This window comes from Rummeliibacillus stabekisii, assembly GCF_007988965.1.
GTDB lineage: Bacteria > Bacillota > Bacilli > Bacillales_A > Planococcaceae > Rummeliibacillus > Rummeliibacillus stabekisii.
Genome location: NZ_BJVD01000012.1, coordinates 1 through 57671 on the forward strand (window position 1 = coordinate 1; position 57671 = coordinate 57671).

Below are 57671 nucleotides of genomic sequence, written 5' to 3' on the forward strand. Positions count from 1 at the left end.
GGACGTCGCTTCGCAACCAAGCACAGCTGATTTTTCAGCTGTGTTTTTTTATATTCTTTTCTATAGCATTTATATAAAATTAACGAGACTCATTCATTGATTAGCCTTCAGAAAAACAGGGTAAACTAAAGTAACTAAAAAATGGGGTGAAGTTAATGAATAACAATTATGATGCAAATGAAGTTGAAAAAGTAAGAGAGCTCATTAAAGATGTAGAAACAGCTATGCTGACAACAATTTCACAAGACGGATTAGTATCTCGTCCGATGAAGACTCAAGAAGTTGAGTTTGATGGGGATTTATGGTTCTTCACGAAAAAGGAAACCGAAAAGTATGATGAAATTAAAAAAGAAGCAGACGTAAATGTATCTTATGCTGGTAAATACTATGTCTCTGTACGAGGTAAAGCCACAATCGTAGATGATGTAAACAAGAAAAAGGAATTATGGAGTGCAGCTTATGAAAAGCTTTTAAATACGAGCTATGACGATCCTAATTTGATTTTAATCAAAGTGGAGGCAGAGTCAGCAGAGTATTGGGAAACAGGCAATATGATGAAAAGCATGGTTCATCTTTATAAGAAGATGAGAGGTAATGATGATGACACCAACAAAATGAATAATACGATTGAGCTCGATTAATATTTAAAAACTATCTTCAATTTTTTAATTGAAGATAGTTTTTTATATAGCATGAAAATGTGGCAGTTTGAACATTTCAGGAGATTTAGGTAAACTAGGAGTAATGAGAATGTGAGAGGACGAGTCTTATGACGATGGAAATCATGGTTGCTTCTTTAGAAGAGACCACAGAGTTGGCTATGAAATTGGCCGATTTATTAGAATCAGGTGATGTACTCACTTTAGAGGGAGATTTAGGTGCAGGGAAAACAACCTTTACGCAAGGTATCGCCAAGGGTTTAGGCATTACGCGAACAGTTAACAGCCCTACATTTACGATTATGAAACAATATGAAGGTAGATTACCTCTTAATCATCTTGACGTATATCGGCTTGCGGACGGCGAAGAAGATTTAGGATATGATGAATTATTCTATGGTGATGCCGTTTCGATCATTGAATGGGCTCATCTAATAGAATCAGATTTACCTGCTGATCGTTTAGCCATTGAGATTAAGCGGATTGACGATAATAAAAGAAAGTTTATATTAATACCTTTTGGGAAACGGTATGAACTATTGTGCGAGGAGTTAAAAAAGTGATTTGGTTAGGAATAGATACAGCAAATTCACCCTTGGCAGTAGCTATTGTGAAGGATGGAAAAATTGTAGCGGCAGAAACTAGAAATATGAAAGTAAATCATTCAGCTAGTGTTATGCCGGCTATTGAAGATATTATCAAAAAAGCAGGCCTTTCACCAAGTGATATAGATGCGATTGCGGTTAGCCAAGGGCCCGGCTCTTATACGGGGGTCAGGATTGGCGTAACCGTAGCTAAAACATTAGCATGGACGCTTCAAATTCCGTTGGCTGGTGTATCCAGCTTAAAAGTATTAGCCGCAAATGCTGGTATATATCAAGGCCTTGTGTGCTCGGTCATTGATGCAAGGCGTGAAAATGTGTATGGCGGTGTATATAATTCCGCTCATCAATTAGAATCGGTTATTGATGATGGTCATTATAGCATGGCTTCTCTTTTAGAGAAATTAAAAGAAATAGGTCAACCTGTCCTTTTTGTCGGGCAAGATGTAGATGTTTTCTGGCAACAGATTAAACAACAATTAGGAGAGCTTGCTACGCGAGCTCCATATACGTTTGATTTACCTAGTGCAGGACAGCTCATTTACCTAGCGGAGCAGGTAGAATTGCCGGCAGTGGAAGACACACATAATTTTGTGCCAACTTATTGCCGATTGGTAGAAGCAGAAGCCAATTGGTTGAAAGAACAGAAGGAACAAAAACGATGATTACTTATAGAGAGATGACAGTTGAAGATGTAGAAGCAGTCCATGCGATAGAGGAAGCCTCTTTTCCTACACCGTGGACAGTAGAGGCTTTTTATCAAGAAATGACTCGTAATACACAAGCCACATATATTGTTGCTGTAGAAGAGACAGGGCAGCTTATAGGCTTTTGTGGTATGTGGATTGTACTTGATGAAAGCCAAATTACAAATGTTGCGGTCCTTCCGGAAGGTCGAGGCAGAGGTATTGGAGAAGGACTTATGCGTGAAGCGATAATGACAGCGAAAGAAAGAGGCGTTGTCATCATGAGCCTTGAAGTGAGGGTTTCCAATACGGTTGCTCAAAACTTGTACCGAAAACTTGGGTTTCAAGCAGGCGGTATAAGAAAAGGGTACTATACTGATAATCAAGAGGATGCTCTTGTGATGTGGGTGAATTTATAATGGAAAATATATATATATTAGGAATTGAAAGCAGCTGTGACGAAACAGCCGCATCTGTAGTGAAGAATGGAACTGAGATTGTCTCAAATGTGGTAGCATCGCAAATTGAAAGCCACAAACGCTTTGGAGGCGTCGTGCCAGAAATCGCTTCTAGGCATCACGTCGAACAAATTACTGTCGTTATTGAAGAAGCGTTAAAGCAGGCGAATATACAACCTGCTGATTTAAATGCTGTCTGTGTGACAGAAGGTCCTGGCTTAGTAGGCGCTTTATTAATTGGCATCAATGCGGCAAAAGCATTTTCCTTTGCACATGGTTTACCCCTTATTGGCGTACATCATATTGCAGGTCATATTTATGCCAATGCACTAGTACAGCCTATGGAATTTCCACTATTAGCTCTAGTCGTTTCCGGAGGCCATACTGAATTGGTGTTGATGAAGGAAGACGGCAATTTTGAATTAATTGGTGAGACGCGTGATGACGCAGCAGGCGAAGCTTATGATAAAGTGGCAAGGGTATTGAACATTCCGTATCCAGGCGGTCCGCAGATTGATCGATTGGCACATGAAAGCGATGGTGAAGTTGATTTTCCACGCGTATGGCTTGAGCCAGATTCATATGACTTTAGCTTTAGTGGGTTAAAATCTGCTGTTATTAATTATAAACATAACGCAGACCAACGAGGAGAGGCTATTAATCCAATGCATGTGGCAAAAGGGTTCCAAGATAGTGTAGTGGAAGTATTAACAGCCAAAACCTTAAGAGCTGCTCGGCAATACAATGTGAAACAAGTGATAGCAGCTGGTGGTGTATCAGCCAATAAAGGCTTAAGAGATGCACTAACTGCAACCTTTAACAAAGAGGGTATACCTTTTTATGTGCCACCGTTAAAGTTATGCACAGATAACGCTGCTATGATAGCAGCTGCAGGGACTTCTATGTTTAAAGCGGGTAAAAGAAGCGATTTAGCGTTAAATGGCCGACCTGGATTAGAGTTGTTGTCATGGAATAAGTAAAGTTATACACAGAAAAGGACTTTCATGTAAAAGTGAAAGTCCTTTTTGTAATAAAAAGTGTGAAAATTCTAAAATAATCCACAAATTGTGGACAGTTTGTGGATTAAATGTGTAATAACTAGATATAGTAGCAGTTTATACACATTTTTATGTGTATAACTAGAGTAAAATCTGTGGATAATGTGGAAAACTATTTTGAACCATTGAAAAATAAGGATTGCTTATGTGAATAAATTTGTGGAAAAACATAGATGGAAAATTAGCTATTGACCAATATATAGACAATATATGTGTTGTTACGACAAAAGGAGCTATCAAATGATCAATCATTCGACAGCTCCTTTTTATAACTAATAGTTATTCACAGCATCTCAAGGTCTTCATTTAATTCAAGCCATTCTAATTCGAATACTTCATGCTGCTCTTTCAAATCATCTAATTGAGTTTGCAATTCCAGTACTTTTTCATGGTTCTGGAAGATTTCAGGGTCACAAAGCATCTTCTCAATGTCTTCTATTTGCTGGTTTAGCGTACTTAGCTGTTGTTCAATCTCTTCTATACGCCTGGTTATTTTTCGAATCTTTTTCTTCGCTTCTTTATCAATTTGCGTTGTTTTTTGTTTTTGATCGACTATTTCGATTGGCTTTTGTATTGCAGCCTGTTTTTCGGCAGCTATTTCTTCAAGCTCATGCTTCTTTTCAACGTAATAGTCGTAGTCGCCAAGATATTCAGTTGTCCCATCATGCGAAAGTTCAACTACTTTAGTAGAGATACGATTGATAAAATAACGGTCATGCGAAACAAAAAGCAATGTGCCAGGGTAATCCACCAATGCATTTTCCAATACCTCTTTGCTGTCCAAATCAAGGTGGTTAGTCGGTTCATCAAGAATGAGGAAGTTTGCCTTTTGGAGAATTAATTTTGCCAAAGCAAGCCTTGCCTTTTCGCCACCTGATAAATCACGAACAATTTTATCTACATCTTCACCTGAGAAGAGGAAGCGTCCTAAAACTGTCCGAATGTCCTTTTCATTCATTAAAGGCCATTCATCCCATAGTTCTTTTAATATCGATTTATTGCTATCTAGCTTTGCGAGTTCCTGATCATAGTAGCCGATCTGAACATTTGTGCCGAAATGGATTGTTCCAGAAAGCGGTGATTCATCTTTTATAAGTGTCTTTAATAATGTCGATTTTCCCACACCATTCGGGCCGACTAAAGAGATCCGATCTGTACGATAAACATGCAGCTGGATATTTTGAGAGACAGGAATTCCTTCGTAGCCTATTGTTAAGTCATTCACCTGCAACACATCATTGCCGCTTTGGCGTTCAATCTCAAATGAGAAAGTAGCGGATTTTTCATCTCCTTCTGGAGAATCCATCCACTCTGTTTTTTCAAGTATCTTGCGCCTGCTTTGTGCGAGCTTTGTTGTAGAGGCTCGTACAATATTTTTTTGTATAAAGTCTTCTAGCTTTGCCTTTTCGCCTTGTTGCTTTTCATACAGCTTGCGGTCACGTTCATAGTTTTTTGCCTTTTGATCCAGGTAATTACTGTAGTTTCCAGTAAATTTGTTGACATGGTGGCGTGATACTTCATAAACGATCGAAACGATTTGATCGAGGAAATAACGGTCATGGGATACAATTAAAATCGCTCCATCATAACTCTTTAAGAAGGTTTCGAGCCAGTTTAGTGTCTCGATATCTAAATGGTTGGTTGGCTCGTCCAAAATCAACAGATCGGGCTTGCTTAATAATAGTTTTGCAAGGGCGAGACGTGTACGCTGCCCTCCAGATAGCTCAGATATTTTTTGATCATAGCTGTCAGGATAGAACTGCATGCCGTGCAGAATAGAACGTGTATCAGCTTCATATTGATAGCCGCCTCTTTCTTTGAAATCATGCTGCAATTGATCATATTCTGTCATGACCTTTGCATATTGATCAGGATTTTCATAGACCGCAGGATCAGCCATATTCAGTTCTAGTGTACGAATGGTTTGTTCCAGCTTTTTCAACGGTTCAAAAATCGTCATCATTTCTTCCCAAATAGATAGGGTCGATTCTAATCCGGCATGTTGGTCTAAATAGCCAAGCCGAATATCCTTTGGTTTAATGATTTCGCCAGAATCATATGAAAGTTTGCCTGCGATAATTTTTAAAAGGGTGGATTTTCCCGCGCCATTTCTTCCAACGAGGGCAACGCGGTCACGATGCTGCACTTCTAATTTAACTCCGCTTAAAATTTCATCACCCATATAAGATTTATATAATTGATTGACCTGTAAAACGATCATATATTTACACCTCAGTTCACTCCTAGTTTATAGGAAGTCGAAAGGGTATGCAACGAGGATTACTTTGCAAAAAAGCTAATTATCATGTACTATTGAAGGGATTTTGATTTGCTAGCAGGAGGAAAAAGCGTGAAGTCCACAAGTAAAATTCCACAAGCTACAACCAAAAGACTGCCTCTCTATTACCGCTTTATCTTAAAGTTTGCAGAGGATGGGCAAGAAAGAATCTCTTCCAAAGAATTAAGTGAAGCGATGAACATTGACTCTGCAACAATTCGCCGTGATTTTTCCTATTTTGGAGCACTCGGCAAAAAAGGGTACGGCTATGAAGTCCAATATTTATTAACGGTCTTTCGCGGTGTATTAGATCAGGATGAACGTATGAACGTAGCCATTATAGGAGTAGGGAATCTTGGCAGTGCTTTGTTAAAATATAATTTTCAAAAGAACCATAATATGAAAATTGTTGCAGCATTTGATACAAGCGGAACAAAAGAAGGTAAGTATATCAATGATATTCCTGTTTTTCCGCCAGAATTATTAGAAGAAAAATTTTTAGAATACAAAGCGGAGTTGCCTGTTTTAACGATACCCGCCCGTTCTGCACAGCAAATGGCCGATAGGCTTGTCGCGATGGGGGTAAAAGGCATCTTAAATTTCGCTCCTGTCACATTGCATGTTCCTGATGATGTACGTGTACATACAATCGATTTGACAGTAGAACTACAGACATTAAGCTATTTCATGCGTAATGACGAAAGATAGATTAACTTCTATACAAATAGATAAAAGTGGCGCACAAGTTATTTACTTGTGCGCCACTTTTTTTGTTGAAAGGTGGCTTCCAAACCTTAAATGAAATGTATATCGAGATAAATGATTGCATATGGTTATAACGTTAGTCATTTATAAGATAGGTTAGGTGATTATATGGATAAGTACTCGCAAAATAAAAAATCAGTTAAAAAAGATGCGAAGCAAGAACAATTAGATCAATATCGTAAAAGTAATGCAGGAAAACCGTTAACAACCCAGGAAGGGCGAAAAATTTCTAATGACTCGGAAACATTAAAAGCAGGGGTCCGTGGTCCTTCTCTTCACGAGGACTATTGGTTCCTTGAAAAAATGTCGCATTTTGTACATGAAGAGATTCCTGAACGAATCGTGCATGCTAGGGGCTATGGAGCCTATGGGGAGTTTGAATGTTATCAATCGATGGAGCACGTGACTGAGGCGTGCCTTTTCCAAGAACCCGGAAAAAAGACGCCTTTAGCTGTTCGTTTTTCTACTGTCCAAGGCCCGAAAGGTTCATATGATACGGCACGAGACTTGCGTTGCCTAGGCGTTAAGTTTTATACAGAACAGGGCAATTATGATTTGACTACCATTGCGATGCCTGTATTGATTAACCAAGATCCGATGAAATTCCCTGATGCCATGCATGCATATCAAAGTAAGCAGAGTGACGACATCCCAACAGCTACAGGTGCACATGACCGCTTTTGGGATTATGTAGCGAATAATCCAGAAGCACTTCACATGGTAACATGGATTATGTCTGACCGCGGCATCATAGAGAATTACCGAGTAATGGAGTCTTGGTCTATTAATACTTATTTATTCGTCAACAAAAAAGGCGTAGCAACGTTTGTCAGGTTTGTTTGGAAGCCGGTTCTAGGCGTACACTCTCTTCTACAAGATGAAGCTATGAAAATTGGCGGTATTGATCCAGATTTCCATAGAAAAGATTTACGTGAAGCTATTGATAAGGGAGCGTTTCCTGAGTATGAACTAGGTGTACAATTAATCGCGATGGAGGATGAGTTCAAGTTTGACTTTGATATATTGGATCCCGCAAAATTTTGGCCTGAAGAGCTTGTACCAGTTCAACTTATCGGTAAGATGACCCTCAACCGTAATATTGACAACTATTTTTCAGAAAGTGAGCAAATCGCGTTTAACCCCGCAAACGTAGTGCCGGGCATTGGCTTTTCAAATGATCCTGTTTTACAAGGTAGATTAATAGCCTATAGAGATGCACAGCAATATCGCCTTGGCAGTGCCAACTATCTCGAATTACCTGTAAATAAACCGCTCTGTCCTTTCCATAATAATCAGCGCAGAGGTACCATGAGAATGAGAATTGATGAAAACGAAGTAAACTATCATAATAACTCGTTAATGGGCAACACACCTCATACATCGTCACCGGAAGAAGGAGGCTATGTTCATTATCCGACAAAAGTGGAAGGTCATGTTATTCGGGGAAGAAGTGAGTCATTCAATGATTACTTCTCACAAGTGCGAATCTTTTGGAACAGCTTGACGCCTATCGAAAAGCAACACACTATTGAGGCATTTAGCTTTCAGCTAGGAAAAGTAAAAAGTGAATCTGTTCGAGAGCAAAATGTCGATTTAATCGTAAATGTAGACAGAGAGTTAGCTTGCATCATTGCGGATAATATCGGTGTAAGGCAGCCAAGTGGTACCAATGTGCCCGTTGATACCGTCTATCCTTCCCTCAGTCAGGCTAATACACCGAAATATCCTTACACGCAAAAGGTAGGCGTTCTCATTGGCGATGGGTTTAATGGTCAAGAGGTGATGCAAGTTCTTAACTTCTTAGAGAGCAATGGGGTCTTCATTGATATTATAAGCGAAAGACTTGGAAATGTGACCGGAACAGATGGAACGCAAATCAAAGTCAACCAAACCTTCATTACAGGAAGCCCGTATTTGGTTGATGCTCTTTATGTAGTCGGGGGAACTTCGAAATATCCAGCGAAGTTTATGCAAGATGTTTCTGACTTCGTACACAATGCGTATAAGCATTATAAACCTATCGGCGTAGGCACAAGCGGACAGTCATTCATCCAACAATCGCAAAATAATAATTTAGAGGGCGTAGTGTTTGCAGCTAATAATCCAAACTTTAATCAAGATTTCTTGAATGCAATTACGCAACAACGTTTCTGGAGCAGAACGTAAGTAAGAAGAGCAAATAGCATATGTTTCACTTAATTACTGGCTAGCTATTTAGCCAGTTTTTTTATTATGTATGCAAAGAAGACTCTTTTTAGCAAATATATTCAATCGAAGTAGAGTAGGGAAATTGTAGGTAAATATTTCACAATAAAATCATGAATAGAATAGCCAAAAGCCTATTTTTACGTTAAAATAGGAGCAAGTATATGAGGAGGTGTCTGTAATGGGAATTAGTGCTGGAACTGCAGTAATTTTAGGAGTCGTTGCCATACTAATTTTCGGACCGAAGAAACTACCAGAGCTTGGTAAAGCAATGGGTTCTACTCTCCGTGAATTTAAGCATGCTACAAAAGGTTTAGCTGATGATGATGAGCCGAATAAAGTATCTGAAACAAAAAAGATTGAAGATAAATAAGTTAGGATGTTTAGTAAATGAATAACACAGAACTAACTATTGTCGAACATATAGAAGAATTAAGAAAACGGCTGATGATTGTTGCCGTTTTCTTTGTGGTTGCAGTGATTGGTAGTTTCTTTCTAGCACAGCCACTGATCCACTTTTTGCAATTTAGTAATGAAGCAAAGACCTTGCAGTTGCATTCATTTAAAGTGACGGATCCCGTCAATATTTATTTCCAGGTCATTTTTGTACTGTCGATTGTTATGACATCGCCTGTTATTTTATATCAACTATGGGCCTTTATCACGCCTGGATTGTTTCCAAAAGAGCGTAAAGCGACATTACGGTATATCCCATACATTGTTTTCCTATTTGTGCTCGGAGTTATGTTTTCATACAAGGTTTTATTCCCTTATATGATTCATTTCATGACAGAGATGTCTGCGGAAATGGATATTCAACAAACGATCGGCATTAATGAGTACTTCCAATTTTTACTCCAGCTGACGCTGCCTTTCGGTATTGTATTTGAGTTACCTATGGTCGTGTTATTTTTAACGCGGCTTGGTATTATCACGCCTCAAATGCTCAGCAAGTTCAGGAAGTATGCCTATTTCATCTTGTTGGTCGTTGCAGATATCATTACGCCAACAGATGTTCTGTCGCTTTTTATCGTATCTATTCCTCTATGTATTTTGTACGAGATTAGTATTATGATTTCTCGAGTAGGTTATCGAAAGTATATTAGAGCAGAGCAGCAAAGACAAATAGAAATGCAACAACAATAGTAGAATGAACTGTAATCAAACGAAACTATTTGATTGCAGTTTTTTTATGAAAATGAAACAAAACCCTTCTTATAAAAGAAGGGTTTTGTGTATAGTTGGAGAAATAGAGAGTATAGCTTACTGATGCTGTTCTAAAAACTTCACGATGGGTTCCTGATAGAGCTGAATAGCGGTCACAAATCCATTTAGCATCATATGGGCAATGATAGACGTAATAATACGCCTTGTACGATAATAAAGAAAAGCGAATATAAAACCAGAAATGGCATAGATAATAATGTGGCTAAAGTCAAAGTGGATGACAGCAAATACAAGCGAGCTGATCAACGCAGCAATAAAGAAGTTCGTCGTTTGAACAAGTGAGCCAAATATAACTCGCCGAAAAACAAACTCTTCTAGGATAGGACCGATAATAGCTAGCGCCAAAATAGCAATAGGTGCCGCATCTGCTATCGTTGTAAGGTTTGCTGTGTTTTCAGAAGCCTGAGTAATGCCTAAGCTGTGTTCGATGATCCCACCGATCCACTGGCCAACAAATACAAGGAAGAATCCAATAACCCCCCAAAGAATAGATGTAGGGATAGATTCGGGTTTTTGTTTGAAAATTTTCCAGAAGTTTCGATTAAAGGCTATCACAATAAGAGATAATAGAAGAGCTACTGCAAAACTTATGACGATATACCACCCATTAATAGTGAGGACCAATTCTTCTTTCCCCATAGTTGGATATCTTTTTTTCATGAACAGTGCAAACGGTCGCATGAAAACGACAGAAGAGAGCTGCATAGCAAGGTAAATCAATAAAATATATAACGCGGTTTTGTGTGATTTCAAACTCAATTTCCTTTCTGTTTTCTGCCTGTTTTCTTTATTGTAAATTAACTGAGAATAAAAACAAAATTTTTAATGCTTACCGCTTGCAAATGAAATGGGAATTCATTAATATAATAATTGTGTTAGCACTCAATAGTGAGGAGTGCTAATAAGCTAAGTATATACACATAATTCTAGGAGGTTGTTTCAATTGTTAAAACCATTAGGCGATCGTATTATTATCGAAGTTGTCGAAGTTGAAGAAAAAACTGCATTCGGCATCGTACTCCCAGACTCTGCAAAAGAGAAACCTCAAGAAGGAAAAGTTGTTGCAGTTGGTACTGGATTCTTAACAGATGGTGGTCAAGTGGTTCCACTTAACGTAAAGAGTGGGGACAACATTATTTTCTCTAAATACTCTGGCACAGAAGTAAAATACGAAGGCAAAGACTATTTAATTCTTCGCGAATCAGATGTTTTAGCAATCGTTGAATAAGAATAATAAACGTAAATGAAAAATAGATAAAATTTCAGGAGGTAATTTTTAATGGCTAAAGATATTCGTTTCAGTGAAGACGCACGCAGCGCTATGTTAAAAGGTGTAGATAAACTTGCAAACGCAGTAAAAGTAACATTAGGACCTAAAGGGCGCAATGTCGTGCTTGAAAAGAAATTTGGTTCACCATTAATCACAAATGACGGTGTAACAATCGCTAAAGAAATCGAATTAGAAGATCCATATGAAAACATGGGTGCAAAATTGGTTTCAGAAGTAGCTTCAAAAACAAACGAAATCGCTGGTGACGGTACGACTACTGCTACAGTTTTAGCTCAAGCAATGATTCGTGAGGGCTTGAAAAACGTAACAGCTGGCGCAAACCCAGTCGGCATCCGCAAAGGGATCGACAAAGCGGTAGCTACTGCTATTACTGAATTACAATCAATTTCTCAACCAGTTGAAAATAAAGAAGCTATTGCACAAGTAGCAGCTATTTCTTCAGCTGATGATGAAGTGGGCGAATTAATCGCAGAAGCAATGGAACGCGTAGGTAACGACGGCGTTATCACAATCGAAGAATCTAAAGGTTTCACAACAGAATTAGATGTTGTAGAAGGTATGCAATTTGACCGTGGCTACCTATCACACTATATGGTAACAGATACTGATAAAATGGAAGCAGTATTAGACAATCCATACATCTTAATCACAGACAAAAAAATCTCAAGCATTCAAGATGTGCTACCAGTTTTAGAACAAGTAGTTCAACAAAGCAAACCATTACTAATCATTGCTGAAGATGTTGAAGGTGAAGCTCTAACTACTTTAATCTTGAACAAACTTCGCGGTACATTCAATGTAGTGGCTGTGAAAGCTCCTGGCTTCGGTGACCGCCGTAAAGCAATGCTAGAAGATATCGCTATCTTAACTGGCGGACAAGTAATTACAGAAGATATCGGTTTAGACCTAAAACAAGCTTCAATCGAAATGCTTGGCCATGCTGGCAAAGTAGTTGTAACAAAAGATCACTCTACAATCGTAGAAGGTTCAGGTTCAACTGACGCAATCGAAGCTCGCGTAGGTCAAATTCGTGCTCAATACGAAGAATCTACTTCTGAATTCGATAAAGAAAAACTACAAGAACGCCTTGCTAAACTTGCTGGCGGCGTAGCTGTCATCAAAGTTGGTGCAGCAACTGAAACAGAATTGAAAGAACGCAAACTTCGCATTGAAGATGCTCTTAACTCTACTCGTGCAGCAGTAGAAGAAGGTATCGTTGCAGGTGGTGGTGTAGCACTAGTAAGTGTCTACAACAAAGTAGCTGAAATCGGCCAAGCAGAAGCAGGCGACGTGGCAACAGGCGTGAAAATCGTATTGCGTGCTCTTGAAGAACCAGTACGTCAAATCGCTGACAATGCAGGCCTTGAAGGTTCTATTATCGTGGACCGCTTAAAACGTGAAGAAGTGGGCACTGGCTTCAACGCTGCAAACGGCGAATGGGTAAACATGATCGATGCAGGTATTGTAGACCCAACTAAAGTTACACGTTCTGCACTACAAAATGCAGCATCTGTGGCAGCTCTATTCTTAACAACAGAAGCAGTAGTAGCTGACATTCCAGAACCAGCTGGAGCAGCACCTGCAATGCCTGATATGGGCGGCATGGGCGGCATGATGTAATAAAGCCGTCAATCCCTTGATATATAAGGGTTTGTATGTAAGGTGAAAGTGATTTGCTAACATTTTGCTAACATAGAGGATAATTTAGAGGCTTCTCATGAGTTGTGAAAACTTTTGGGAGGCTTCTTTTTTCATTTCTTTTGTAACATGGAGATAGACATTCTTGGTGATTTGATCATCTGAATGGCCAAGTCTATCCATAATTTGTTCGAGTGCTACACCAGCTTCTGCAAGAAGTGATGTATGGGTGTGTCGTAAAGTTAATAGAGGATTTTTTTACAAAAGGGTTTGTTTAGTTCAAGAGTAAACTAACGGAACATTTTCAATGCTTCAGTGGGGATAAGTTAATAAAACCCTCTCATAACTAAGATTGTTTGAGAGGGTTTTATTTAAAGTTGTAGATTTAGGGGTGTAAGTATAATGGGAAATATAAGATTTCAAGTACTAAAAGCATATCGAATAAAATTTGCATCTCCCTAGCTTCAGCTTTTTACTCGTGAATACCAAACAACTATAGGAATAAGTAATAATGATAAAACGGCTCCGGAAATTGAAAGTATTGTATAACTAGAATGCGCGACAACCATTCCTGACAATGCTCCACCAGCTGCTCCTGATAGTGCTACAAAGACATCGAATGTACCTTGTGTTTTTGCACGTACAGATTGATGTGTTGAATCTATAATTAGAGCAGTTCCCGTTAGCAAACCAAAGTTCCAACCTACACCTAGTAATACTAGTGCAAGGATTAGCATTAATAACGAGTTTGCAGGTGCAAAAGCTGCCACCAATCCAGCTGCAAGGAGTGTAGCCCCTGAAGCAATAGCCATAGTAGTGCGACCAAACTTATCTACTAATAAACCAGTCAATGGGGAAGGCAAATACATCGCTGCAATATGGAACCCTATTACTAATCCCACTTCGCTCAAACCGTGACCGTAATGTCCCATATGAACTGGTGTCATTGTCATAATAGCTGTCATGATTAGTTGAGCTAAAATCATAATTACAGCACCTATTACAATTCCTTTTTTGTTTATAGTAGGATTTTTTAGGCTTCCTCCAGACGGTACTTTATCGTCTTTTTTCTCAGTATTCGCAATCGCTGTAGCCACCAACAACGGATCTGGACGAAGAAAAATGAAGAGTATTAAACCAGCAATTATAAAAGCTGCTCCTGACATGATAAACGGACCAGCTAAAGTAGGAACACCAATTGAATCTGCAAACTTTCCCATCGTATTAACTAAGTTAGGGCCTACTACAGCTCCTAAAGTAGTAGAAACTAAGGCCATACTTGCAGCAGTTGCTCGTTGTTTCTCATTTGCAAGGTCTGTCCCTGCATACCGAGCTTGAAGATTAGAAGCCATACCTGCTCCATAAATAAGGAGGCCAGCAAATAAAAGGGCAATGCTGTTGATTGCAGCTGCAATTATAACACATATAGCACCTAATCCACCTATAAGGAAACCACCTGCAAGTCCAGCTCTACGACCAAAACGTTGTGAGGATGCTCCTATAAGTAGGGCAGCTAAGGCAGATCCAAAAGTAAAAAGGGCAACAGGAATTCCGGCTGCATTTTCTGAACCTAACATTTCTTGTGCAAGAAGCGCCCCTACTGTTATCCCAGCACCAAGTCCTGCTCCCCCAAAAATTTGAGAAAGAATCAAGGTTTTTAGTGTTTTTTTATACAGTTGGTTTTGTTTTTCAGGAAAATCAATATATTCTTGTAACCATAGAGGTTGATGTGTTGATGTATTTTCAAGTTTTTTTGCCACGAACTCTACCTCCTAAACGAAATAGCTTTATCACTCTTCGAATTTATTTGTCATCCTTTATGCATGTTATTTCATATATTCGAAATACTAATATTTGAAGAAGGTCACAATTAATTGGTAGATAATTATGACCTTCTTATTTTTAATTCTTAAATATCAGTCAGCAAGACAATATTGTCGGTATTAATATTAAAATGAGTATGATTCACCATCTTCTGGTACTAAAATGTTACTTGAAAATTCTTTTTCTTTACTAAAGTTTTTTAATTCTTCTCTAGATAGTGTCCAATGGTTAACTGCTTCCATATGAACAGAAATAACCTTAGCATTAGGAGCCGCCTTGTGTACTTCATAGACGTCTTCTTTTCCCATAATAAGAGAACCATATTCTATAAATTGATTATCTCCGCCATTGACGATAATAATATCTGGTATATGGGTATCTAATTCTTCCTGTACACCTTTATACCAGACTGTGTCGCCAGCTACATATAAAACTTTTACACTTCGGTGTTTGAACACAACTCCACAAACTTCACCTATTATTTTTTATAGCTCTTCGCCTCTACCATGTACACCTTTTGTTTTTACTAATTGTATACCTTCAAAAATAGTGTCTTGTTGTAGTACCTCTACATTTTTGAAACCACTTGCTTTTACTTCTTCTGCATCTGCCTCATTTTGAACAAACATTTTGATTTCTTTTGGCAATACGTTTTTTGCTACTTCATCAAAGTGATCTAGGTGTAGATGAGTAACAATTACTGCATCAAGTCCATCCAGAATGTTATCAATTGATGTTGGCAAGCTCACCAAAGGATTGAATGTATCTTGTCTGATTGTATCAGGGAAGGTAGAGTACGTACCTTTCTCTGCTAACATAGGATCTATTAAAAACTTTTTATTTGCATATTCTACAACAATTGTTGCATTTCGAATTTGTGTAATATTCATATTTACAACTCCCTTTCTTTGTTTTGTCTTGTTTGACCTAATAAAGTGTATAATATGAGCAACATTCAAATACATAGACAAAATAAAGTGTTTTAACTCTTTGACTTTATTTTCGAAAGGAGTTAACTTTCAATTGGATCAAACAGATAAAAAAATAATAGAAGAATTAAGTAGCAATAGCCGAATTACAATGAAAGAATTGGGAGAGAGAGTACACTTAACAGCGCCGGCAGCTGCAGCTAGAGTACAGAAAATAGAAGAGAATGGAGTTATTGAGGGATATAGTATTAAAGCAAATCAAGCAAAATTAGGGTGCTTTATGTTTACCTTTATTAATATATATATAGAAGGAACACACCACCTTCCATATCTCTCATTTATCCAAAAACAGGAGAAATATATCATCAATAATTATAAAATCAGTGGAGATAGCTGTTACCTTTTGGAGTGCAGGTTTCCAAGTAATGAAGCGTTAAATCAATTTTTATTAGAGTTAAACAAGTATGCAAATTATAAATTATCTATTGTTATTAATAAATAATGCATTAATAAACATGTGGGGATTGTGAATGAACGCATTTTGACTATGGAAACCTGAGATAGCTGTAGCATTTCTTTTTCTTATTCCAAATTTTGTTTCTGAAGAATTGGATTTGCTAACTGAGATATTTGTTATTCAGTTAAAAGAAAGAGGGATTAAATATTCATTATTAGTTAATATGAAAACTGTATAACAATTATTTAAATTAATGTTCTATTCAATCCTTAATTAATTTGTTAAATAAGAACCGCTAACATTTTGCTAACGGAATCAAATAAAAACAATAAATTTCCGTTAAAGATATTACAATCAACATTTTTACAAACGTTGATATATCGCTCTTTTCACACACATTATTAATGTTAATGCACATTTTTACGAGCGGCATGATGTAACTTCCACAGGATGTGGTGGCTTAGGCTTTGCGACTGAAGTCGCAGTTTTAGCCTAAGTTCCTATGTATGAACCCTTGATATGATTGGGTTTGTATGTAAGGTGAAAGTGAACTGCTAATATAGAATATTTAATTGAGGCTTCTCATTAGTTATGAAAACTTTTGGGAAGCTTCTTTTTTCATTTCTTTTGTTACGTGGAGGAAGCCGTTTTTCTTAATTTGATCATCTGAATGTCCAAGCAAGCCTATCCATATTTTGTTCGAGTGCTGCACCAGCCTCTGCAAGAAGTGATATATGGGTGTGTCGTAAAGAGTGTGGGGGTAGTTTAAAATTCATGAATAAGTGTTATAGCAAAATTGGATATTTATGTTAGAGTGTAAATGAGGATTGAAGAATTGCTTTTAACGCGATGGGTTAGTGGAACAAGGAAGGGGGGCGCTTCTATAATATGCAAATGCTTTTTAGCAAATGATAAAAAAATTTTAGAAATGAGAGTGAATGATGAACACATTAATTCAAGAAATCATAAGTTGGATTCATAATTCGGATAAGAAGTTGGTAATTGGGATTTCTGGTCATGGTGCTGCTGGAAAGACGACTTTTGCGCATATGTTAATGGAAGAGTTAAAGTGCGATGTTAACTATCTTAATACGGATCCATACATAGTGAGTTCAGCAATTCGAAAATATGCAATGATTGATTATATACATAAAGAAACATTACATCATTTTAAAATGACAGCGTGCCATCCCGCAGCACATCATGTATCTTCCTTAGAAAGAGATCTATTGATGCTTAAAGAAGATATGAATTTACGTACGATAGATACACATTATCTTAAAAGTGAAATACTCTCTTCACAAAAGAAAGTAAACATTGTAGAAGGGATGAGTGTTGCTTTTGCTAATCCTGAACTATTTGATTTACTAATTTATTTTTATACAGATAGTGATACGGAACTTGAGAGACGGTTCGGTCGAGATATAGAGCAAAGAGGAACGGATATCGAATATTTAAAGCAGTCTCACAATGAGCGACGCATTCAGTATGAAGTGTTTATGCATCCATACAGTAAAAATTACGACATTATTGTTAAAGCTGCCATGGAAACAATTTATATAGAGAAAAATATGTTGGATACTAAGTTAATTTAGTTTTGGAGGATTGGTATAATGGAAGAAAAAAAGGTCACTTGGTTAGAGCTTTTTTATGATTTGCTAATTGTAGCAGCTATCGCTACTGTAACTCATATTTTAATTCATGTGGAAAAAGGATACATACAATCAGATTATCTATTAAAGTTTGTACTGATTTTTATTCCCATCTGGTGGGCTTGGGTAGGACAAACGATGTTTACCAATCGCTACGGGGAAGATTTATTTCATCACCGTATATTTTTGATTTTACAAATGTTCTTTGCACTCATCATGATTGCTAGTTTATCAGTAGATTTCGATTCGTATTATAGATCTTTTCTAGTAGGCTATATTGGACTAAGGGCATTAGTCGCAATTCAATATCTTGTTGTACAACGGACAGAGGTAGGGACTCGAAAGAAAGCTGCACTCTTTTTTGGAAAGTACTTTTGGGTTGGTATTATTGTTTCATTGTGCTCCCTCTTTTTTGACTCATGGATTAGGTATCTTATATTGTATACAGGTATATTTCTGGATATCTTAATACCAATTATTGGGCGGAAACGATTGGTGATGGTACCTACAAATACAGCCCATTTATTTGAGCGCTTTGGTTTATTTACTATCATTCTCTTCGGCGAAACTTTAGTCAGTACACTGGCTGTAATTCAACCAAAACAAGGTGATTGGAATTCCATATTATTTACTTTAGTTTCATTCGTTTTAATCATATCAATGTGGTGGCAATACTTCGATAATTTAGAAAAGAAAGTGAATAAATCTATAAAAACAGCAGGTCAAACGATTATATATGGTCATCTATTCATTTTGATGTCTTTAAGCATGATTGCAGCGTCGATAAGATTATTATTTATGCACGAGGTTAATTATTATTTTATTTTATTTTTTGTTTTTGGATCGGTATTACTCTACTTTTTATCAACTTCATTTGTTTTTCATCAATATAGATATAAGGAACAACGATTAAAAATATATCATTTAGGTTTATTTTTAGGGATTTTAGTTGGATTTTTAATTCTTAATTTAATCATTACAGTACCTAATATTTTAATTATGGTAGAATTAATTGTATTTTTTGTTATCTATGCTAAGTTAACAACTTTTTAACTAACTATGGAAGTAATTTCTTATTTTCATAAAGAGATTAGATTTATAGTTTACTATGAATCTAAAAAAATATGAGGAGTGATAAAAATGGGATTAAAAGAGTATAAAGGCGAAAAAATTACAGTTTCTTTTGACGGGGAAATTTGTAAACATGCGGCTGAATGTGTTAAAGGGTTACCGGAAGTTTTTAATGTGAATGCTAGACCCTGGATTTCTCTTGATAAAGCAGATGCTGAAAAAGTAGTTGAGGTAATTGATAGATGTCCAAGCGGTGCACTAAAATATAAAATTTAAGGTGGGAATAAGGTTGCTGGAGATTAAACAAGGTAGTCAGTCATTTTATATAGGTGATGAGAAAAATAGTGAAGCAGAAGTTCATTTTGTTCGTGTAGGAGAAACTCGGATTATATTAGATCATACACATGTAGCAGAACATTTAAGAGGAAAGAATGTAGGACAACAATTAGTAAAAGCTGCTGTTGAATATGCTGAAAAAGAAAAATTACATGTTATTCCACTTTGTCCTTTTGCAAAAGCTGAGTTTGACAAGAACCCTGAATATCAAAAGTTATTAGGGTAACTTTAAGTAGAGGAGTAAATTATGTTACTTCTCTATTTTATGTTGAATACATATTATAAAATGACCAACAGGATGTGGTGGCTTAAGTGGTGCGATTGTTGTCACGGTTTTTAGCCCAAGTTCCTACGCTCTGTATCTAAGTTAAAAGTGATCTGCAAGTAAAAATACTCCCTCTGTATAGAGGGAGTATTTTTACTTTGATTAACTATCAAGTAGTTGTGTGAAAGAGGTATGAACTGTCACCAAAGTAGAGCTGACTGTTCAGAATCCTTCTTTTCCTTAGGGAACCCAGCCAAATATTTCGCGTATAGCATTCTTGATTTTCTCGCTATTTTATTGGTGCTCTTAAGCCCAGCCTTCGAAAATTTCAAGTATGGTGAACGATTGTTTAGTTCAATTATCCAAATACGAAGATCTCGGTCAATGGCTATATCAACGCCGGATTTGAAGATGGAATCATATTTATCAATCTCTTTAACAGCTTTAATGGAAATTTCAGACATTTTTTGCCGGATACTCAACGCCTCAGATTCAGATAGGTTAAATAATGTTAAAATTAAGGATTGTGCGTTATGCATTCTTCCACCACTTGAGAGGTTGCTAATACCGCTGCCTTTCTTTCCTTTTCTGCCGACCATCCCTACGTCTTCCCACTGTCCACTCTGGTCTTTTATAAGAGCAATTCGAAAATCAAGGGGATGATTTTTTTCAATTTCTATATCTATTTGTTGTTGTATAATAAAATTTTTACTTTTGAATTTAGAGTTCACATAATCCAGTAGTTCGGTATCAGAGGAAAATCGAATCGTCGTATTTTTCTTTTTTTGCCGGAACTTGACGCAATAATGATCATGTTCTGCAATAAATTTTTCAATACCAATTCCTTGAGATCCTGAGAGTGGTTTTACATAAATAGTGCCAAGTTCTTTAAGATACTTTAAAATATCTTCCGGCTTCTTATATAAGAATGTTTTGGGTAAATGGGGAAGCAAATCTGGATTTGAGCGAAGCCGCTGATACATTTTCCATTTATTAATACCTGCTAGATGAAAAAATCGTGGTCCATAAAGTTTTTTTAAATAGTTCTTTTTGTCATTAGACAAGGAAGTTCTTTTAACCATTACGGAAGGAAATGGGAAAGTCCCTTCTTCCCATTTTTTCGAAGATGGGTTGTAATAATAACCATGGACCCTAGAGTTCTTTTCATCTACCCCTTCCTCCGATAATGCTAAGATGACGCCCCTTACGAATCGATACTGTTTCTTTATTTGTTTAAGCTTTTTTATTTGTTTCAGTTTATTCACACTCTTTTTAAGCTTCTTTTGAGAATTTGTTATCAACACACCAATAAATGGGCCAATGATTATTTCACCGTTCTGAATTGCAATTTCATAATCCGCTTCTAAAGGAAGCTTTAGATATTCTATGACACTGTTAGATAATCCTATTTCGTTTTCTTTTATTGTATCTAATTGTTTACAAATGACCTCCGTTTTTTGAAAACCAAAATGAATCGTAGTGTTTACCATTGTTTCGTCAAGTTTGTTTCTTTGGTTAGGGTGTAACATGAGGCATGGACTATCGTCATTAATAGGAATTAATTTAAATATGCTATTCAAGTAATAACTTCCCTTCATATTGTTATTATATTTATCAGGAGTGTATTTCAAAAATTTGTCCCAATTTTGGTCTCAGTAGAAAAGTATAATGTTATTTTACTTATGCATTTACTAGTGGCAATTTAGCTAGTAACAAAATGGGGGCAACTATTTATAGAGAGCAGCGATTCACAAAGTAATTTTATATGATGAAAGGATGATGGAAAGAAACGGAGCGACCTCACCAATTGATTGTATTAAACACTATGGTATAGAGTTCCATCCACCAAGAATTGTAATGTTTTTTTAAATCTTTTTTGGATTTGTCCCTTTCCTATATGTGAAAATCGCAACTACTTTTTACAAAATAGTTGCGGCTTTCACTGTAACGTAAATCGAATTGGTTTATCTATAAAACATTAATATTTTGGTTCAATTTCAGGGAGTGGTCGATTTACTAGATTTGGTGGAAACGAATTAATTGCGCAGATACAATGTAAGTCTACAATAATACAGCTTTTCGTTTTCCGAAGTGAGTACAATTCATCATCGAATGTGTCAATCAAATTTCCGTCCATATCTATGGCTTCAAGTAGTGACAATTCTGCACAGCAAGTTTCCTCATCATATTTTTCTAATCGAAAAAAAGGAGTTACTGTGCATTTTGTGAATGCTTTTAAAGGCTTGAGATTGTTTTTCATCAAAAGCATAAAAGGTATGGTATCTGTCGTCGGAGAAAAGCATATAAATTGAAACTCCTTTAGTTGACCAGATAATATACTTTGTTCCCTCTGTAATGTTTTCATTGCTTTGCAAACGCAATTTTTGTTATCCACTAAACCTCCCCCTCCTTGGTGGATAATTCTTCGTGTGCTATATTCCTATCGTATGGTGGATGATAAAGAAAGGGGTGGGTGATTGTACTTCAATCTAATGAGTTTTTTTGATTAGCGAGATAAGCAGCATATGGAATTGTATTCATTGCAGCGTCCAATTCTCGATAAACTAATCCAGGTCTCCAATTCACTTCAAAGATCCAGAGCCTTTTATTTTCATCGATTCCAATATCAATCCCTAATTCATCAAATTGGTTGTTATATAGGGCTTCAAACTTTTGTAAAAAACGCTTGGGGAACTGTTCCAACATTCTTAGAATATCGTAGCTTTCTTCACCATATTCTTTTTCCAAGAAAGTTTCGAGCTTCCCAATATAACCTCCTGCACTTATGTTACTAATAATTCCATCATCTGAACCGATGCGTGGATAAATTAACGTAATTGCCCACTCTCCGTAGCCATTTTTCTGCATATGAATTCGAAAGTCAAACGGGAATCCATCCTTTGTTCGGCTTGATATATAAGGTTGAACGAGATATTCCTTTTCATTAATAACTGTTTCAATTTTTGTGCGTAACTCAGTTACGCTCACAACTTCTCGATGAAAACCTTCTAACAACTCAATCTGATCTCCAATACGTTCTATAAAAATTAAACCTTTTCCCTGACTTGACGATAAAGGCTTTATAATTATTTTTTTGTATTGTTCTAATGCACTTAAAACATCTTGTGGATCCTTGATTGTTTCAGAAGGTATTAGATAATGAGCATATTCAGGTATAGTCTTTATTTTTTCAAATACTTGCATTTTGTTGCCTATTGGATGACTTGTAAAAGGTATGATTTTTTTAAGCCGCCTAGATACTTTTTTCTGATATGAAGTTTTCATACCTGCAACATTATAAATTACATCTGGAAAAGGCATCTCTTTTAGCACCCAAGTTCCATTTTCATATTGATAGCCTTGGATAGTTTTTTCTTTAAATTTAACACCACTAGGAGAGAAGAAATAAAAATCAATACCTTCCATCTTTGCAACTGAAGCACAAATAAAAGCTTTTTTAATCTTATGAGGATGTTTTCTATAATGAAGCATTGCAACAATCACCATTATATCTCCTCCGATAATGGTTCTATATAGAATTTTATTTGGTTATAAGCATTCATTGCGTTTGCCTTCGCTTCTTCTAAGGTATCGCCGATTGCCATCACATACCCATAACGATGGCCCATGGATATAGGGGGCCTAATGACTGCTTTTTTACGTGTTTTAATATAAACCTCTCTTACTCCAGGTTCATTTGAAGCTCTTTTTTTACCTGTCACCTTTAAAAGACGGCCGACTGCGTTTATCGTAATATAGTGTGTATAAAGATGTTTTTCATGTTTCCTAACTAGGTTAGGTTCATCACCAAGATAAAGTTTAATTGTTTCTTCTACAAGATTTATTCCGAATGCTTCTTCTATCATTCGATTCATTGCTCCCCCGGATATTCTAGGGTTAATCTCAATTAGCTTCCAATTTCCATTCACATATCTAATCTCGAGATGGCAGGCAGCGTTAGTTACTTTTAAATCATTCATAATTGATTCAACTGTGTTGCTCAGCTTATTATAAAGATCATCCTTTACATTTAGCTGAACAGCATAACCGGTTATAATAAATTTCAATTCTTTTGTAATTTCTTGTTTGAAAATAGCGACAATATTTACTTTCCCTTTATGGACAAGGACTTCCACTAAATATTGCGGCCCATCTAAATATTCCTCAAGCAATATTTGTTGATCGGGATATAATCTTAAGAATTTCTTCATGATCTTTTTCAATTCAATTTTATTTTCAACTAAATAGACATCCTTCGATGCTTTTGACATTGGTGATTTTACAATGAAAGGGTATTCGTGTTCTTTATTAATAAAATCACTGAGATTGGCCATGGGCTGAAAAACTTCAAATTTAGGAGTTGTTGAATTTTCTTTTAAAGCACTTCTTGTTGACGTTTTATCCTCCATATTTCTCAACGCTTCTACAGATATCTGTGAATTACATAATTCATTTGAAAGCTGTGCGGCTAATGATACGAATGGATCTACAAAACTAATAATTGTTTTAATGACTTTGCCCTGTATTTGAAGCTCGCTAATCTTCTCCCTTATATGGTCCTCTGTCATTTTTTCAAAGTGAACCATTTTTGTAATATCGGGGAACTCTTTTCTTTGCTCTAAGAGTCTTTCTTTTTCTGTAAACAAAACGGTGAAAAAACCTAATCGAGCAGCAGTTTTTACTGCTTCTCTACTAGAACCACTTTTTGTGGTTTCAATAAAAATGATAGTCTCCAATTTATCACTCTCCAAAGGAAAAAACTTAGGTCATTGGAAGTCCCTAAGCATCCAAGTATTTTTGACTTGCGATAAAGTAATGTTTTACAAATCCCCCATTCTGATTTAAAGAGAGTTGAAAGCACCAGGACCATGCAATGTTTTTCTTTTAAGCATTTGAACAATGTACAGATGTATTAGTGATTTGCGGAGTTATTTTTAGATGAGTAGAATGATTTTATTGAATAGAGTCATATGAATGCTACTTTGAAGGATACGAGGTATTGTTTATCTTTTAGCAGCTTTTTTGTACATGTCCTTACCCTGATTCCCCAAACATGCTTGAGAAAGAAGCATTTGTTAGTATGGAGAGCAACTTTTTATCTCGCGTTTCATACAAGCAAGTATAGGTGAGGAGAGATTACTTTAACGCTACATAATCAAGGTGGAGACATCATTCCTTTTCTAGATCGTTTTCCTTCGTTATTCATTCAGCAGCAGTATAACGACCCGAGGGGGAAGCCAGTCGAGTTCCTTCCAAGCACGTCGTTCATAATTGATGCTTGAATATTTTTCAGTCTCGATTTCTCATTGAAACAAATGAAATTAGTATGGGCTTAGGCTTCGATAACGAGTACTTAAAATGAAACCTCAGTTTTCCCCAACCAATAATCTTATCTATTTTTTTCTTACTTCGTAAATCACCTTTTTATCAAATACACTATATATATATGAACTATCAATAGTGGTTGTATAGGTAAATTTACTATATGTATTTAATTTTATACGCAATTAATCTATTCGTTGCTTCTAGTTATTATCTATTCACTAGAAGTGGCAAATTCACTCTAAATAAAAGACTAAGAGACAAAAGGATTTTCTTTTGGTCAGGAGTTCCTACTGTCTGGCAAGGTTCCGTACTAATAGAGAATGTAGAAGGTGTCCGATTGGTCATTAAATTATTTATTGTTATAGACAACTGTTTTATAGAGTTGTATCCAACTACTCCTTTAGATAAGGAATTGATAAATATTTTTATAAAAGTTGTAACGAAACATCTAGTCGAGGTATTAATGATTTGAACAGCAAGAGAGAGAGGGTCGTTATGAATAAGCTTGAAGAAGAATACGAAGAAATCCAACCGAAAATTTACGCATTTTTTTATGCAAAGACAGGAAATCAGGCAACTGCTCAAGACCTTTGCCATGATACCTTTTATGAGGCATGTAAAAACATCACATCATTTAATGGTGTTTCTACCTTATCGACTTGGATGTTTTCGATCGCAGTGAACTTATTGAAGAAGCATTACCGAAAGAATAAGTATCAGCGTAGCTTAATGCAAAAACTCTCCTTGATGCCAGAAACGGAAATCAATACTTTAGAAGAATTAGCCGAAATCAAAGAGGATACAAAAAAACTTTTATATCATATTTCAAAGTTGGAAGATTCAGCGAGAGAGATTGTACTGCTTCGTATATACGGAGAGCTGAGTTTTGCGGAGATTGGTGTATTAATCGGTAAATCTGAAAACTATGCACGGGTTACTTTTCACCGATTGAAATTAAAAATTCAAAAAGCAATGGAGCTGACTTTATGAACACAAACTGTGCGGTGACGCAAGACTTACTGCCATTATATGAAGAAGAGTTATTGCATCCGGATACTCAACGGTTTGTTGAGGAACATTTGCAAAGCTGCCAAGAATGCCGGCATATAGCGGAACAATCACAAATTCCACTGCCTGCTCAAGTAAGACCCCACGGTGCTTCAAAAAACATGATTCGAAACATAACCATGAAATTGACGACAATACAGATTTTCTTTGTAGCAATTGCCTTTATTTTAGCGATGAGCACGACCGTTATGAATGACAATAGTGGGTTTATCCTGACCTATGCCATTTTGGGAGCAGTCACGTATCTGTTCTACCGATCTGTCCTCGTTACAGTCCTGCTTGCGGGCGTACCGAATTTCCTGTGGAATTGCCTGATATATATGACGAATTGGTTCGGTAAATTTTATGCTGACAGTTTTTCGGAAGCTCTTCAAATAGCACTGACTACTTTGATTATTCACCTGTTGGTTACTGTTATTGGAATCCTTATCGGCTTTTGTATTCTTAAAATAAGAGAGGGAAAATGAATATGAAAAAGAAAATAATATATAGTGTAATTGCCATTTCATTAATTGCCGTCATCGTAGTTGCTTACATACAAATGAGCGGAAATACAATGGATAAACATAAAGCAAAAGAGAGTCTAGAAGCGTTTTTAGAACAAAATTATCCGGATATGAATTACAAGATTAAGCGATCTGTAGAGCATGGATGGACTGACAGTACCTATCAGTTTAAAGTAGTGAAAAAGGATCTATCAGCAGTTGAAACCACCTACTCATTCTATGTCTCAGGTATCGAACCCTATGAAGTCTTTAGTGATACGATTCATGAGTCTAACATAGACAAAGAGGCATCTAAAAAACTAAATACGGAGGCAGAGAGGTATATTCGAACGCTCCTTCGGAAAAAAGTGCCGCAAGTCGATTCAGTGGATACTGATGTAGAAGTATACAGTAAAGTCGCCAAGGAATGGACGCCTCAGGTTAAAACACCAAAGCCCATCATAATTATGCTAGAGATCGAAAAAGGGAAGCTAACAAAAGAACAGATGCTACAACAGTGCAAGCTGATGCAGAAACTGTTGAATGACCAATCAATCGATTATGGTATGGTTGAGGCGGGGTATCGCAGTATAGTGAACGGGGAAGAAGATTATGAATATGTTAGCTTTACTCCAGAACAGAAACTGACAATACATGATGTAAAATAAAATACCTGTTGTTATGTTAAGGTGGCATTTTGGGATTCACAACCTTTCCAATAAAAAATCCTTCTACCTTATAGGGTAGAAGGATTTTCTTCTGCTACGATTGACCTTTCACTCTCCGACTTCAAATATTTTCGATAGCCAAAACGAGAGATTATGATGCTAATCTCATACAAAATGCATAAAGGTATAGAGACTATAAATAGCGACATAACATCCGTAGGTGTAATAATATCTGCAATAACCATTAAAATGAAGTAGGCGTATTTCCGAAACTTGCTGAGCATTTGCGGCGTGATAATGCCAAGTCGCGTTAAAAATAAGACAACCATTGGCAATTCAAATACAATCCCAAATGGGAGTGTCAGCTGAATCAGAAATTGAAAGTATTCGTTAATGCCAATAGTTTGCTGAATATCCATGTCTGTAGACATTTCTGCCATGAAATGAATCATATAAGGGAATAAAATCTTATATGAAAACATAACGCCAAGCAAAAATAAAAACACAATATAAGGGATATACCGCAATGTTGCCTTTCGTTCTGTCGGATATAAACCTGGCGTGATAAAGGCCCATAGCTGATATAAAATAATAGGTGACGTCATAACAATTGCCAATACAAAAATCACTTGGAAATAAATATTGACTGGATCTGTTACTTTAAAAGAATGAAGCTGTAATGTCTTTGCTTCATTGCTAAATTGCAAAAAGTGGATGAGAGGCTGTGCAAGAAAAAAACTAGCTATCACTGCCACCACAAAGAATACAGCAATAATCATCAATCGTTTTCTTAATTCATCTATATGTTCAATAATCGTTAGTTCAGTATGATTCATTTATAAACATCCTAGCTTATTTATCTTCAGATTTTGTAGATTCTGAAGGATTTTTAGACGGTTCATCATCTTCCATTAATCCGTTTGTAGCTTTTTTGAATTCGCGAAGGGTAGTACCCATAGCTTTTCCCAGTTCAGGTAGTTTCTTTGGTCCGAAAATGATTATGGCAACAACAGCAAGTATAATTGCCGTTACAGGACTAATTCCCATTCATAACACCTCCTAGATATTTAATAAAATGAACAACAAAATATGCGATGCCTATCTATAATTTTTAAAAGAGAGCTTATTGAAAATGTCTATAATAAAGTTGTATAAAGGATTAAGGATTCTCGCTTGTGTCACAACAAGTAAAGAAACACAAAATCCGATAAAACCACCAGCTAAAACATCCAAGGGGTAGTGCACTCCGATATAAATCCTTGAAAGTGCCATAACACATGCTAATCCAAGCAGTATCAATCCGGCTTTTCGTCTATTCCAAAAAACTGCAAACGCCAAGGCAAATGATCCAGCAGCATGGTTACTGGGGAATGAAGGGTCCATATTTGATTTGTTGAATAATAGTGTTACTGAATGGTCAACAAATGGTCGTGGTCGAAAATGGACGATTTCAATAATCATGTCTATCCCAAGTGTAAGAATGACAATAGTTAATGCAGACAAAACGATCTTCTGATTTTGTTCTTTATTTTTAGACCTTGAAAACCAAAGACAGATAAAAAATAATCCAAATAGCAGAGGGCCATATTTTGAAAAGTAGAGAACTAGATGATCAATAAAGATACTTTTTCCTGCAAATTGGTTAATGAGTTTAAAAATTTGATAATCTAAATTCAATGGTGACCTCTCCTATATGAAGTAGTGTTACTTATTGGGTTTTCTTTTGTTCACTAGTAGTCAAAAATGTTTTTAGGGCTTTTTTGTTCTTTTCAAGATCTGCATCTAACACAGCACCTACAATTTCATTTTTGTTCTCATAAGAATCTGCTATAGGAATACGCAATGTTTCCATGCCTTTTGATTTTCCAGCTAGTAAACCCTTAGCAATTGTAAGGATTGTTTTATTATCCACATTGGTCTCAATATAGCTATCAGCCGTTCCAAGTATCTTCGGTAAATTCACCAATGTTTTCATACTGATGGCTTGTTCTTTCACTTTTGTTAAGACTTCTTGCTGTCGTTCTACACGCCCAAAATCACTTAAACGATCATGTCGATATCGTACATAACCTAGTACCTGATCGCCATGTAAAGTTTGTTTACCGGAATGCAAAGTCATACCAATGCCATATTCCATAGTAGAAGGAATATCCACAGTAATACCATCAGGTGCTAGTAGATCAATTATTTTAGAAAATCCTTTAAAATCGACAACAGCATAGTAATTTGCATCAATATCGAAATTTTGTTTTATGGTTTCTCTTAAAAGCTCAGGTCCGCCAAATGCAAAAGCACTATTTATTTTTTGCATACCATGTTTTGGGATATCAACATATGTATCTCTCATGATAGAAACAAGCTTTACGTTATTCGTTTTTTGATCATAGTGCGCAATCATTAAGGTATCTGATCTCGAATGTTCTTCTCCTCTTGAATCACTTCCTATTAACAATACATTCATCTTTCCAATATGCGTATCTGCACCTTCAAAAGGTTTAAATGTTGTTTTCACCTCTTTAGAAGGCCCTTTCTCTGCCGAAGCTAAGCCGCTATTATATTGATAACACCAATAAGTTACACCAGCTATAATGATCAAAATGAATGTTAAGAAGAGGTTTCTAAATACTTTCCGTTTACTACGTTTCATAAATTCACCTGCCTAAATTATTATGGTTTTAATAATGCATTCGTAATAAGTTGTACAGCAATCGCATCGTCTAAATAGCCGATGGGCAGTAAATAATCCGGAATCACATCAACTGGGATAATAAAATACAGTAATGAACTACCGATTAGGGCTAATTCAAAAATAGAGCCTTTCCTTGATATAAACCTTGTATGAAAGTCCTTTAATTTATTAATGAAGGGTCCTACACTACCAACTTCCTGTATTTTTTGTTTAAAACCATTAGTAATTGTATTTTTTCCTTCTTCTGTTTCTGCATATGCTTCATAGCTTTTTAACTTTTGCTTCACTCGTTCAATTGAAAAATTCTCGTCATTAATATTAGAATCCTTAAATATAGATTGTATTGCACCAATAGACACATGAAGATCCGAATCTAATTCTCCAGAATTCTGTTCTAGAGGATAGCCTGCTGCTTCAAATAGTTTAATTAAAGGAATTCCTAGACATTCTGCAAATTTTTCTAAATGTTGAGGAGTTGCTTTTCGTTTATTATTAATGATTCGTGAAATTGTGGCTGTATCAATTCCAGTGAGCTCACTAAAATTGCGCATGGATAATGAACGTTCTTTTAATAATTGTCTCAGCAACAAACCGAGTTCAGAACTATTATTTGGCTTGTCCATGTGTAGTCTCCTTTCATAAAAACACTATAAAAATAATTTCTTTAACTGCGAATATGAAACTATCATTCTCAAAAAGAATATAGTTAAATTGACAAATTGTCAACACTGCGTCAATAAAAAGGGAAATGGACTATTTAAAGTTGAGGACGAATAAATAACTTCCATTTTATTTAATTCAAAGATATAACAGACCAGATTGGTGAGAATAAAAGCTAAGCTAGAAGCATTTATATAAAAATAATGCCAACCATTTGCTGGTTGGCACTACTTTTTTCTGCTACGAAGTAATCTTGTCTATTTCGTTGGTTGAATATACGGCACAATCGGTACTGTCACGCCTATCGATGCACCTCTAATAAAGTCTTTCCCAAGTAATTCTTTAAAATTTTCAGTGCGACCAGTTAGCATGACCCCTAACAAAGTTATTTCGTTAAACGGCTTGTTTTTATTCTTGGCAATATATTCTTGGATTACCTCCATTGATTGTCTTGAATCGTATTTTTTAAGGTTGTTAACAAAATCCTCGAATGAATCTTTTGAGAGTTTAGAATCGGAATAACCATAAACTTGTACGCCTGATGGTCCTGGTGTTTCATCTACTATCTCGGACATCATATATAGCCAAGCTATATTTAAATTTTCGGGTATGTAATCGCGTACTTGTTTCATTGTTAACGGCTGCTTGAATGAGATTGCCACCTCAGCTACCTGATTTTTTATTTGAATTACAGCTGGGAGCTGATTTTGAACACCACCATAATATTGTTTAATCGCAGGATGATAAAACGTGGCGAACCTTTGCTTTGTTTGTTTATCGTACTCAAAATAAGTATCCCCGTTCTTGTGGAAGCCAGGTGTTCGTTCGTTGCTATCACCAGAAGTACCAAACAATGAATAAGTACTCGTTAATGTACTCCAAGGTACTAGATAACCATCTATATCTTTTGAGCGATATGTGATAATATTGCCACCGAACATTGTAGAATTGCTTGTTACCTGGGAGTCAATATTAACATTAGGTTGAGAAATAGCGTTCTCTAAAAATAAACTTTCATGTAATTGAGCTGTATTTCGGACAGTTAAATAAATGCCTATTCGGCTAATTATAAATAGTAGGGTAATACAAACGATAAAAGAAATAAGAGCAATTTTAACCAATTGTTTTCTTTTTGCTTTTTTTAGTGCCTTTTGAATCGATGAATCCATGCATTAATCCCTCCATTTTCTGTATGGATTGTTTTTCGTGCCCGGTAAAGCTTTTGCTTAATATTGTCCTCACGTAAATGAAGTAATTGTGATATTTCCCCATAAGTTAATTCATAATAATATTTTAAAATAAAAATCTCTCTATACTCCTTTTTTACATTTTTTAATAAATACATAATTTCATCTTGATTAAAAAGCTGATCAAAATCAGTATTTCCACTAGCTAACTTAGATTGAATTTCATCAGATAGTGGAACATTATGCTGAAATTTTTTTCTTTTTAAATCAATAAAGTCATTGAGGGCCACTCGATAAAACCATGGACGAATTGTTTTTTCATCCAGGTTACTTAACATGGAATAGATTTTATAGAAAGTATTTTGAATAATATCTTCTGCATCTTCTTTTGATGCTCCCTTTGAGCGTAAAAGTAGAAACACTTCCTCTCCAATTTGAATCAGATAGGAGGTAAACGCGTCTTTTTGATTCATATTTTTCCCCCTCATTGATACAACGGATGAAGTGCTAAAAAAGTAGACAAAAAATAATTATAATTAAAAGATTAATTTACCATATACTGCAACAAATCTACTTACCATGAATAAAAAAAGAGAGAATTTTAAAATATCTAAATAGTTAATTTATGGTATAATGTTCTAATGAGTCCAACAAAAAGATAGGACTGAAATTAGTCAAAAATAGGGGTGTCAGCTTGGGAAATATCAACACGTTAATAGTTGAGCATAGTCAAATGGAAGGTGAAAGGATTCTATTGCGTCCAGTTTCGTTTGAGGATGCTGAGGATATGTTTGAATATACATCAGATGAAGAAACGACTCGTTTTCTTTATGCAGAGCATAAAGATTTAGATCAGACAAAGAATTTTATAGCAAATTATTTTATAAAAGAACCTATTGGCAAATATGCTATCGTGTTAAAAGACAGCAACAAAATGATTGGTGCGATTGAGTTCAGAGTGCATGAATATAATCATAGCGGAGAACTGGGGTATACCATGAATCGGCATTATTGGGGTAAAGGCTATGCAACAGAAGCAGGGAAGTTGATCCTCGACTTAGCCTTTAATATCCTTGGCTTAGAGCGTGTATTTGCAGCGTATGAGGTGAAGAATGCAGCATCTGGAAGAGTACTAGAGCGCTTAGGTATGAAGTGTGAAGGCATCCTTCGAAAGAGTGAAATGATCAAGGGTGTATTAGTAGATAGCGCGTATCATTCTATATTAAAAGATGAATATATGCTTTCTCGTAAAAAGGAAGGCTAAGAGATTTCTAATTTATACTTCGAGCGTCAAATAATAAGGCTAGTTTTCATTTATTAACATGAAAACTAGCCTTTGTTTATCGTGAATCACATAGCAACAGTTCAATTTTTTTCCGAAGGTCAGGGTTAATTCTAAATTTAACAGCTGTTCATCGTCTGTTCATATTAATACTTTATAGTGGGAGTATAGAAAACGAATTGGAGGAATAGTGATGAACTTAGCATGGAAAGAAATGAAAAAAAATAAAGCAAGATTTTTAATTTTAGGCTCCATAGTATTTCTTGTAAGTTTATTAACTTTTATTATATCTGGTTTGGCAAATGGATTGTCTCAAGACAATGCTGCCTTAATTAAAGATTTACCCAAAGGCCAGTTTTATATGACCAAGGATTCAGATCAAACCTATAACCTGTCTAAGATAGATGCAAGTACAGAAGATAAAATTTTAAAAAATACTCAGGACGCAGTTGCCTTCTCTATACAAATGGGTTTTCTAAATGATCCAGGCGAGAAACAACGAAGCGTTGCATTTGTAACATCAACGAATACCAAATCTAAATTGTTTCCAAATATAAAGAAAGGCGAAGTTGTATTAGATAGTTCTATGAAAGATAAAGGTATAAAAATTGGGGATGCCTTAACGAATAATCAGTATAGCGGAAAGTTAACTGTAAAAGGTTTTGTAGAGCAAAAGAAATTTAGCCATGCTCCAGTTGCTTATATAAATATCAACGACTATAAAGAAATTTACCGAGTGAAAGAAATGCAATTGGTCTTCGTGCCTGGGGATAAATCTCCCAAACATATTACTGGATTACAATCCTTTTCAAAGAAAGAATTTCTCAATACCATTCCGAGTTTTAATGCAGAACAGATGTCTTTAAATATGATTGTTTGGTTTTTAGTAATCATTAGTGGGATGTTGTTTGCCATCTTTTTCTATATGATGAATGTTCAAAAGATTGGTTTATACGGCATATTGAAGGCGATTGGCATAAAAACAAGAAAACTTTTCCAAATGATGTGGACGCAAATGGTTTTTATCACAATCATTTCACTTGTATTGTCTATTGCATTCAGCCAGATCTTCAATCTAGTGGCTCCTAAAGGAATGCCTTTTAGTTTAACGTTTGAGACAACTTTCCTATTATCTATTGTTTTCTTAATAATAGGTTTTATTGGTGCTACGCTGTCAGGAATACAAATAAGAAAAGTAGAACCATTGCAAGCAATCCAACAAGGAGAGGTTTAATATGCCATTATTTACTCTTGATGAGGTTAGAAAAACGTTTACCAATGGAGAAATAAAAGAAGAAATTTTGAAAGGAATTAACCTTTCTCTTAAAGAAGGGGAAATCACAGCACTAGTGGGTGCCTCAGGTTCAGGAAAAAGTACACTTCTAACAATTGCGGCTGGATTACAGCCTGCAACAAACGGGCAAGTAGTATTCAATGGAAACAATATAGCGACAATGAATGATGAACAAATTCGTCAAATTCGTGCAAGTGAATTTGGATTTGTATTTCAATTTGCACACCTTGTTCCTTTCCTAACAGTGGAAGAACAGCTATTGCTAATGTTAGATGTATCTGAGTCAAAATTAAATAAACATGAACAAAAAACGGAAATTGATCGAATTCTAAAACTAGTTGAAATGGAACATAGAAAAGATGCATATCCTTCTTCATTATCTGGCGGGGAGAAACAACGTGTTGCCATTGCCCGTGCTATCATTCACAAACCGAAAATTCTCTTCGCAGATGAACCCACTGCAAGTTTAGATTCGAAAAAATCAAAAGATGTGATGATGTTGATACGAGAGTTAACAAAAACGTTGAATATTACGACTTTAATGGTCACCCATGATGAAGAAATGCTTTCATATGTAGACCGTGTTGTCAAAATGAGTGATGGGTTGGTAATAGAAAAATAGTTGTAAAATTGGTGATGCCAAGAATCTAGAATTAAATGTAAATAAACAGCCCATACTTTTATTTTAGGGGGCTGTTTATTTGTTATACAAACACTTAATGAAAATCACACTGACAGCAGCTAAAGCATTCTATATTTTGACTATAATCTAAAGAAAGTGTGAAAGGGAGCATGTAGAGTGATGAATATACTAATAGTGGATGATGATATCAATATCCTACAGGTAGTAGATATTCACTTAACCGAATCAGGTTATAAGGTGTTGCAAGCAAAAGACGGGAACGAAGCGTTGAGGGTACTGAATGAAGTAGCTTGCGATCTAGCTGTAGTGGATGTAATGATGCCATTCATAGATGGTTATACATTAACCAAAGAAATTCGAAAAAAATATAATATCCCAATCATTCTTTTAACTGCTAAAAATCAAATCGAAGACAAAGAAGAAGGGTTTCGATCTGGAACTGATGATTATCTGGTGAAGCCTTTTGAAATGAAAGAGTTGAGATTTAGAATTGAGGCATTACTACGAAGATATAATAAACAAACAGACGATACTATTGTCCGTTTAGGAAATACAACGATAAATAAAAATAAATATGAAGTACAAATGGGAGAAAGAACCTTAATTTTGCCACTCAAAGAATTTGAATTATTACATTTCCTCGCTTCTAATCCTATGCACGTTTTCTCTCGAGATCAAATAATTGAACAAATATGGGGACTAAACTATGAGGGAGATGAAAGAACAGTGGATGTTCACATCAAGAGATTGAGAGAGCGTTTTTCTAAATCAACCGATGATTTCCAAATAAAAACAGTCCGCGGGGTTGGATATTTATTGGAGGCTAATCCAAGGTGAAAACTCTGTATGTAAAATTTATCGTGATTACGCTTGGCATTATGATTTTTAGCGGGATTTTTGCTTTTATTATCTCTAATACGTATTATCAGCAAAGACTAAAACCTTTGAATGATCAAAAGAATACAAGGATCGCACTAGATATTGCTGAGTTTGTGACTGATCATCCAACTATAAATCTAGAAGAATATTTAGAAAACGTATCATCCATCGGCTATCAAATTTACCTAGTTGACAATTTTGAAGAAGAATCTTACTTTGGAGCACGTTTTAGGGAAAATAAGCTCTCGAATGCCACGAAAGAGCGCGTATTAAATGGAGATATTTTTCATGGTATTCTCAATTTCCCGCAAGAAACATTTGTCACTGGATTTTTTGCAAATGAATTGAAAAATACAATTGGTGTGCCTTTAATCCATGATGGAAAGAAATATGCTCTTTTCCTTAGGCCAGATATTAAACTTCTTTTTAATGAAATGCATATCTTGTTTGGATGGCTCCTTGCTCTATCCATTTTATTGAGCATTACTTTAGTTATCTTTAGCGCAAAGTATTTAGTAACACCAATTACAAAACTTACATCGGCTACAAAGTTATTATCTAATGGAGATTTTAATGTCAATCTTGATATTACACGTCATGATGAATTAGGAGAACTATCGCTTAGCTTTTTGCAGATGGCCAGAAAACTGGAAAAGGTGGACGATAGAAGGAAGGAGTTCATTTCGAACATTTCTCATGATATCCAATCTCCTTTATCCAATATTAAAGCATATACAGACCTATTAGAAAATGAATTAATAAGCAGGGAAGATAGAAGCCAGTATGTTTCTATTATTAACGATGAAATTAGAAGGCTTTCTACATTAACGAAACAATTATTGCTTCTTGCTTCGTTAGATCGTGATGAAGATATCTTAAAAAGAAAGCTATTTAATGTTGGTAAGCAAATGAAAGAATTAGTCAAAAATTATCAATGGCAAATGGATGAGAAGGGTATTATGCTTGGTTATTCATTACCGGATATAGAAATTATGGGAGATCTATCGTTGCTTAATACGGTTTGGGACAATCTCTTAACAAATTCGATTAAATATAATAAACCTAATGGCAGTATAGAAATTTCTATTAAAACAAAAGGAAACGGGTTAGTTGTATCGTTTGAAGATACCGGTATAGGATTGAATGAAAAAGATATTGAAAGGATTTTTGACCGTTTTTATCGTGTGGATATCGCACGCACTCGAACGGTAGAAGGGACCGGATTAGGACTATCCATCGTTGCTACCATTGTAAAGATGCATGGGGGGGAAATCAGTGTGAGTAGCACTGAAAATGTGGGGACTAATTTCACTGTAGAACTGCCTATCGATTAGATTGGCTGAGTAATCTGCAGGAACGGTACAAGGAGATAGTAGCTAAGCCAGTTAGAAAATGCCGTCAGGGAAGAAAACTCCGTGCTCGGGTACCTCTTCAATTGAAAAAACCCTGCCCTATATGAGCCAAGTAATCTATAGGGCGGTTTTTATTATAGTTTATTAAAAGAAAGTTACACATAATGACAAGCGACTTGATGGCCTGCCCCCACATCTCTAAGCGCTGGAACTTCTTGAGCGCATCTTTCCGTAGCAAAAGGGCATCGTGTTCTGAATTTGCATCCACTTGGGGGGTGTACAGAACTAGGGATTTCACCCCTTAATATAATTCTTTCTTTTTTGATAGTAGGATCAGGGATCGGCACTGCTGACAATAATGCTTTTGTATAAGGGTGTAGCGGATTCGTAAATAATTCTGTGCGGTCAGCTACTTCTACAAGGTTGCCCAAATACATAATGCCAACCTTCGTGCATAGATGCTCAACGATACTTAAATCATGAGAAATGAATAAGTATGATAGCCCGTTTTGTTCTTGCAAATCTTTAAACAAGTTGATGATTTGTGCTTGAATCGATACATCTAATGCTGCTACCGGTTCATCCGCCACAATAAAGGTTGGATTTAAGGCCATTGCTCTAGCAATGACAATTCGTTGCCGCTGCCCGCCAGAAAATTCATGTGGATAGCGATCGATATAATGGTGAGAAAGGCCACATTTTTCTAGCGTTTCGGAAACGATGTCACGGATATCACCTTTATCAGCTAGTCCGTGATCCATCAACGCCTCGCCGATGGCATCACCAATGCGCATTCTAGGGTTCAGTGAACTATATGGATCTTGGAATACCAATTGCATTTTCGGACGTATCTGCCGAAGCTTTTGTTTGTCTACTCCAAAGATATCTTCACCCATAAATTTGACCGTACCCTCTGTTTTTTCATGCAGCCTTAGTATTGTATGGCCGACTGTCGACTTTCCGCTTCCGGATTCTCCGACAAGGCCAAATACTTCTCCTGGCTTTATGATAAAATCAACGCCATCTACTGCTTTTACATATTGCTTCTTTTGTCCAAATACACCGGACTTAATCGGAAAATATTTTTTTAAGCCATTTACTTCTATGATTGATTCGGTCATATCTTTAATCCTTCCTTACGGGGTGCTTCCTTGTATAACCAGCAAGCAACACAATGAGTTGTCGACTCGGATGTTAAAGCAGGCATCGATTGGCCACAAATATCCATTCGGTACTCGCAGCGATCTTGAAAGAAGCAATGGTCGCCTAATGTAGAAAGGTCAGGCACCTGGCCAGGAATGGTATAGAGGCGTTCTTGAAATTTATTAATGACTGGCTTTGCGTGAAGCAGACCTTTTGTGTATGGATGTTTTGGCTCTTTGAATATTTCCAGGACTGTCCCTTCCTCAACGACCTTCCCGGCATACATAACAACAACACGGTCAGCCATTTCAGCTACTACGCCAAGGTCATGCGTAATAAAAAGAATAGAAGTTTGCAATTCTTTATTAATTTCTTTTAAAATCTCTAAGATTTGCGCTTGTATCGTTACGTCTAAAGCAGTTGTCGGCTCATCGGCAATAATCAACTTAGGATCACATGAAAGGGCAATCGCAATCATAATTCGTTGCAGCATCCCGCCGCTCAATTCATGAGGATATGACTTCATGAGTTGTTTGGTTCTCGACAAACCTACTTTTTCCATCAATTCAATACATTTATCGTAGGCTTCATTTTTACTTAGTTTTGTATGTTGAAGAAGGGGTTCCATCATTTGATCTCCGATTGTATACACAGGGTTCAATGCGCTCATCGGTTCTTGGAAAATCATTGCAATATCATTGCCACGTAGATTGCGTAATGCTTTATTGCCAAGTGTCAAAATGTCTTGGTCTTGAAAAAGAATTTGCCCGCCTTCAATGACACCAGGTGCTTCAATCAGCTTCATGATGGACATAGCGGTGACACTTTTTCCGCAGCCTGATTCGCCCACTAAGCAAACAATTTCTCCTTTGTTGACAGTGACATTGACGTGGTTGCTTGCTTTAACGGAGCCATGTTCCGTATAAAAGGTAGTCTGTAAATCTTTAATTTCTAGTAACGGAGTTGCCAAAATCAACCCTCCTTATTGCTTCATTTTTGGATCCAATACATCGCGAAGACCATCGCCTAGCAGGTTGATGGAGATAACGGTCAAGAATATCGCAAAACCAGGCGGGACCCATAGCCATGGTCGCTGTTGGAAGTCTATTAATGAGTTAGCAGAATCAATCATATTTCCCCAAGAAGCGGCAGGTGGAACAACACCTAAGCCTAGGAAACTTAATGCCGACTCACTTAGAATTGCTCCGGCCACATTCAAAGTGGCCACTACGATAAGTAAGGGAACAGTGTTTGGAAGCAAGTGAGAGAAAATTTTTCGTCGATCCTTTAATCCCAATACTTCTGTCGCTTTCATAAAGGCTTGCTCTCGAAATGTTAAAATCTCTCCTCGTACAAGCCTTGCTAAACCAGGCCAGCCAACAAAGCTAAGCATCAGCATAACAAGGTAAATACGATATTCTGGTTCTACTTTCAGTTCTGATAGTAAAGCACCCATTAGTAGCAGCAATGGCAAACCGGGAATGGACATCAATACATCCGCTAGCCGCATAATAATCGTGTCAGGCAAGCCTCGATAATAACCAGATATGGCGCCTAAAGCTGAACCTAAAATAATGGATATGACCATAGAGGCTAAGCCTACTGTTAGGGATATGCGCCCAGCAAGCATGAGCCGAGTCAATACGTCACGTCCGAACTTATCTGTCCCCATCCAATGAAGAGAAGAGGGTGGTTGGTTTATGATGGCACTATTTACGGATTGGCCTGCATACGGAGAAAGGAAAGGTCCGATAAAACAAAATAAAAAAATGAAAACCAAGAAATAGAGACTCCCCATGGCCAGCTTTTTTTTGCGGATTTTTTTCCAAGTATCCTTCCAAAGTGAAGGCCTTTTTGTTGATTGTCCATGGTTTGCATGTTTGACTGTCGCTGAATTCACTTTTTCACCTCCATTATTTCAAACGAATTCTAGGGTCGACCGCAGCATACGCAACATCTGCGAATAGATTTCCCAGTATCGTTAAGAAACTTAAAAACATTGTGAATGTCATTAACACCGGATAGTCGCGATTATTTAATGACTCTAGCTGTACTTGGCCAATGCCAGGCCAGTTAAATACCTGTTCAATGATGATTGCCCCTGAGAATAGTGCAGGCAACTCAAATGCCAATAAAGTGATACATGGCAGTAGGGCATTTTTTAATGCATGTTTAAAAATAATTTTGCTTTCTTTTAGCCCTTTAGCGCGTGCTGTACGAATATAATCCTGACGTACAACCTCCAGCATGCTAGTTCGTACATATCGAGTCAGACTTCCTGTACCAAGTAACACCAATATAAATACGGGAAGAATCATATGCCGTCCTATTTCCACATAATGGGCTAATCCAGTAGTATTGCTCCCGACGTCAATCATCCCGCCTACAGGCAATAGATTCATATCAATCGCAAAGATCTTAATCAGCAATAAACCAATAAAGAAGGAGGGGATAGACATAGCGGCAAAAACAAAGAATGTAACGAAGCTATCAAATATAGAATATTGTTTCATCGCAGAATACACACCAGTTATTAATGCAATAATCCATGTGATGACCAAAGAGATGATAGAAACGATAAAAGAATTCCAGATGAATTGATTGATTACCTTTGTCACCGGTTGTTGGTATTGGAATGAAAAGCCTAGGTCGCCGTGGAATATCCCAGCAATCCAATTAAAATATCGTTTGATGACAGGCTCATTAAAACCATAAAATTCCCTTAGTTCGGCAGCGCGTTGAGGAGTAAGAGAAGGATTTGAGTCCACATAATCTCCTGGAAGCAATGCGAATAAATAAAAGATTAGAAACGATGTTCCAATCAATATGGGAATCGAAATAAGTACCCGTCGGATAATATATTCTTTCAACGTAAAACCCCCATCAGAAAAGAGGAGGAGCATACACTCCATCCGCTTTTAAATGAATTTCACTGTGATTGCGGTTAGCTTAAATGACCAACGTCTGTCACAGGCTAATAATTTTCTTTGCACAATGCGACATACCGATTGAGGATCGCACTTACTTTGTAATGTCAACCTCAGTTAAACTCGAAAGGATACCATTGTAAGGATCTTGTTTGACTCCGTCGATGCGAGAGCTAACACCATTTAAAATCTTGCGATAGTTTAATAGAATGATTGGTGGGTTATCAGCAAATTCTTTATATAATTCGTGATAAATTTCTTTTCTCTTTTCTTGGTCTAGTGTATTTTGACCTTCTTCAATCAGCTTATCGAGAGCCGGATTTTTGTACCCGTTATTCTTATCTGCATTTTTAGAATGGTAATCTGCTACCACGTCATTTGGATCCATAATCATTGGAGTAGAGAAGGAAGCCAAGTCATAGTTTCCTTTGTCTACTTTTGAAACTAATGCATTAAAGTCGGAGAACTCTGGTTTAAGATTGATGCCAATTTCCTTATAATTCTCTTTGGCAATCGGGATTAAGCCATCATCAGATTTAGCGCTTAGATAAACAAGTTCTAGCTTTTTGCCATCTTTTTCACGAATGCCGTTTTTGCCAACTTTCCATCCTGCTTCATCCAATAATTCTTTTGCTTTTTTAGGGTCATAGTTAAACTTTCTGACACCTTCATCGTTGTATGCCCATGACACGGGCGCGATTGGAATATTCGCTACTTCGCCATATCCTTGGTAAACAGTATCAATGATTTGTTGGCGATTCAGCCCATAGTTTAGTGCTTGGCGTACTTTGGCATCCTTCATATACTCTTTTTTATTGTTAATAGAGATAAAGCTAATTGGTGTGCCAGTATAGATATCGATGTTTGCAAATCCAACTGATTTCAATTGTTCTAGGTTATCCGCATTTGCTGTGAAACCAGCAAAGTCTACATCCCCAGCTTGGAAATACTGTAGGCCATTTTCATTGGCGATTTTATAGATGAAATGCTTAATCTTCGGTGCGCCATTCCAATAATTTTCATTTGCTACATATCGTACTTCTTGATTTGGAATGTACTTGTCGAATTTGTATGGACCAGCTCCCATTGGCTTTTGATAAAGATCTTTTAAATAATCGAGGTTGCCAAAGTGATAACCTTTACCATAATAAGCTTTTGAAAGGACAGGACCTCCCAAGATACTTAGTGCTTGCACATCAACAGAGTCTGTTTTAATAGTGATTGTTTGGTCATCAACGATTTCGATACCTTTGATTGTTTTAGCTTTGCCTTTTTTGTAGTCTTCGCCGCCGATGATATGGGCACGGCTAATATCTGTGTCACCTGCGTATGATGGGTCATGTAGTATGGACAATGTAAATCCAACATCCTCGGAAGTTACAGGCTTACCATCACTAAATTTCGCATTTTTTCGAATATGGAAAGTATACGTTTTTCCATCCTTCGAGATTTCCCATTTTTCAGCAAGCTTTGGTGTGTATTCGCCTTTCTCATTGATATCAACTAAGCCGTCAAAAATAGGTGAAGATACATTGCCGTCATATCCGGTTTTATAGAAGTTCGGTAAAAAGGCGCCGCCTGGGTTAGTTGAGAGAGTAGCAATAAACGTATCCTTGCGATTTAACGCTTTTGCCGGAACGCTATCTGGGCTTGCTGCTTTCAGCGATTCATCCTTGATTGAGGCAACCTTCGAAGATTGACCTGAACTTGTATTGTTTGAATTGTTTGTCGCCTGTTCACCGCATGCTGCTAATAACAAAGAAGCAGCAGCAAAAGGAATAATTAATTTTGTAAATTTTTTTCTCAATTTGAATCCTCCTTGGAATGTTTTCCTAAAACTAAATAATTCGTTTGAAAATCGTTCTTACATGGATATGTTAAAGAATTGTTTCAGATTCCCTTTACTTACATATTTTTTATCTTATAATACCGATAAATATAGTAGGGTTTTAAACTAAAAAAATAAGCTTATTACAATTAGCCTCCTTCTAGATATGTATAAACGGCAATATAAGGATTCTACCAGTATGAAAATCCAAAAATATAAGGTAGCAGCATTAGCTCATACCCTAGAGCAAAAAGCTTTTTTACTGCTTAATAGAATGTATTATTTCTAAATTATGATAGTAGTATTTCCAAATTTACGTTTCATTAGGTAAGATTTGATAGATACCGTTTTCAGAAATAATATATATCTATTCGATTTTAATGTCAATAACCTTTCTAAATTAACTGATAGCTTGAAACAGTGGTTTGCTTGTTAAAATTCCCTCATCATTTATGTTAAAAATATGAATCTAACTCCCCATCTTGTTGACTTCATTCAGTGTATGTATAGTTTCTTTCATATGCTCCAATTATTGATCTCAAAACAGAAGAAATAAAAAATAAAGTGGAATGGGCTCCTCTTTTTGGTAAGTAAAAAGGATGGCAACTATTCCACTTTAATATCAAAAATTTATTAAAAAATATTTTTAAAAGGGGCTGGTTATGTTTTATTGAACGCGTAAGATTGGTTTAATCGCCTCACCCTTTTTGGAGGCTTCAAATGCTTCATTGATTTGGTCAAAGTCATAGAATTTCACTAATTTATCAAAAGGAAATAGGCCGGCTTTGTAATACTCCACTAATTGTGGGATAAAGACATTCGGCACGGCATCCCCTTCAATGACTCCTACCATTGTTTTTCCTTCTGCCATTAGATCATTGTGGACATCAATCGTCATTTCAGGTGTTACACCAACAATTGCAGCCACGCCAAGTGGACGTAATGCCTGCAAACATTGACGGACAACTGGCGGAACCCCAGTTGTATCAATTGCATATTTATTGCCGCCTTTTGTTAATTTTTTGATCTCTTCTACTACATTAGTCTTTAATCCATTAAAGGCATGCGTTGCACCTAGCTCTTTTGCTAGCTCTAAGCGAGAGTCATTAACATCGACCACAATAATCATCTTACATCCAACTATCTTGGCCGCCATCACAGCACTCAATCCAACAGCGCCAGCGCCATAAATTGCAATCGTAGAGCCGAATTCTGGTTTAAGTTTATTTAAAACCGTGCCAGCTCCTGTTTGAATTCCACACCCTAATGGACCTAATAAGGCTAAATCTACATCTGGATCTACTTTCACTACATTGCGCTCATGTACAACGGCAAAAGTGCCAAAGGAAGATTGGCCGAAGAATGTTGATAATTGCTCGCCGTCTTGGGATAAACGATGCGTATAATCGTCATTGACACCACCAAAATTCAAATCATTAAACGTTTCACAAACAGCAGGGTGTCCAGTTAAGCAATTGTCGCAATGGCCACAATGAGCGAAGGATAATACTACATGATCACCCTTGGCAAAACGGGTAACGCCTTCACCTACATCTTCTATGATGCCGGCGCCTTCATGACCGAGCACCGCGGGAAGGGGAGCGATAGCTGCATCACGCGCAACCGCATCAGTATGACATACACCTGTAGCGACAATTTTGACTAATACTTCATTTGCTTTGGGAGCTGCTAAGTCTACCTCTTCGAGAGTAAATTCTTGGCCTTGCCCATGTGTAACTGCTGCTTTAATTTTCATATTAAATATGCTCCTAAAGTAGTTTTTTAATTTAATCTAATTTAATTTGCTGTACTATTTGCTGATACAGTAGCCCGTGGCCGTGTAGATCTATACCATTGCAAACAAAGCATAAAAATAATGGCACAATCAATGACGTCTCCACCATAATACATAATCATACTGCCCAGCTCTGCCTGGTACTGCGGTACTCCAACGGGCGGATGAGCGTAAATGTATTTAGATAAAATACCGTGGCCCGCTAAGGCAATGGTTAATACAATGGCGCGGTATAGAAAGGGCGTACGATGGGAAACAGGGTCAATATAAATCATTGATACAGTAAACAAATAACCAGCCACAAAGATGTGGAGGTGAATTAGAACATAGATCCACATGCTTTCATGCATAAGTGAATATAAGGGAGTGGTGTATAAAAGCCAAAGTCCACCTATATTTAAAAGGGACGCAATGACTGGGTTTGTATACATTCTGCTTGGCCAGCTTTTCAGCAGCCGAGTTAGGTTTCGTGCTTTGGCGACAGGTAATGTACGTAACAAAAGGGCCATAGGTGAAGCAAGCGCCATTAGCAGTGGGGCAAGCATTCCTAAAAGCAGGTGACCAACCATATGTGCGGTGAAATTTGTGTGAGCACGCTCTGCTATTGGTCCTAATAATGAGGCTGCTGCAAACAAAATACCAAAAAGCCACAGTATAGTGCGCTTTACCGGCCATGGTTGATATCGCTTATTCGAAAGAACGACCGCAAGGATATAGAAGACCAAAGCCAATATAAAGAAAAGCCCCAAAAAGAATTGAGGCATTCCTCCAGATAAAGAGTGGACTGTAGAATGCATATTGCTATGGCTGTTCATCAGTCACACTCCCAACAGGCTGAAGTCTGCTACGCGTCTTAAACACAAGGAACAGCCCTATAAGTAACATAATGATAGCTAAAATATTCCATACTAAATCATAGATGATGAGGTTATCGACATATCGAATTTGGTGAAGCTGCATGACTTTGTGATGGACGGTGCCGTCATAAAGCTGAAATCCTCCTAGACCAATCAGCACGCCTCCCCACCACTTTACTGGAGCAAATGCATGGCGGCGATTGACATCGGCTAAAAGGAACGAACCGCCAATGGTCGCAAACCAGCCGAATGCATGGAAAATACCATCAGATAACAACCCGATATGAAGTGTTGATTTGTCATAAAAATGGTGCCACTGAAGTATTAAATGGAAAACAACTTCATCTATAAAGGCGGCAATACCTACTCCAAAAAGAAAACCAGACCATACGTTTCGTTTCGAGTAATGAGATTGATTTGTCTGTTGTTTATTATTCATAACGGCCATATTCTTCTCCTTCAAAACGTTTTCATACAGTAGTTTTTCCTTCATCTGCCACCTTTTAAACAATTATTTGTAAGGAAACAAAAACCCCAAACAGCAGCGCTATTCGGGGTTTTGATGTTATTGTAAGTTCTTGTTTTGGACTAACTTAACAACACAGCTAGCTAGTGCTTCTTTTTCGTTTTCATTTGCAACGCCCCACATATCGGAAAGCACGCGTTGTTGTTCATTCTTCGGGTCAACATTGTTTGCGAGATAATCACCGATTTGCATCGCTGCTTGTTTAATCGCATTGTTTGGCATACCTGATTGTTCTGCTTGGTTGACATGTTGTCCTAAGAATGATGTCCATTGTTGCCAGTTTTCTAATAGAGCCATTTGAATTCCCTCCTTTTGATAGGTTCAGTATGTGTAGAATTCATTTGGCTATGTATAGTGTTGTAAATTTTTTTGTAAAAAAGAAGACACTCCTCTAAGAGAAGTGCTTTCGTCTTTTTATTGTACTATATGGTCGCCATCCAATGATCGAAGCATTTTATTAATTTTCTCTTCACCAGCAATTACCCAACGGCTTTTGTCCACAATTTTACCGTCTTTGTCAATTGGTTCTTGGAATTGACTTAGGCCAGTTGTAGCGGTCACCAGCGAATGTTCATCATAATCTAGACCTAAGTTGACCACATGCTTGATGACAAAAGGTTTGCCAAACTGAATATAGGTAGCGTGATGGTCCAAATCTCCGTCCAGTGTCCAAAAAGGCATACGGAGATAAATGGTCTCACCGCCATCACGGTGGAGGATAGAATCGAATTTTCCTTCATGATATTCAAAGTTTGAGCAAAAACTACAGCCATGAGACTCAAATACATCGCGAATGACACCAAAATACGATTTTTTACCTTCAATCTGTGAATCAAATTGGATCATACTGTTCACCTCATTAGAATTTATCTGACATAACAGGTTATTGGCATTCATCATCTAAAGACTGGACAACTACCTGTAAAAGCCCGATGATACACTCCCACTTAAATGGAAAACCATCGAGTGAGTGTCACTTTACTTCATATTGTTAACCAAAATGCTTCCAATCATTCTTTTGGATATGTAAATATTTTGGAGGTTATATATGATGTATTTTACATATATGTTAGAATAGTAAGAAAAAAGGGGTGTTCATATGCGCGGCGCAATCCAAAATAAACGTGTGGAGATTTCACAAGAGGATGCAAAGCATTTTTTGAAGATGGCAAAAGTAGCACATGTGGCAACAGTAGATAGTGATGGATTTCCTTATGTTATCCCGCTTGTGTATCTTTATGAGAATGAAAAAGTATATCTACATATCGGCAATATAAGAGAAAGCCACTTTTGGGAAAACATCAAAGAAAATCCGAAAGTATGTATTGAGGTAAGTCAAATGGGTGATTTGCATCCTGGGAAAAAATATGCTTGCCAATCTGCACTCGTTTATACAAGCGTTGTCGTTTTCGGCACCATCAGACGAATTGAAGATGAAAAAGAGAAGGAACTATTTTTTGATCGATTGCTTGAAAAATACGGTGATCCTTCATGGACGTTTGAAAGAAAAGGCTATCCCATCCTACCCAAGATTGAATTATTTGAAGTAGACATTGACCGATTAACAGGAAAGCTAAATGAAGGGCTAATTCATTAAAGTGGAACAGCTGCATAGCCTGCAGCTGTTTTTTTATATGGGCAAGATTCTTTTCTAGACATATTTGCGCTTTCTCAGGACAGACTAATGTGTACGTTTAAAATATTGTTAATTTGGGAATATAAGTTAGAGCATCTAAGGAGTGATATCACTTGTTGCATGATTATTATGCAGATTTACATATTCATATTGGACGTACCTGGAAGGGGCGACCAGTAAAGATTACAGGAAGCAAAACGCTGACTTTGGAAAATATATTAAAAACAGCAACCATGAAAAAAGGATTGGACATCGTTGGAATAATTGATTGCCATTCGCCCGAAGTATTGGAAGAAATGGCTGCATTAGTAGAGGCAAATCAATTGATAGCATTAGAGGGTGGCGGGCTTCGCTTTGAAAGCACTACATTAATCCCGGGTGTAGAGATCGAGGTCAATGATGCAAATTGTAAGGGACCGCTACATGTCTTAGCTTACTTCCGATCCATGGAAACGATTTGTACCTTTTCAAATTGGATGAGCAACCATATCACGAATATTAATTTGAGCACCCAAAGAATAGCCTGTGACGCATTGACTTTACAGCATAAAGTACATGAGCTTGGAGGTTTATTTATACCTGCACATGTTTTTACACCTTTTAAGAGCGCTTACGGAAAGGGTGTTGAAAAAAGCCTTGCGGAAGTATTTGATATGGACCAAATCGATGGTATTGAACTTGGACTGAGCTCAGATACAGACATGGTCAAAGGTATTCAAGAGTTAGAGAAATACACATACGTTACAAATTCTGACGCACATTCATTAGGTAAAATGGCCAGAGAATATCAAAAAATCCGATTAGAAGAGCCCACTTTTGATGAGCTGAAAAAAGCATTAAAAGAGGAGGATGGACGAGCTATTGTGGAAAACTATGGGCTGAATCCACTTTTAGGGAAATATCACGAAACTGCCTGTGCAGACTGTGGGTTTAGAACAACAGAGATTCCATGCCCAAATTGTGGCGGAAAACATCTGACGAAAGGTGTTTCTGTGCGCATTAAAGAACTATCCACACAGGACGAATCAAGTAGAGAACGCCCTCCATATATCCATCAAATTCCATTAGATTTTATTCCGGGAGTAGGCAAAAAAACAATGGAAAAGCTTCTAGCAACATTTGGGACAGAAATGAATATTCTTCACGTCATTTCAAGAGAAGAGTTAGAAACGGTAGTGCCCGAAAAAATTGCAGACTTAATCGATAAAGGAAGGAAAGGAGAGCTTTCATTGGTAATGGGCGGTGGCGGTGCCTACGGTAAAGTGAAAAAACCACATAAGTAGAGAGAAGCAGCAAGCTAAGACTAAGTATCTCTGCTATTTATAACAGGCTAGTTTACGCTGCCTCTTGAAAAGCATCACCAAGCTAAAAACAGTAAATGCAGGAAAAGTGATAAATATAATGGTGTGTTTCAAAAATTTATACTATTTTCCATAAGAATATGGTACCTTAATTTATAAAGAAATTACCTTTCTTTATAAATTTTTAGAGGTGGGCATATTGAAAAAAGTATCAGTAGCTTTAAGTGTTTGGATGGTCGTAGCATTTATCATAATGGGGCTTACTATCCCTGCTGATGTAAATGCTAAGGCATCAGCGAAATTTACAGATTCTCTGATGAAATGTGTAGATGGCGATACAGCACACTTTAAGAAAGCAGGCTATTCACGATTCCTTTATGTGGATACCCCAGAATCAACGAAAAAAATTGAGCCTTATGGAAAAACAGCATCACAATACACATGTACGAAACTTAAAAAAGCTAAAAAAATTCAATTGCAATATGATGGGGCAAGAAAAGATAAATACGGACGCACACTTGTATGGGTATGGGTGGACGGCCAGCTATTGCAAGAGTTGTTGGTGAAAAAAGGCTATGTAAAGAAATTCTATGACTATGGCACTTATTCATACGAATCAAAACTTGTGCATCTTCAAGCGATTGTAAAGAAAAAGAAAAAGGGTCTATGGAGTGGTAAGAAGGAACCGTCTGTAGCCAAGACTTCATCAGCTAAAAAGAAAAAGCCTGCTACTACCAAAAAAACAAATTTTAAAAATTGCACCGAATTACGCAAGTACTATCCCCATGGTGTTTCTAAATCTCATCCTGCGTACCAGTCAAAGATGGACCGAGACCATGATGGATGGGCATGTGAAAGATAAAAAAATTTAGAGCCGACATGTACCTAGATGTCGGCTTTTCTGCTAATTTAAGAGGAACTTATTTACCGATTTATGTAATTTTTTGTTATAAGACGAACTTTGCGATAGGATATAATAGGATGAAATAAAATTTTTTGTCGCTTTTTAGCAAAATTTAAAAACAAACTGTCGTTTGAATCGTCATATATAAGATGGGAAGATAAGTGGAAAGTGGTGAAATATATGCCAAAGCCGATTCAAAAAAATCATAGATACATAGGCGGATTAGATGGTCTAAGGGCAATCGCTGTTCTTTCGGTGATTCTTTATCATCTTCATGTTGGAGGAATTGCCGGCGGCTATCTGGGAGTAACGATATTCTTTGTGCTGTCAGGCTATTTAATCACAGATTTGCTGATCAATGAGTGGAATACGACGGGGAGAATTGACTTCAAGAAATTCTTTATCAGGCGTTTTAGAAGGCTAATTCCCGCTTTATTTGCCATGCTGCTATTGGTTGGTTTTTGGATTACGTTATTTCAACGATCATTTTTAATAGGATTGCGTGAAGAAATATTATCTGCTGTCTTTTATGTCAGCAATTGGTTTTACGTTGCACAACATCATTCGTACTTCACAAAGTTTGCTCCACCATCTCCATTGCAGCATATGTGGTCACTCGCTGTTGAAGAGCAATTCTATATTATTTGGCCGTTGGTGATGTTAGTAGTTCTCCGATTTGTAAAGATGAGCGGGAAGGTAGCGATTGGTATCTGCTCCCTCGCATTCATCTCTGCTATAGCTATGTTTTGGATGTACACGCCGGGCGAGGACCCGAGCCGTGTTTATTATGGCACAGATACAAGAGCCTTCTCGCTTCTCATTGGTGCGGCGCTGGCATTCGTATGGCCAAGTCGTAAATTAAAAGCCAATATTACAGATGAAGCCAAAAAATTATTAAATGGAGCAGGGATCATCAGTGCGTTAGTACTGTTACTCATGATTATTTTTATGCATGAAGAAGGTCCGTTTCTTTACGAAGGCGGGATGTTGTTAGCATCTCTTGCGACAGCAGTGCTGATTGCTGTCATCGTCCATCCGGCGAGTTGGATGGGTGAAATCTTAAGCTTTCGCCCGTTATTATGGGTTGGTGTTCGCTCTTACGGGATATATATTTGGCATTTTCCGTTTATTGTCTTGATGGGAGCAGGTCTTGAAGGTGTGCCTATACCATTCTGGAAGACGCTAATCATTATTTTAATGACAGTTTTATTTGCAGAGCTTTCATGGCGTTTTGTGGAGGATCCCATTCGAAAGGGCGAATGGAAGGTTTGGGTATCCAAATTTAAAACACATGAATGGTCATGGAAGTGGAAAGATTGGACATTACCTTACCGCATTGGATCAGCGATGCTTGGATGTATAGTCATCATTTTTATGATGGGTATGATTTCTACGCCGACTGATACTCAAGCAAGCAGCAGGGCGCTAGAGCAGCATCTGCTGAATGAAGAGAAAAAATTAGAGAACTCTTCCGATACAACAGAGCCGAAGAAAGAGAAGCAAAATCCTGCTAAAAAGGAAGTTACTTCACAAAAAGAGAATTCCAAAGATAACAGTACAAGAGAAGAAGCGAAGTTGGCACAAAAAGAAAAAGAAGCACAACTAGCGAAAAAGAAAGAACAGGCTGAAAAAAAAGCAAATGAAAAAAAGAAAAAGAAAAAGATTGTTCCAGGCACTGTTCCCTCTTCACTTAGCGTCACAGCTATTGGAGATTCAGTTATGCTAAGTGCTGCCTCTGCATTAAAGGCACAAATTCCGCAAATTGTCGTCGATGCAAAAGTAGGGCGACAAATGTATGATACGTACGATGTCGTCACATCATTGAAAAGCCAAGGAAAGCTTGGCAAAGTAGTTGTTGTCGGACTTGGTTCTAATGGCGACTTTAGCGGACCACAGCTAGAAGAATTACTAAACACCATTGGAAAGACTAGGCATATTTATCTTATCAACACGCGCGTTACGCGAAATTGGCAGGATAATGTGAATCGCAAATTGAATGAGGCTATTAAAAAAAGAGACAATGTCCGGCTGATTAATTGGTATGAAGCGACAGAAGATGAAGAACAGCTATTTTATAATGACCATATCCATCCAAATGCTGAGGGTGCGAAATATTATACAGCGCTCATTAGCAGTGAAATTGCGAAACATGAATAAACGATATGCAAAAAAGACACGCAAGAGTATTTACTCTCGCGTGTCTTTTTATAATCACTTATTCTACCTGTTCATACAGATTAACACTTTCGATGTAATTGATAAATCTGCGTAATTCTCGTTCTTGTTCCCGATTGATTTCGCCCATTTCATACATATGATGAACCTCGGCTCTTTCTGTTTCAGTAATTACAGATCGGAGTTCATCTTTGATTTCCTCTTGTTTATTCGTATCCATTGTAACTGGCTTTTTCAGCTGGTTAAGGGCTCTTTCGTATTCAAATGAAACGATATAGTAGAGGTCTGGTTCATTTGAAATTGCTGCTTGTTCTTTCAGATAGATTAGCGCTTGTTGGTACGTGTTTCTTCGCACATCTTGTCTCATCTTGATATAAGAAATGAACTGCTCTTTGTCTAACCGATACTTTTTACGAGTAATACGCCATTCGTGAACAACGCGATAAAGAATATATAAGACGCCTTTCCGCATGTTTTGATGGATGGCTCTTTTTCGCTCTATAAAAGCAGTTTGGAATCCGATATACATATCCTCATCCAGGTGGTTGCCTTTATGCAGCTCCTGAATGTATTGCTCTTCGATAGATAAAGCTTTTAAGCGGATTTTCATAATTTCGCTCTGATATCCAGGATTTCCAGTTTTAGCAGCATTCCCGTCCAGCTGAGCCTGGCGGAAGAGTTGCTGATATTCGCCAATTAATTGATAAGCTGCTGTCCGATTTTTATCGTTTATCTCACGATGGATCTGTTTAATAGATGCCATCAAGATTTTCTGCTTGGCTTCATTGAAGCTTAATGAGTCAGCTTTTTCTTCCTTTGTTTCCTCGGTATCAATGAGGAGTGGAAGGAAAACGGTAGCCACAAGCAGTGTAAACAAAATGACGGCGGAAGCTAGAAATAAAAGGAGCGAACGTTCAGGGAAGAGCTCCCCATTTTTTGTAAAGAACGGCAGTGATAAGATACCGGCCATTGTGACAGCACCACGCACGCCTGTCAGGCTGCTTAGTAAGCTTGTTTTTAAGGTTGGTTTTTCTTCATCTCTACCTTTTTTGTATTCATAGATAGCACCTATGTGTGACCAAATGAAACGGATCACTAATATAGCGGTACCTATTGCCACGGCATACCCTATTAGCTTCCAGTTATTAATGCTCTCATTTTCAATGGAGGCTTCAACTGTGGAGGGAATGTTTAATCCTAACAGTAAAAAGACAATTCCATTTAAAATAAATAGCACGATTGACCACGTATTTTCAGTAAGCAATTGCTCCTCAGCGAGTACTGTTTCTGTTTTATCTTTAACGAGGGCTTGCGTAATACCTGCTACAACTACGGCAATAACACCGGAAGCATGGAACAAATCTTCTGCCGCCAGGTAAACAAGGAATGGTGTCAACAGCTGGAGCAACGTATGGAACACAACGTCTCGAATCCCTGCACGTCTTAATGAAAAGCGGATTTGGGTTAGAATGATGCCAACAACCAAACCGATTAATGCGCCCACTAAAAAAGTGTATGAGAAGTCAATTAGCGCTTCTTTAATGGAGAAGTAGCCAGTAACAACAGCTGCTACTGCATAGTTGAAGGCAACAAGGCCAGAAGCATCATTAATCAATGATTCGCCTCGTACTACATTTAAAATTTTCTCTGGAATTTGTATTCTTTTAGCAATCCCATTGACAGCAACAGGATCTGTAGGCGAAAGAATAGCAGCAAGCGCAAAAGCGGCTGCAAGCGGTATAGATGGTATTAACCAATGGATAAAGTAACCGCCGGCTATTGTGGTGATTAGTACAAGGACGATGGCATTGCCCAAGATAGGCATTCGCATATTCCAAAGCTGGTCCCTTGGAAAATTACGGCCATCATTGTAAAGTAGGGGAGCTACGAATAACAATAAAAACCATTCTGTCTTCAATTCTAAGGTTACATTGCTAAATAGAAGGGCTACAATGACACCTAAAGCGACTTGTATGAGCGCTGTAGGAATTGAGGGTATGTAGTGGCTAATAATGTTAGAGATAAGTAAGCAGCCCATTAAGACGAAAATAATCATCAGTAAATCCAAAAATATCATCCTCTCAGTTGGAAGAAAACTGTATTAATTTTGCAAAAATTATATGAAAGCCCCTAAGTACTGTTACTGATTTAAAGTGGAAAAGCGGGGGTGTATATTAAAAGAATAAAATGTATAAAAGAGTTCTACAACTAATAACCCTTCGAATTGACTATTTTTTTTTTGACACATTCACTAATAACTCCATCATTTAAAATTAAACTGTGACCAAAATCATGGCAGCAAGTTTTACGAAAGATTATACTAAAGCATGGATAAAGGTGATAACACCTAGCACGAAACAAGCAAACTAAAAGGAGATGGACAGCTTGCAGACAGTTGTTGTAATCGGTGGAGGCATCACGGGTCTTTGTACCATGCATGAACTCCAAAAACAGAAAGTAGAAAAAAATTTGCCTCTCCGCCTCATTCTCGTAGAAAAGAATAACCATCTCGGCGGAAAAATGCATTCTGTACGCGAGCAAGGATTCATTATGGAGACAGGAGCTGACTCAATCGTTGCTCGCCATAAGAGTGTGTTGCCACTTGTACAAGATATAGGCTTAGAGAGTGAACTTGTCTATAACAGCACAGGTATTTCTTATATTTATAGCCATAACAAGCTGCATGCCATACCAGCAGATAGTGTATTTGGCATTCCGACAAGTATAGATTCACTTAATAGTAGTACCCTCATTTCTGAAAAGGGTAAACAAGATGCATTAAATGATTTTGATTTAGCGGAAAACCCATTTACAAAGGATAGCTCGATCGGCGAGTTCCTTGAATATTATTTAGGGAAAGAGCTTGTAGAAAAGCAGATTACACCTGTACTGTCAGGGGTTTATTCAGGTGATTTATATAAATTGACCATGGCTTCAACACTTCCTTATTTGCTGGATTACAAAAATCAGTACGGCAGCATTATCAAAGGTTTTGGAGAGAACCGAGAGCAGTTCCAAAAAAGCGCCGAGAAAAAATTTATCTCCTTTAAACGAGGGCTATCACAGCTTATTGAAAAGCTAGAAGAAACCCTAACAGATGTTGAAATCGTCAAGGGATTAGAAACAAAGGCAATTTTGAAGAGTGGAGACCGCTATTTATGTGAATTCGATAATGGCGATAGCATAGAAGCAGATACGATAGTGTTATCTACACCGCATCAGTCTGCGAGCACATTACTGCGCGACGAAAAGATTCAAACAGAACTGAATTCAATCCGCAATGCCTCCATTATTGCTGTATATGTAGGCTTTGACATTCCAGACGATCAATTGCCTGCAGACGGCACAGGCTATATTGTGTCTGAAAACACCGATGTATTATGTAATGCTTGCACATGGACTAGTCGAAAATGGAAACATACCTCAGAGTCAGGGAATCTGTTAATTCGTATGTTTTATAAAAGCTCAAACCCCGCATTTGAACAATTAAAGGGATTGAATGATGCCCAATTGGTTGACGTTGCACTTAAAGACATAAGAAAATCACTTAAAATTGAAGGAAAACCGGTCGTATCAAATGTAACTAAATGGACAGATTTAATGCCTGTCTATGGTATGGACCATGCGAAAATCGTTCAATCTCTAACAGAGCAAATGGAAATGGAGTATCCGAATGTATATTTGGCTGGCTGTTCATATTATGGTGTAGGAATAGGGAATTGTATTCAAAATGGCCAAGATACCGCGCGGAAAATTTTGGACTTTAACAAGTAAGTAAAATTCTAAAAAGAGAGGTTTTCTATGACTAGAAAAATATTATTGGTTGCAGGAACCTTATTGCTTCTTGTTGGAATGACGTTAAGCTTTCAAAAACCGATCATGACCTTTTTAGTTGGCCAGATGTCAAAAGAGACGATACAAAAAGCCAGTAAGCCAACTGAAAAAGAAGATAGGCATTCTTCGTTTGATTTTGCCCAAGTGAAGAATGTAACACTTCGGGATGTTTTAGATGCACGGACGAAGAAAAAAAATATTCATGCGATCGGCGCCATCCACATTCCTAAAGTAAAGCTTCAGCTACCTATTGTTTATGGCATCTCGAATGCCAATTTGACAGTCGGAGCAGGTACGATGAAAAAAGAGCAAGAAATGGGAGAGGGGAATTATGCCCTCGCTGCCCACAATATGAATGATGGAAAGACACTATTTAGCCCGTTGACTAAAGCTAAGAAGGGCATGAAGGTGTATCTAACGGATTTTCAAGAGATATATGAATATCGAATAGAAGATATGTCTTATGTACAGCCCACTCAGGTTGATGTGATTCAAGATATCGGTCAAAAACGACTTATCACACTTGTCACATGCAACGCAGATGGTACCCAAAGGCTTATTGTCAGAGGTGAGTATGTAAGGCAATTCCCTTATAAAGCAAATAACAGTTACTTTTTGAACACGTAGAATTTCATGATTGCTCTAAACCCAAGGCGGGGCAGTTGGCTAATGCTGACTGCCCTTTTTTTATTATATATTTTTAAAATATTACAAAATTTAGAAAACGAGTATATAATAAGATACAAAGGGGAGGGGTATTAAATGGACTGTTTTGGATGTAAATTAGCAAATAAAGAAGAAGCTGTTCACATAGTATTCGAAGATGATTATGTTAGTTGTATTTTAGACCACAAACCTTATAATGAGGGACATGTTCTAATCTTGCCGAAAAGACATATACAATACTTTGATGAATTTGACGAACATTCGGCAAAATCGTTAATGAAGGCATCAGGAATGATGTCCAAAGCTATAAATAAGTTGTTTAATCCAGAGGGAATTACGGTATGCCAAAATGGTGGGGCTTTTGATGAACTCACACATTTTCATATGCACATGGTTCCGCTATATAAAGGACAAAACTTTGCGGAATTTTTTACTGAATATGGCGATACTGACATTGAAGCAGAAAATAAATTAGCCGAGACAAAAAGAAAACTCATAGACACAATAAAGGGATTGGATTAAAATCCAATCCCTTTATTGTGAACGGAACAGGGCCAAATTCATATATTTTGAGAAGAAAAAAATTCGTCATCCAAGATAGAGTACATTTTGATATCACGCTGAATTCCCTTGGTATACATGGATTTTCGCATAACTCCTTCAAAGGACATACCGATTTTCTCCATCACGCGTGCGGAACCAATATTTTCTGCCATGCATCTTGCTTGAATGCGGACTAAATCCATGTGAGTAAAGCCGTATTTTATCACTTCGTATGCAGCTTCTGTTACAATGCCCATTCCCCAATAATCCTGAGACAGGCAATATCCAATCTCAGCAACATGATAATTTGGCTGCCACATTACGAAATCAATAGTGCCGATTAGCCTTCCATTTTCTTTATACTCGATGCCCCATGGCGCAATTTTTTTTACCCGATATTGGGCGAGCACAAATTCAATAAATCCACTCGTATCAGCTAGTGACTTATGTGTGTCCCATGTCACGTATTTTGAGACCTCTTCATTTGAAGTGTAGGCATATATATCTTCTTTATCTTCCAATTCGATTTTTCTAAGTAGGAGACGATCTGTTTCGAGCGTAGGTAAGTCACCGAATATTGTTTCCATCTGTATGGATCCACCT

57 protein-coding genes and 3 pseudogenes are annotated in these 57671 nt (G+C 37.1%); 31 read left to right on the forward strand and 29 right to left on the reverse strand.

Annotated features, from left to right (window positions below; all coding sequences use genetic code 11):
- Positions 1 to 155 precede the first annotated feature (155 nt).
- From RST01_RS14255 to tsaD, 5 genes are all read left to right on the forward strand, one after another.
- Positions 156 to 641 (forward strand): pyridoxamine 5'-phosphate oxidase family protein, encoded by a 486-nt coding sequence (locus tag RST01_RS14255; protein WP_147197817.1) that lies wholly within the window; start codon positions 156 to 158, stop codon positions 639 to 641.
- Positions 642 to 769: 128 nt separating this feature from the next.
- Positions 770 to 1222: a tRNA (adenosine(37)-N6)-threonylcarbamoyltransferase complex ATPase subunit type 1 TsaE gene (tsaE, locus tag RST01_RS14260; protein WP_147197819.1), complete on the forward strand. Its 453-nt coding sequence runs from the start codon at positions 770 to 772 to the stop codon at positions 1220 to 1222.
- Entirely contained in the window at positions 1219 to 1926 is a 708-nt protein-coding gene (gene tsaB, locus RST01_RS14265) for a tRNA (adenosine(37)-N6)-threonylcarbamoyltransferase complex dimerization subunit type 1 TsaB (protein WP_147197821.1), read from the forward strand. Before tsaE ends, tsaB begins: the two co-directional genes overlap by 4 nt.
- Positions 1923 to 2366, forward strand: coding sequence for a ribosomal protein S18-alanine N-acetyltransferase (rimI, locus tag RST01_RS14270; protein ID WP_147197823.1), 444 nt, complete (start codon positions 1923 to 1925; stop codon positions 2364 to 2366). The genes tsaB and rimI overlap by 4 nt, the downstream gene beginning before the upstream one ends.
- The gene (gene tsaD, locus RST01_RS14275; protein WP_147197825.1) at positions 2366 to 3385 is read left to right on the forward strand and encodes a tRNA (adenosine(37)-N6)-threonylcarbamoyltransferase complex transferase subunit TsaD; all 1020 of its coding nucleotides are present in this window, start codon (positions 2366 to 2368) and stop codon (positions 3383 to 3385) included. Before rimI ends, tsaD begins: the two co-directional genes overlap by 1 nt.
- Before the next feature lie 361 nt (positions 3386 to 3746).
- Here the strand turns inward: tsaD and RST01_RS14280 are convergent, their stop codons facing one another.
- Entirely contained in the window at positions 3747 to 5684 is a 1938-nt protein-coding gene (locus RST01_RS14280) for an ABC transporter ATP-binding protein (protein ID WP_147197827.1), read from the reverse strand.
- Between the two features lie 129 nt (positions 5685 to 5813).
- Here RST01_RS14280 and RST01_RS14285 point away from each other — a divergent pair, with 129 nt between their 5' ends.
- The 4 genes from RST01_RS14285 to tatC (RST01_RS14300) all read left to right on the forward strand — a co-directional run bounded on the left by RST01_RS14285 (position 5814) and on the right by tatC (RST01_RS14300) (position 9857).
- Positions 5814 to 6449 (forward strand): redox-sensing transcriptional repressor Rex, encoded by a 636-nt coding sequence (locus tag RST01_RS14285; RefSeq protein WP_147197830.1) that lies wholly within the window; start codon positions 5814 to 5816, stop codon positions 6447 to 6449.
- Positions 6450 to 6614: 165 nt separating this feature from the next.
- A complete protein-coding gene (locus RST01_RS14290; protein WP_147197832.1) occupies positions 6615 to 8672 on the forward strand; it encodes a catalase in 2058 nt (685 codons plus the stop codon).
- A gap of 220 nt (positions 8673 to 8892) precedes the next feature.
- Entirely contained in the window at positions 8893 to 9084 is a 192-nt protein-coding gene (locus tag RST01_RS14295; protein ID WP_066790243.1) for a twin-arginine translocase TatA/TatE family subunit, read from the forward strand.
- 17 nt (positions 9085 to 9101) lie between these two features.
- Complete coding sequence (tatC, locus tag RST01_RS14300) at positions 9102 to 9857, forward strand: twin-arginine translocase subunit TatC (protein ID WP_147197834.1); 756 nt, start codon at positions 9102 to 9104, stop codon at positions 9855 to 9857.
- Positions 9858 to 9974: 117 nt separating this feature from the next.
- Here the strand turns inward: tatC (RST01_RS14300) and RST01_RS14305 are convergent, their stop codons facing one another.
- Positions 9975 to 10691, reverse strand: coding sequence for a CPBP family intramembrane glutamic endopeptidase (locus RST01_RS14305; protein WP_244946732.1), 717 nt, complete (start codon positions 10689 to 10691; stop codon positions 9975 to 9977).
- A 190-nt stretch (positions 10692 to 10881) separates the two neighbouring features.
- Between RST01_RS14305 and groES the strand changes: the two genes are divergently transcribed.
- Both groES and groL read left to right on the forward strand, forming a co-directional pair.
- Positions 10882 to 11166, forward strand: a complete 285-nt coding sequence (gene groES / locus RST01_RS14310) for a co-chaperone GroES (protein WP_066790234.1) — start codon at positions 10882 to 10884, stop codon at positions 11164 to 11166.
- Between the two features lie 51 nt (positions 11167 to 11217).
- On the forward strand, positions 11218 to 12849 hold the full coding sequence (gene groL, locus RST01_RS14315) for a chaperonin GroEL (RefSeq protein ID WP_066790231.1): 1632 nt from the start codon (positions 11218 to 11220) through the stop codon (positions 12847 to 12849).
- A gap of 84 nt (positions 12850 to 12933) precedes the next feature.
- Here the strand turns inward: groL and RST01_RS14320 are convergent.
- From RST01_RS14320 to RST01_RS14330, 3 genes and pseudogenes are all read right to left on the reverse strand, one after another.
- Positions 12934 to 13122: pseudogene (locus RST01_RS14320) on the reverse strand (tyrosine-type recombinase/integrase); the annotation flags it as partial.
- Positions 13123 to 13331: 209 nt separating this feature from the next.
- Positions 13332 to 14627, reverse strand: coding sequence for an MFS transporter (locus RST01_RS14325; protein WP_147197836.1), 1296 nt, complete (start codon positions 14625 to 14627; stop codon positions 13332 to 13334).
- Positions 14628 to 14816: 189 nt separating this feature from the next.
- Positions 14817 to 15581: pseudogene (locus tag RST01_RS14330) on the reverse strand (MBL fold metallo-hydrolase).
- A gap of 133 nt (positions 15582 to 15714) precedes the next feature.
- On the opposite strand from RST01_RS14330, the gene RST01_RS14335 reads away from it, so the two are divergent.
- Positions 15715 to 16122, forward strand: coding sequence for an Lrp/AsnC family transcriptional regulator (locus tag RST01_RS14335; protein ID WP_147197838.1), 408 nt, complete (start codon positions 15715 to 15717; stop codon positions 16120 to 16122).
- Positions 16123 to 16666: 544 nt separating this feature from the next.
- Here RST01_RS14335 and RST01_RS16365 read toward each other — a convergent pair.
- A pseudogene (locus RST01_RS16365) lies at positions 16667 to 16853 on the reverse strand (site-specific integrase); the annotation flags it as partial.
- Positions 16854 to 17018: 165 nt separating this feature from the next.
- On the opposite strand from RST01_RS16365, the gene RST01_RS14345 reads away from it, so the two are divergent.
- The 4 genes from RST01_RS14345 (at position 17019) to RST01_RS14360 (ending at position 19362) form a co-directional block, all read left to right on the forward strand.
- Positions 17019 to 17672, forward strand: a complete 654-nt coding sequence (locus tag RST01_RS14345; RefSeq protein ID WP_147197935.1) for a uridine kinase family protein — start codon at positions 17019 to 17021, stop codon at positions 17670 to 17672.
- Between the two features lie 18 nt (positions 17673 to 17690).
- The gene (locus RST01_RS14350; protein ID WP_147197841.1) at positions 17691 to 18782 is read left to right on the forward strand and encodes a low temperature requirement protein A; all 1092 of its coding nucleotides are present in this window, start codon (positions 17691 to 17693) and stop codon (positions 18780 to 18782) included.
- A gap of 87 nt (positions 18783 to 18869) precedes the next feature.
- On the forward strand, positions 18870 to 19076 hold the full coding sequence (locus RST01_RS14355; protein ID WP_147197842.1) for a (4Fe-4S)-binding protein: 207 nt from the start codon (positions 18870 to 18872) through the stop codon (positions 19074 to 19076).
- Between the two features lie 13 nt (positions 19077 to 19089).
- Positions 19090 to 19362, forward strand: coding sequence for a GNAT family N-acetyltransferase (locus tag RST01_RS14360; RefSeq protein ID WP_307723588.1), 273 nt, complete (start codon positions 19090 to 19092; stop codon positions 19360 to 19362).
- Positions 19363 to 19601: 239 nt separating this feature from the next.
- Here the strand turns inward: RST01_RS14360 and RST01_RS14365 are convergent, their stop codons facing one another.
- The 4 genes from RST01_RS14365 to RST01_RS14380 form a co-directional block, all read right to left on the reverse strand.
- Positions 19602 to 20981 carry a YheC/YheD family endospore coat-associated protein gene (locus RST01_RS14365; protein WP_184117615.1) on the reverse strand — a complete coding sequence of 460 codons (1380 nt, stop codon included), beginning with the start codon at positions 20979 to 20981 and terminating at the stop codon, positions 19602 to 19604.
- Between the two features lie 398 nt (positions 20982 to 21379).
- Complete coding sequence (locus RST01_RS14370; RefSeq protein WP_147197846.1) at positions 21380 to 21796, reverse strand: CotY/CotZ family spore coat protein; 417 nt, start codon at positions 21794 to 21796, stop codon at positions 21380 to 21382.
- Positions 21797 to 21885: 89 nt separating this feature from the next.
- Positions 21886 to 22908, reverse strand: coding sequence for a YheC/YheD family endospore coat-associated protein (locus RST01_RS14375; RefSeq protein WP_147197848.1), 1023 nt, complete (start codon positions 22906 to 22908; stop codon positions 21886 to 21888).
- Positions 22908 to 24137: an ATP-grasp domain-containing protein gene (locus RST01_RS14380; protein WP_147197850.1), complete on the reverse strand. Its 1230-nt coding sequence runs from the start codon at positions 24135 to 24137 to the stop codon at positions 22908 to 22910. The genes RST01_RS14375 and RST01_RS14380 overlap by 1 nt, the downstream gene beginning before the upstream one ends.
- Positions 24138 to 25221: 1084 nt before the next feature.
- On the opposite strand from RST01_RS14380, the gene RST01_RS14385 reads away from it, so the two are divergent.
- From RST01_RS14385 to RST01_RS14395, 3 genes are read left to right on the forward strand one after another with little or no spacing between them, the layout of a single operon-like run.
- Positions 25222 to 25716, forward strand: coding sequence for an RNA polymerase sigma factor (locus RST01_RS14385; protein WP_147197852.1), 495 nt, complete (start codon positions 25222 to 25224; stop codon positions 25714 to 25716).
- Complete coding sequence (locus tag RST01_RS14390; RefSeq protein ID WP_147197854.1) at positions 25713 to 26261, forward strand: zf-HC2 domain-containing protein; 549 nt, start codon at positions 25713 to 25715, stop codon at positions 26259 to 26261. The genes RST01_RS14385 and RST01_RS14390 overlap by 4 nt, the downstream gene beginning before the upstream one ends.
- Positions 26262 to 26263: 2 nt before the next feature.
- Complete coding sequence (locus RST01_RS14395) at positions 26264 to 26947, forward strand: YfjL-like protein (RefSeq protein ID WP_147197855.1); 684 nt, start codon at positions 26264 to 26266, stop codon at positions 26945 to 26947.
- A 68-nt stretch (positions 26948 to 27015) separates the two neighbouring features.
- Here the strand turns inward: RST01_RS14395 and tatC (RST01_RS14400) are convergent, their stop codons facing one another.
- The 7 genes from tatC (RST01_RS14400) to RST01_RS14430 form a co-directional block, all read right to left on the reverse strand.
- Positions 27016 to 27783, reverse strand: coding sequence for a twin-arginine translocase subunit TatC (gene tatC / locus RST01_RS14400; RefSeq protein WP_147197858.1), 768 nt, complete (start codon positions 27781 to 27783; stop codon positions 27016 to 27018).
- Between the two features lie 16 nt (positions 27784 to 27799).
- Positions 27800 to 27994, reverse strand: coding sequence for a twin-arginine translocase TatA/TatE family subunit (tatA, locus tag RST01_RS14405; protein WP_147197860.1), 195 nt, complete (start codon positions 27992 to 27994; stop codon positions 27800 to 27802).
- A gap of 51 nt (positions 27995 to 28045) precedes the next feature.
- The gene (locus RST01_RS14410) at positions 28046 to 28624 is read right to left on the reverse strand and encodes an undecaprenyl-diphosphatase (RefSeq protein WP_147197862.1); all 579 of its coding nucleotides are present in this window, start codon (positions 28622 to 28624) and stop codon (positions 28046 to 28048) included.
- Between the two features lie 31 nt (positions 28625 to 28655).
- Positions 28656 to 29594 (reverse strand): LCP family protein, encoded by a 939-nt coding sequence (locus tag RST01_RS14415; protein WP_147197864.1) that lies wholly within the window; start codon positions 29592 to 29594, stop codon positions 28656 to 28658.
- A gap of 20 nt (positions 29595 to 29614) precedes the next feature.
- Positions 29615 to 30259 carry a helix-turn-helix domain-containing protein gene (locus RST01_RS14420; RefSeq protein ID WP_147197867.1) on the reverse strand — a complete coding sequence of 215 codons (645 nt, stop codon included), beginning with the start codon at positions 30257 to 30259 and terminating at the stop codon, positions 29615 to 29617.
- Positions 30260 to 30553: 294 nt separating this feature from the next.
- On the reverse strand, positions 30554 to 31465 hold the full coding sequence (locus RST01_RS14425; RefSeq protein WP_147197869.1) for a sigma factor regulator N-terminal domain-containing protein: 912 nt from the start codon (positions 31463 to 31465) through the stop codon (positions 30554 to 30556).
- Positions 31438 to 31956: an RNA polymerase sigma factor gene (locus RST01_RS14430; protein WP_147197871.1), complete on the reverse strand. Its 519-nt coding sequence runs from the start codon at positions 31954 to 31956 to the stop codon at positions 31438 to 31440. Before RST01_RS14430 ends, RST01_RS14425 begins: the two co-directional genes overlap by 28 nt.
- A 221-nt stretch (positions 31957 to 32177) precedes the next feature.
- On the opposite strand from RST01_RS14430, the gene RST01_RS14435 reads away from it, so the two are divergent.
- The 5 genes from RST01_RS14435 to RST01_RS14455 all read left to right on the forward strand — a co-directional run bounded on the left by RST01_RS14435 (position 32178) and on the right by RST01_RS14455 (position 36915).
- Complete coding sequence (locus tag RST01_RS14435; protein WP_147197872.1) at positions 32178 to 32747, forward strand: GNAT family N-acetyltransferase; 570 nt, start codon at positions 32178 to 32180, stop codon at positions 32745 to 32747.
- 211 nt (positions 32748 to 32958) lie between these two features.
- Positions 32959 to 33999 (forward strand): ABC transporter permease, encoded by a 1041-nt coding sequence (locus RST01_RS14440; RefSeq protein WP_147197874.1) that lies wholly within the window; start codon positions 32959 to 32961, stop codon positions 33997 to 33999.
- Position 34000: 1 nt separating this feature from the next.
- Entirely contained in the window at positions 34001 to 34681 is a 681-nt protein-coding gene (locus tag RST01_RS14445) for an ABC transporter ATP-binding protein (protein ID WP_147197876.1), read from the forward strand.
- A gap of 177 nt (positions 34682 to 34858) precedes the next feature.
- Complete coding sequence (locus RST01_RS14450; protein WP_147197878.1) at positions 34859 to 35539, forward strand: response regulator transcription factor; 681 nt, start codon at positions 34859 to 34861, stop codon at positions 35537 to 35539.
- Positions 35536 to 36915, forward strand: coding sequence for a HAMP domain-containing sensor histidine kinase (locus tag RST01_RS14455; RefSeq protein WP_147197880.1), 1380 nt, complete (start codon positions 35536 to 35538; stop codon positions 36913 to 36915). Before RST01_RS14450 ends, RST01_RS14455 begins: the two co-directional genes overlap by 4 nt.
- A gap of 173 nt (positions 36916 to 37088) precedes the next feature.
- Here the strand turns inward: RST01_RS14455 and RST01_RS14460 are convergent, their stop codons facing one another.
- The 10 genes from RST01_RS14460 to RST01_RS14505 form a co-directional block, all read right to left on the reverse strand.
- On the reverse strand, positions 37089 to 38054 hold the full coding sequence (locus tag RST01_RS14460) for an ABC transporter ATP-binding protein (RefSeq protein WP_147197882.1): 966 nt from the start codon (positions 38052 to 38054) through the stop codon (positions 37089 to 37091).
- On the reverse strand, positions 38051 to 39046 hold the full coding sequence (locus RST01_RS14465; protein WP_147197883.1) for an ABC transporter ATP-binding protein: 996 nt from the start codon (positions 39044 to 39046) through the stop codon (positions 38051 to 38053). The genes RST01_RS14460 and RST01_RS14465 overlap by 4 nt, the downstream gene beginning before the upstream one ends.
- Positions 39047 to 39058: 12 nt before the next feature.
- Positions 39059 to 39976, reverse strand: coding sequence for an oligopeptide ABC transporter permease (opp4C, locus tag RST01_RS14470; RefSeq protein WP_244946733.1), 918 nt, complete (start codon positions 39974 to 39976; stop codon positions 39059 to 39061).
- A 13-nt stretch (positions 39977 to 39989) separates the two neighbouring features.
- Positions 39990 to 40946: an ABC transporter permease gene (locus tag RST01_RS14475; protein ID WP_066790172.1), complete on the reverse strand. Its 957-nt coding sequence runs from the start codon at positions 40944 to 40946 to the stop codon at positions 39990 to 39992.
- A gap of 151 nt (positions 40947 to 41097) precedes the next feature.
- Positions 41098 to 42810, reverse strand: coding sequence for an ABC transporter substrate-binding protein (locus RST01_RS14480; protein ID WP_147197887.1), 1713 nt, complete (start codon positions 42808 to 42810; stop codon positions 41098 to 41100).
- A 688-nt stretch (positions 42811 to 43498) separates the two neighbouring features.
- On the reverse strand, positions 43499 to 44587 hold the full coding sequence (locus tag RST01_RS14485; RefSeq protein WP_147197889.1) for an NAD(P)-dependent alcohol dehydrogenase: 1089 nt from the start codon (positions 44585 to 44587) through the stop codon (positions 43499 to 43501).
- A 41-nt stretch (positions 44588 to 44628) separates the two neighbouring features.
- On the reverse strand, positions 44629 to 45441 hold the full coding sequence (locus RST01_RS14490) for a cytochrome c oxidase assembly protein (RefSeq protein WP_147197891.1): 813 nt from the start codon (positions 45439 to 45441) through the stop codon (positions 44629 to 44631).
- Positions 45428 to 45931: a DUF2243 domain-containing protein gene (locus RST01_RS14495; RefSeq protein WP_147197893.1), complete on the reverse strand. Its 504-nt coding sequence runs from the start codon at positions 45929 to 45931 to the stop codon at positions 45428 to 45430. Before RST01_RS14495 ends, RST01_RS14490 begins: the two co-directional genes overlap by 14 nt.
- A 117-nt stretch (positions 45932 to 46048) precedes the next feature.
- Positions 46049 to 46306, reverse strand: a complete 258-nt coding sequence (locus tag RST01_RS14500; protein WP_066790161.1) for a DUF3243 domain-containing protein — start codon at positions 46304 to 46306, stop codon at positions 46049 to 46051.
- Between the two features lie 117 nt (positions 46307 to 46423).
- Positions 46424 to 46855, reverse strand: a complete 432-nt coding sequence (locus RST01_RS14505) for a YugN family protein (protein ID WP_066790159.1) — start codon at positions 46853 to 46855, stop codon at positions 46424 to 46426.
- Positions 46856 to 47108: 253 nt separating this feature from the next.
- Between RST01_RS14505 and RST01_RS14510 the strand changes: the two genes are divergently transcribed.
- The 4 genes from RST01_RS14510 to RST01_RS14525 all read left to right on the forward strand — a co-directional run bounded on the left by RST01_RS14510 (position 47109) and on the right by RST01_RS14525 (position 52007).
- Positions 47109 to 47606, forward strand: coding sequence for a pyridoxamine 5'-phosphate oxidase family protein (locus tag RST01_RS14510; RefSeq protein WP_147197895.1), 498 nt, complete (start codon positions 47109 to 47111; stop codon positions 47604 to 47606).
- Positions 47607 to 47761: 155 nt separating this feature from the next.
- On the forward strand, positions 47762 to 48928 hold the full coding sequence (locus RST01_RS14515; RefSeq protein WP_147197939.1) for an endonuclease Q family protein: 1167 nt from the start codon (positions 47762 to 47764) through the stop codon (positions 48926 to 48928).
- A gap of 217 nt (positions 48929 to 49145) precedes the next feature.
- Positions 49146 to 49808, forward strand: coding sequence for a thermonuclease family protein (locus tag RST01_RS14520; protein ID WP_221298037.1), 663 nt, complete (start codon positions 49146 to 49148; stop codon positions 49806 to 49808).
- A gap of 222 nt (positions 49809 to 50030) precedes the next feature.
- Positions 50031 to 52007 carry an acyltransferase family protein gene (locus RST01_RS14525; protein WP_147197897.1) on the forward strand — a complete coding sequence of 659 codons (1977 nt, stop codon included), beginning with the start codon at positions 50031 to 50033 and terminating at the stop codon, positions 52005 to 52007.
- A 58-nt stretch (positions 52008 to 52065) separates the two neighbouring features.
- Here RST01_RS14525 and RST01_RS14530 read toward each other — a convergent pair whose 3' ends face one another.
- Entirely contained in the window at positions 52066 to 54093 is a 2028-nt protein-coding gene (locus RST01_RS14530) for a Na+/H+ antiporter (RefSeq protein WP_147197899.1), read from the reverse strand.
- Between the two features lie 317 nt (positions 54094 to 54410).
- On the opposite strand from RST01_RS14530, the gene RST01_RS14535 reads away from it, so the two are divergent.
- The 3 genes from RST01_RS14535 to RST01_RS14545 all read left to right on the forward strand — a co-directional run bounded on the left by RST01_RS14535 (position 54411) and on the right by RST01_RS14545 (position 57047).
- On the forward strand, positions 54411 to 55799 hold the full coding sequence (locus RST01_RS14535) for a protoporphyrinogen oxidase (RefSeq protein ID WP_147197901.1): 1389 nt from the start codon (positions 54411 to 54413) through the stop codon (positions 55797 to 55799).
- Between the two features lie 27 nt (positions 55800 to 55826).
- Positions 55827 to 56486, forward strand: a complete 660-nt coding sequence (locus tag RST01_RS14540; RefSeq protein ID WP_147197903.1) for a class A sortase — start codon at positions 55827 to 55829, stop codon at positions 56484 to 56486.
- 135 nt (positions 56487 to 56621) lie between these two features.
- The gene (locus RST01_RS14545) at positions 56622 to 57047 is read left to right on the forward strand and encodes an HIT family protein (protein WP_147197905.1); all 426 of its coding nucleotides are present in this window, start codon (positions 56622 to 56624) and stop codon (positions 57045 to 57047) included.
- A 38-nt stretch (positions 57048 to 57085) separates the two neighbouring features.
- Here the strand turns inward: RST01_RS14545 and RST01_RS14550 are convergent, their stop codons facing one another.
- Positions 57086 to 57661 (reverse strand): GNAT family N-acetyltransferase, encoded by a 576-nt coding sequence (locus RST01_RS14550; protein WP_147197907.1) that lies wholly within the window; start codon positions 57659 to 57661, stop codon positions 57086 to 57088.
- Positions 57662 to 57671: the final 10 nt, after the last annotated feature.

What these genes read in the sequence shown, in the direction of transcription:
- RST01_RS14255 (WP_147197817.1), top strand. Translation starts at nt 156, where the DNA reads ATGAATAACAATTATGATGCAAATGAAGTTGAAAAAGTAAGAGAGCTC.
- tsaE (WP_147197819.1), top strand. Translation starts at nt 770, where the DNA reads ATGACGATGGAAATCATGGTTGCTTCTTTAGAAGAGACCACAGAGTTG.
- rimI (WP_147197823.1), top strand. Translation starts at nt 1,923, where the DNA reads ATGATTACTTATAGAGAGATGACAGTTGAAGATGTAGAAGCAGTCCAT.
- tsaD (WP_147197825.1), top strand. Translation starts at nt 2,366, where the DNA reads ATGGAAAATATATATATATTAGGAATTGAAAGCAGCTGTGACGAAACA.
- RST01_RS14280 (WP_147197827.1), bottom strand. Translation starts at nt 5,684, where the DNA reads ATGATCGTTTTACAGGTCAATCAATTATATAAATCTTATATGGGTGAT.
- RST01_RS14290 (WP_147197832.1), top strand. Translation starts at nt 6,615, where the DNA reads ATGGATAAGTACTCGCAAAATAAAAAATCAGTTAAAAAAGATGCGAAG.
- RST01_RS14295 (WP_066790243.1), top strand. Translation starts at nt 8,893, where the DNA reads ATGGGAATTAGTGCTGGAACTGCAGTAATTTTAGGAGTCGTTGCCATA.
- tatC (WP_147197834.1), top strand. Translation starts at nt 9,102, where the DNA reads ATGAATAACACAGAACTAACTATTGTCGAACATATAGAAGAATTAAGA.
- groL (WP_066790231.1), top strand. Translation starts at nt 11,218, where the DNA reads ATGGCTAAAGATATTCGTTTCAGTGAAGACGCACGCAGCGCTATGTTA.
- RST01_RS14345 (WP_147197935.1), top strand. Translation starts at nt 17,019, where the DNA reads ATGAACACATTAATTCAAGAAATCATAAGTTGGATTCATAATTCGGAT.
- RST01_RS14350 (WP_147197841.1), top strand. Translation starts at nt 17,691, where the DNA reads ATGGAAGAAAAAAAGGTCACTTGGTTAGAGCTTTTTTATGATTTGCTA.
- RST01_RS14355 (WP_147197842.1), top strand. Translation starts at nt 18,870, where the DNA reads ATGGGATTAAAAGAGTATAAAGGCGAAAAAATTACAGTTTCTTTTGAC.
- RST01_RS14375 (WP_147197848.1), bottom strand. Translation starts at nt 22,908, where the DNA reads ATGGTGATTGTTGCAATGCTTCATTATAGAAAACATCCTCATAAGATT.
- RST01_RS14385 (WP_147197852.1), top strand. Translation starts at nt 25,222, where the DNA reads ATGAATAAGCTTGAAGAAGAATACGAAGAAATCCAACCGAAAATTTAC.
- RST01_RS14390 (WP_147197854.1), top strand. Translation starts at nt 25,713, where the DNA reads ATGAACACAAACTGTGCGGTGACGCAAGACTTACTGCCATTATATGAA.
- RST01_RS14395 (WP_147197855.1), top strand. Translation starts at nt 26,264, where the DNA reads ATGAAAAAGAAAATAATATATAGTGTAATTGCCATTTCATTAATTGCC.
- tatC (WP_147197858.1), bottom strand. Translation starts at nt 27,783, where the DNA reads ATGAATCATACTGAACTAACGATTATTGAACATATAGATGAATTAAGA.
- tatA (WP_147197860.1), bottom strand. Translation starts at nt 27,994, where the DNA reads ATGGGAATTAGTCCTGTAACGGCAATTATACTTGCTGTTGTTGCCATA.
- RST01_RS14415 (WP_147197864.1), bottom strand. Translation starts at nt 29,594, where the DNA reads ATGAAACGTAGTAAACGGAAAGTATTTAGAAACCTCTTCTTAACATTC.
- RST01_RS14420 (WP_147197867.1), bottom strand. Translation starts at nt 30,259, where the DNA reads ATGGACAAGCCAAATAATAGTTCTGAACTCGGTTTGTTGCTGAGACAA.
- RST01_RS14425 (WP_147197869.1), bottom strand. Translation starts at nt 31,465, where the DNA reads ATGGATTCATCGATTCAAAAGGCACTAAAAAAAGCAAAAAGAAAACAA.
- RST01_RS14430 (WP_147197871.1), bottom strand. Translation starts at nt 31,956, where the DNA reads ATGAATCAAAAAGACGCGTTTACCTCCTATCTGATTCAAATTGGAGAG.
- RST01_RS14440 (WP_147197874.1), top strand. Translation starts at nt 32,959, where the DNA reads ATGAACTTAGCATGGAAAGAAATGAAAAAAAATAAAGCAAGATTTTTA.
- RST01_RS14445 (WP_147197876.1), top strand. Translation starts at nt 34,001, where the DNA reads ATGCCATTATTTACTCTTGATGAGGTTAGAAAAACGTTTACCAATGGA.
- RST01_RS14460 (WP_147197882.1), bottom strand. Translation starts at nt 38,054, where the DNA reads ATGACCGAATCAATCATAGAAGTAAATGGCTTAAAAAAATATTTTCCG.
- RST01_RS14485 (WP_147197889.1), bottom strand. Translation starts at nt 44,587, where the DNA reads ATGAAAATTAAAGCAGCAGTTACACATGGGCAAGGCCAAGAATTTACT.
- RST01_RS14490 (WP_147197891.1), bottom strand. Translation starts at nt 45,441, where the DNA reads ATGAACAGCCATAGCAATATGCATTCTACAGTCCACTCTTTATCTGGA.
- RST01_RS14495 (WP_147197893.1), bottom strand. Translation starts at nt 45,931, where the DNA reads ATGGCCGTTATGAATAATAAACAACAGACAAATCAATCTCATTACTCG.
- RST01_RS14500 (WP_066790161.1), bottom strand. Translation starts at nt 46,306, where the DNA reads ATGGCTCTATTAGAAAACTGGCAACAATGGACATCATTCTTAGGACAA.
- RST01_RS14505 (WP_066790159.1), bottom strand. Translation starts at nt 46,855, where the DNA reads ATGATCCAATTTGATTCACAGATTGAAGGTAAAAAATCGTATTTTGGT.
- RST01_RS14510 (WP_147197895.1), top strand. Translation starts at nt 47,109, where the DNA reads ATGCGCGGCGCAATCCAAAATAAACGTGTGGAGATTTCACAAGAGGAT.
- RST01_RS14525 (WP_147197897.1), top strand. Translation starts at nt 50,031, where the DNA reads ATGCCAAAGCCGATTCAAAAAAATCATAGATACATAGGCGGATTAGAT.
- RST01_RS14540 (WP_147197903.1), top strand. Translation starts at nt 55,827, where the DNA reads ATGACTAGAAAAATATTATTGGTTGCAGGAACCTTATTGCTTCTTGTT.
- RST01_RS14545 (WP_147197905.1), top strand. Translation starts at nt 56,622, where the DNA reads ATGGACTGTTTTGGATGTAAATTAGCAAATAAAGAAGAAGCTGTTCAC.